Source organism: Paenibacillus tyrphae (genome assembly GCF_027925525.1).
GTDB classification, from domain to species: Bacteria; Bacillota; Bacilli; order Paenibacillales; family NBRC-103111; genus Paenibacillus_G; species Paenibacillus_G tyrfis_B.
In genome coordinates this window covers 57,672-114,797 of record NZ_BSDJ01000021.1, presented here as the reverse complement: position 1 = coordinate 114,797, position 57,126 = coordinate 57,672, and the positions used below count along the sequence as shown (strand labels likewise).

The 57,126-nt window shown below is 54.2% G+C and carries 43 protein-coding genes, 1 pseudogene and 1 riboswitch; of the genes and pseudogenes, 37 read left to right on the top strand and 7 right to left on the bottom strand.

From position 1 onward, the window contains the following. Positions 1 to 1,365: beta strand repeat-containing protein (locus QMG93_RS23170; protein ID WP_281940704.1), on the bottom strand; the 1,365-nt coding region annotated here is incomplete at its 3' end. A 169-nt stretch (positions 1,366 to 1,534) separates the two neighbouring features. On the opposite strand from QMG93_RS23170, the gene QMG93_RS23165 reads away from it, so the two are divergent. After that, positions 1,535 to 2,050 carry a DUF6385 domain-containing protein gene (locus QMG93_RS23165; RefSeq protein WP_281940702.1) on the top strand — a complete coding sequence of 172 codons (516 nt, stop codon included), beginning with the start codon at positions 1,535 to 1,537 and terminating at the stop codon, positions 2,048 to 2,050. Positions 2,051 to 2,159: 109 nt separating this feature from the next. Then, positions 2,160 to 2,969, top strand: a complete 810-nt coding sequence (locus QMG93_RS23160) for an FkbM family methyltransferase (protein WP_281940700.1) — start codon at positions 2,160 to 2,162, stop codon at positions 2,967 to 2,969. Between the two features lie 57 nt (positions 2,970 to 3,026). Here QMG93_RS23160 and QMG93_RS23155 read toward each other — a convergent pair whose 3' ends face one another. Continuing rightward, positions 3,027 to 3,890, bottom strand: coding sequence for a helix-turn-helix transcriptional regulator (locus tag QMG93_RS23155; RefSeq protein WP_281940698.1), 864 nt, complete (start codon positions 3,888 to 3,890; stop codon positions 3,027 to 3,029). Between the two features lie 124 nt (positions 3,891 to 4,014). Between QMG93_RS23155 and fabF the strand changes: the two genes are divergently transcribed. Then, positions 4,015 to 5,253, top strand: coding sequence for a beta-ketoacyl-ACP synthase II (gene fabF / locus QMG93_RS23150; protein WP_281940696.1), 1,239 nt, complete (start codon positions 4,015 to 4,017; stop codon positions 5,251 to 5,253). A 106-nt stretch (positions 5,254 to 5,359) separates the two neighbouring features. On the opposite strand, the gene QMG93_RS23145 is transcribed toward fabF, so the two are convergent. Beyond that, positions 5,360 to 5,656 carry a hypothetical protein gene (locus QMG93_RS23145; RefSeq protein ID WP_063188316.1) on the bottom strand — a complete coding sequence of 99 codons (297 nt, stop codon included), beginning with the start codon at positions 5,654 to 5,656 and terminating at the stop codon, positions 5,360 to 5,362. A 224-nt stretch (positions 5,657 to 5,880) separates the two neighbouring features. Between QMG93_RS23145 and QMG93_RS23140 the strand changes: the two genes are divergently transcribed. The 6 genes from QMG93_RS23140 to cysC are packed head-to-tail and all read left to right on the top strand — an operon-like array spanning position 5,881 to position 11,501. After that, positions 5,881 to 6,726, top strand: coding sequence for an STM4015 family protein (locus QMG93_RS23140; protein ID WP_281940693.1), 846 nt, complete (start codon positions 5,881 to 5,883; stop codon positions 6,724 to 6,726). Further along, the gene (locus QMG93_RS23135) at positions 6,727 to 7,914 is read left to right on the top strand and encodes an STM4014 family protein (protein ID WP_281940691.1); all 1,188 of its coding nucleotides are present in this window, start codon (positions 6,727 to 6,729) and stop codon (positions 7,912 to 7,914) included. A 3-nt stretch (positions 7,915 to 7,917) separates the two neighbouring features. Further along, the gene (locus QMG93_RS23130; protein WP_281940688.1) at positions 7,918 to 8,703 is read left to right on the top strand and encodes an STM4013/SEN3800 family hydrolase; all 786 of its coding nucleotides are present in this window, start codon (positions 7,918 to 7,920) and stop codon (positions 8,701 to 8,703) included. Positions 8,704 to 8,734: 31 nt separating this feature from the next. After that, complete coding sequence (locus QMG93_RS23125; protein ID WP_281940686.1) at positions 8,735 to 10,081, top strand: STM4012 family radical SAM protein; 1,347 nt, start codon at positions 8,735 to 8,737, stop codon at positions 10,079 to 10,081. Further along, positions 10,072 to 10,974 (top strand): STM4011 family radical SAM protein, encoded by a 903-nt coding sequence (locus QMG93_RS23120; RefSeq protein ID WP_281940684.1) that lies wholly within the window; start codon positions 10,072 to 10,074, stop codon positions 10,972 to 10,974. Before QMG93_RS23125 ends, QMG93_RS23120 begins: the two co-directional genes overlap by 10 nt. Continuing rightward, positions 10,962 to 11,501, top strand: a complete 540-nt coding sequence (gene cysC / locus QMG93_RS23115) for an adenylyl-sulfate kinase (RefSeq protein ID WP_281940682.1) — start codon at positions 10,962 to 10,964, stop codon at positions 11,499 to 11,501. Before QMG93_RS23120 ends, cysC begins: the two co-directional genes overlap by 13 nt. Here cysC and QMG93_RS23110 read toward each other — a convergent pair. After that, a complete protein-coding gene (locus QMG93_RS23110; protein ID WP_179223947.1) occupies positions 11,495 to 11,668 on the bottom strand; it encodes a hypothetical protein in 174 nt (57 codons plus the stop codon). The genes cysC and QMG93_RS23110 overlap by 7 nt on opposite strands. 214 nt (positions 11,669 to 11,882) lie before the next feature. On the opposite strand from QMG93_RS23110, the gene QMG93_RS23105 reads away from it, so the two are divergent. Both QMG93_RS23105 and QMG93_RS23100 read left to right on the top strand, forming a co-directional pair. Next, the gene (locus QMG93_RS23105) at positions 11,883 to 13,679 is read left to right on the top strand and encodes a M3 family oligoendopeptidase (protein WP_281940677.1); all 1,797 of its coding nucleotides are present in this window, start codon (positions 11,883 to 11,885) and stop codon (positions 13,677 to 13,679) included. Between the two features lie 175 nt (positions 13,680 to 13,854). Beyond that, positions 13,855 to 14,508 carry a deoxynucleoside kinase gene (locus QMG93_RS23100; RefSeq protein WP_108533850.1) on the top strand — a complete coding sequence of 218 codons (654 nt, stop codon included), beginning with the start codon at positions 13,855 to 13,857 and terminating at the stop codon, positions 14,506 to 14,508. A 109-nt stretch (positions 14,509 to 14,617) separates the two neighbouring features. Here QMG93_RS23100 and QMG93_RS23095 read toward each other — a convergent pair whose 3' ends face one another. Continuing rightward, entirely contained in the window at positions 14,618 to 15,970 is a 1,353-nt protein-coding gene (locus QMG93_RS23095; protein WP_281940673.1) for an LLM class flavin-dependent oxidoreductase, read from the bottom strand. A gap of 192 nt (positions 15,971 to 16,162) precedes the next feature. Here QMG93_RS23095 and QMG93_RS23090 point away from each other — a divergent pair, with 192 nt between their 5' ends. From QMG93_RS23090 to QMG93_RS23055, 8 genes are all read left to right on the top strand, one after another. Then, positions 16,163 to 18,175, top strand: coding sequence for a serine hydrolase (locus QMG93_RS23090; protein ID WP_281940671.1), 2,013 nt, complete (start codon positions 16,163 to 16,165; stop codon positions 18,173 to 18,175). A 307-nt stretch (positions 18,176 to 18,482) separates the two neighbouring features. Continuing rightward, positions 18,483 to 19,268: a methionine ABC transporter ATP-binding protein gene (locus QMG93_RS23085; protein ID WP_281940669.1), complete on the top strand. Its 786-nt coding sequence runs from the start codon at positions 18,483 to 18,485 to the stop codon at positions 19,266 to 19,268. Then, positions 19,265 to 19,933: a methionine ABC transporter permease gene (locus tag QMG93_RS23080; RefSeq protein WP_281940667.1), complete on the top strand. Its 669-nt coding sequence runs from the start codon at positions 19,265 to 19,267 to the stop codon at positions 19,931 to 19,933. Before QMG93_RS23085 ends, QMG93_RS23080 begins: the two co-directional genes overlap by 4 nt. Before the next feature lie 69 nt (positions 19,934 to 20,002). Further along, positions 20,003 to 20,872, top strand: coding sequence for a MetQ/NlpA family ABC transporter substrate-binding protein (locus QMG93_RS23075; protein WP_281940665.1), 870 nt, complete (start codon positions 20,003 to 20,005; stop codon positions 20,870 to 20,872). A gap of 58 nt (positions 20,873 to 20,930) precedes the next feature. After that, positions 20,931 to 21,041: riboswitch (TPP riboswitch) on the top strand. A gap of 88 nt (positions 21,042 to 21,129) precedes the next feature. Beyond that, complete coding sequence (thiC, locus tag QMG93_RS23070) at positions 21,130 to 22,917, top strand: phosphomethylpyrimidine synthase ThiC (protein ID WP_281940663.1); 1,788 nt, start codon at positions 21,130 to 21,132, stop codon at positions 22,915 to 22,917. A gap of 19 nt (positions 22,918 to 22,936) precedes the next feature. Continuing rightward, positions 22,937 to 23,587 carry a 5,6-dimethylbenzimidazole synthase gene (gene bluB, locus QMG93_RS23065; RefSeq protein ID WP_281940661.1) on the top strand — a complete coding sequence of 217 codons (651 nt, stop codon included), beginning with the start codon at positions 22,937 to 22,939 and terminating at the stop codon, positions 23,585 to 23,587. Between the two features lie 172 nt (positions 23,588 to 23,759). Then, on the top strand, positions 23,760 to 24,290 hold the full coding sequence (locus tag QMG93_RS23060) for a GNAT family N-acetyltransferase (RefSeq protein ID WP_281940659.1): 531 nt from the start codon (positions 23,760 to 23,762) through the stop codon (positions 24,288 to 24,290). Between the two features lie 222 nt (positions 24,291 to 24,512). After that, positions 24,513 to 25,223 (top strand): alpha/beta hydrolase, encoded by a 711-nt coding sequence (locus QMG93_RS23055; RefSeq protein ID WP_253406766.1) that lies wholly within the window; start codon positions 24,513 to 24,515, stop codon positions 25,221 to 25,223. A gap of 123 nt (positions 25,224 to 25,346) precedes the next feature. On the opposite strand, the gene maa is transcribed toward QMG93_RS23055, so the two are convergent. Next, positions 25,347 to 25,901 (bottom strand): maltose O-acetyltransferase, encoded by a 555-nt coding sequence (maa, locus tag QMG93_RS23050; RefSeq protein ID WP_281940655.1) that lies wholly within the window; start codon positions 25,899 to 25,901, stop codon positions 25,347 to 25,349. A 428-nt stretch (positions 25,902 to 26,329) separates the two neighbouring features. Here maa and QMG93_RS23045 point away from each other — a divergent pair, with 428 nt between their 5' ends. From QMG93_RS23045 to QMG93_RS23020, 6 genes are all read left to right on the top strand, one after another. Continuing rightward, on the top strand, positions 26,330 to 27,514 hold the full coding sequence (locus QMG93_RS23045; protein WP_281940714.1) for a Glu/Leu/Phe/Val family dehydrogenase: 1,185 nt from the start codon (positions 26,330 to 26,332) through the stop codon (positions 27,512 to 27,514). 124 nt (positions 27,515 to 27,638) lie between these two features. Continuing rightward, entirely contained in the window at positions 27,639 to 29,258 is a 1,620-nt protein-coding gene (locus QMG93_RS23040; protein ID WP_281940653.1) for a spore germination protein, read from the top strand. A gap of 401 nt (positions 29,259 to 29,659) precedes the next feature. Beyond that, a complete protein-coding gene (locus QMG93_RS23035) occupies positions 29,660 to 29,920 on the top strand; it encodes a hypothetical protein (protein ID WP_281940651.1) in 261 nt (86 codons plus the stop codon). An 81-nt stretch (positions 29,921 to 30,001) separates the two neighbouring features. Further along, positions 30,002 to 31,975, top strand: a complete 1,974-nt coding sequence (locus QMG93_RS23030) for a putative thiazole-containing bacteriocin maturation protein (protein ID WP_281940649.1) — start codon at positions 30,002 to 30,004, stop codon at positions 31,973 to 31,975. Further along, positions 31,972 to 33,915 (top strand): TOMM precursor leader peptide-binding protein, encoded by a 1,944-nt coding sequence (locus QMG93_RS23025; protein WP_281940647.1) that lies wholly within the window; start codon positions 31,972 to 31,974, stop codon positions 33,913 to 33,915. Before QMG93_RS23030 ends, QMG93_RS23025 begins: the two co-directional genes overlap by 4 nt. Before the next feature lie 22 nt (positions 33,916 to 33,937). Next, the gene (locus QMG93_RS23020; protein ID WP_281940645.1) at positions 33,938 to 35,524 is read left to right on the top strand and encodes a SagB family peptide dehydrogenase; all 1,587 of its coding nucleotides are present in this window, start codon (positions 33,938 to 33,940) and stop codon (positions 35,522 to 35,524) included. A gap of 57 nt (positions 35,525 to 35,581) precedes the next feature. Here the strand turns inward: QMG93_RS23020 and QMG93_RS23015 are convergent, their stop codons facing one another. Continuing rightward, complete coding sequence (locus QMG93_RS23015) at positions 35,582 to 36,106, bottom strand: DUF420 domain-containing protein (protein ID WP_281940643.1); 525 nt, start codon at positions 36,104 to 36,106, stop codon at positions 35,582 to 35,584. Positions 36,107 to 36,404: 298 nt separating this feature from the next. On the opposite strand from QMG93_RS23015, the gene QMG93_RS23010 reads away from it, so the two are divergent. From QMG93_RS23010 to QMG93_RS22955, 12 genes and pseudogenes are all read left to right on the top strand, one after another. Further along, entirely contained in the window at positions 36,405 to 37,463 is a 1,059-nt protein-coding gene (locus tag QMG93_RS23010) for a spore germination protein (protein ID WP_281940713.1), read from the top strand. Continuing rightward, complete coding sequence (locus QMG93_RS23005; RefSeq protein ID WP_281940641.1) at positions 37,460 to 37,891, top strand: hypothetical protein; 432 nt, start codon at positions 37,460 to 37,462, stop codon at positions 37,889 to 37,891. Before QMG93_RS23010 ends, QMG93_RS23005 begins: the two co-directional genes overlap by 4 nt. Then, a complete protein-coding gene (locus QMG93_RS23000) occupies positions 37,882 to 38,694 on the top strand; it encodes a Ger(x)C family spore germination protein (protein ID WP_281940639.1) in 813 nt (270 codons plus the stop codon). Before QMG93_RS23005 ends, QMG93_RS23000 begins: the two co-directional genes overlap by 10 nt. A 293-nt stretch (positions 38,695 to 38,987) precedes the next feature. Further along, a pseudogene (locus QMG93_RS22995) lies at positions 38,988 to 40,259 on the top strand (glycosyl hydrolase family 8); the annotation flags it as partial. 51 nt (positions 40,260 to 40,310) lie between these two features. After that, complete coding sequence (locus QMG93_RS22990) at positions 40,311 to 40,976, top strand: discoidin domain-containing protein (protein ID WP_413789322.1); 666 nt, start codon at positions 40,311 to 40,313, stop codon at positions 40,974 to 40,976. 362 nt (positions 40,977 to 41,338) lie between these two features. Next, positions 41,339 to 44,779, top strand: coding sequence for an S-layer homology domain-containing protein (locus QMG93_RS22985; protein ID WP_281940637.1), 3,441 nt, complete (start codon positions 41,339 to 41,341; stop codon positions 44,777 to 44,779). Positions 44,780 to 44,998: 219 nt separating this feature from the next. Beyond that, complete coding sequence (locus QMG93_RS22980) at positions 44,999 to 46,594, top strand: helix-turn-helix domain-containing protein (RefSeq protein WP_281940635.1); 1,596 nt, start codon at positions 44,999 to 45,001, stop codon at positions 46,592 to 46,594. Between the two features lie 113 nt (positions 46,595 to 46,707). Continuing rightward, positions 46,708 to 47,700, top strand: a complete 993-nt coding sequence (locus QMG93_RS22975) for an iron-hydroxamate ABC transporter substrate-binding protein (protein ID WP_281940633.1) — start codon at positions 46,708 to 46,710, stop codon at positions 47,698 to 47,700. A gap of 304 nt (positions 47,701 to 48,004) precedes the next feature. Beyond that, positions 48,005 to 53,668, top strand: a complete 5,664-nt coding sequence (locus QMG93_RS22970) for a glycerophosphodiester phosphodiesterase family protein (protein WP_281940631.1) — start codon at positions 48,005 to 48,007, stop codon at positions 53,666 to 53,668. A gap of 232 nt (positions 53,669 to 53,900) precedes the next feature. Beyond that, the gene (locus QMG93_RS22965) at positions 53,901 to 54,260 is read left to right on the top strand and encodes a VOC family protein (protein ID WP_216789788.1); all 360 of its coding nucleotides are present in this window, start codon (positions 53,901 to 53,903) and stop codon (positions 54,258 to 54,260) included. A gap of 101 nt (positions 54,261 to 54,361) precedes the next feature. Continuing rightward, complete coding sequence (locus QMG93_RS22960; protein ID WP_281940627.1) at positions 54,362 to 55,183, top strand: GNAT family N-acetyltransferase; 822 nt, start codon at positions 54,362 to 54,364, stop codon at positions 55,181 to 55,183. A 456-nt stretch (positions 55,184 to 55,639) separates the two neighbouring features. Continuing rightward, positions 55,640 to 57,055, top strand: coding sequence for an amino acid permease (locus QMG93_RS22955; protein ID WP_281940625.1), 1,416 nt, complete (start codon positions 55,640 to 55,642; stop codon positions 57,053 to 57,055). Positions 57,056 to 57,126: the final 71 nt, after the last annotated feature.

Here is a 57,126-nt window from a genome sequence, read left to right as displayed (position 1 = left end):
AATAGTTCCGCCCAGCAGTGTAGCGCCGACCGCACCTCCGAGAATCGTGGCACTGACGGTACCGCCAAGAATGGTGGTGCTAATAGTTCCTGCTGTAATTGTGGCTCCCAGTACGGATCCAACAGTAGTCAAGGTCCCCGCAGTGATGGTAGCCCCGAGCACGCTGGTAATAGTGCCGTTAAGCAGATTGTCGATAGTCCCACCAACTAGCGTGGAACTGACTGTACCTCCGAGGAGCGTTGCGCTTACGGTCCCGCCGAGAATGGTGGCGCTAATAGCTCCTGCTGTAATAGTCGCACCCAAAACAAAACCGACGGTAGTCAAGGTGCCTGCAGTGATAGTGGCTCCGAGCACACTAGTAATGGTGCCGTTGAGCAGATTGTCGATAGTCCCGCCAAGCAAGGTAGCGCCGACGGTCCCTCCTAAGATTGTCGCGCTGACGGTACCGCCCACAATTGTTGCACTAAGTGTTCCTGCAGTGATAGTGGCTCCAAGCACAGATCCAACTACCGTCAGTGTCCCGCCGGTAATGGTGACAGAAGGCACAACCGCAGTAAGGGTGCCTAAAATCGCATTAAGCGTACCCCCAGTGATAGTTGTTCCAAGCACAGAACCAACGGTGGTCAAAGTCCCTGCAGTGATGGTAGCGCCGAGCACACTGGTGATGGTACCGTTGAGCAGATTATCGATAGTTCCGCCCAGCATCGTGGCACCGACGGTACCGCCGAGAATAGTAGTACTGACCGTCCCACCTGTGACAGTTGCGCCAAGAACAGACTCCACTACCGAAATCGTTCCGCCCGATATCGTAACGGAAGGTACGACGGCTGTAATTGTCCCGGTAATGGCACTAATGGTACCACCGGTAATGGTTGCTCCAAGTATGGATTCAACAGCAGTCAATGTTCCCGCCGTAATCGTCGCGCCAAGAACGTTGGTAAGGGTGCCATCCAGCAGGTTTGTCAGCGTCCCGCCCAGCATCGTGGCACCGACTGTTCCCCCCAGAATTGTTGCACTTACAGTCCCCGCTGTTATCGTCGTCCCAAGCACAGACTCGACGGTGGTTAATGTTCCTGCGGTAACCGTGGCACCCAGTACCGATTCAATGGTCGTTAGGGTTCCGCCGGTTACTGTCGTAGACGGCACGACCGCAGTTATTGTGCCGGTAATGGCATTAATCGTTCCCGCCACGATCGTTGCTGCTGTGACGTGTTGAATGACGTCGAGCGTTCCGCCAATAGGAATGTTGAGAATTGACCCGCCGGAGTCGGTTTTTATGGGGCGAGCGGTTCCTGTCGCATCCTGTCCGAAGATCAAAATTCGCAAATCGTTGGGGTTGAGGTTAAACACATTAAAGTTTGGCACTGCTTATCACCCTTAGCCCGCAATATTCTTTCAAAAAATAATTTGGATAACTGCCTTAGAGCACCGCTTTTCCGAAATGAATACAAATATTGTATGCCGAAACAAATCGAAAAAGTGCTTTTCCACTGGAAATACGGAATATTCGGTTACCAAGGAAGGGAAGAGGCCGATGAGACAGAAGCGAATCCATTCGCCCAAACTTGCAGTAAAGCGAATCAAAAAGCGATCCGTATCCGATAAAGCGGTCCGTATCATAAAGGAACCAATTTCCCAGCCAGAACAACCGCCTTTATTTAATCAGGGCGAGTTCGAGGAGCTTTTTGAAGTGCTCGATCGTGAAGAATCCTGCGTTGCCTTCGAAAATAGCAAACTTGACTTGGTCATAACGGATTCCGTTGTCCGCTCTCCCTTTTTCGATACATCCATCTTTGTGACGTACTCGTTCATCGTCGTGAACCAGAGCGAGACCACTCTGAACCTTGTAATAGAAGAAAGTCCGGACCGGGTGCATACGTTCGAAGATTTCACTCAAACCATCAAACCTTTCGAAACTCAAATTATCGTTCCTAAACGATTTGCAAAGTATACGAGGCTTGCTTTTGTCAATCCATCACCTAATGTTAAGGCACATGTCAGACTGTTTTTTCAAGCCCAAACCTACCGGTGTACCAATCCAAGCGAATAAGGGAAGCCCCCTTGAAAGAGCCTGTTTAAGGTTCTGTTTAAGGGGGCCCAAACATAAATAATGATTGATCGAGATTACGTGCTTTCCAGCGGTAAAAAGGCGGTGAAGAATGAAAGGGACATATGTGGGAAAAAATCGGATGCTGGTCTTTCCGGTGTGGGGAGGGCTCCTTTACTCCTTTGCCGACGATGTGAGCTTGACTCCGCAGCTTGTAGGCAGCGGGGTGTTCGACGTTGCTTTAACCAACTACATACTTCTGAATGTGAAACCGGGTCACAAGGTGATCGATGTTGGGGCGAATATCGGTTATTTTACCGTTCTGATGGGGCTGCTCGTCGGCGAGCAGGGGAAGGTTCTGGCTTATGAAGCAGGCAGGAAAAACTATGGACTGCTGCGGGACAATGTCGCGATGAATATGTTATTTGCCAAGAAGCGGGTAACGGCGCTCCAAAAGGCTATCTCCGATACACCTAGCTCCAAGACGTTTTATTACAGCGAGCTGTATACGGGTTCAAGCTCCTTGGTGAAACCCGGCGAACAATATTTTGATTACTTTGCCAATGATGTCATGCAGGAAGAAGAGGTCGTGACGGAGAAGCTGGATGCGAACGAGGGGAATTTCGATTATATCGATTTTATTAAAATGGACATTGAAGGAGGGGAGTATCACGCCTTTCTTGGGATGGAGGCGCTGCTGGAACGGCAAGCTGTCGGCAAAGTGGCTTTCGAACTGAACCCGCTAATGCTGAGCGGGCATTGGGACGAATTTCACCGCTTGCTCGGGACGTATCGCGAGCGCTTCGCAGCCCGGTTCTATAAAATCACCAACGAAGGCTTGACTGTAGAGGCCAGCCTCGCCGAGCTTTTCGCCCATGGGGAAACGGAAACTGTCCTTATGTCCGTAGCACGTCAGGAGTAAGGCTTGGAAAGGGGAGGGCGGCGAGCGGGAAACCATGCTCGCAGCCGCCGAATCGGCTCAATCCGAACGATCGGGGGAGCTTACACTGCGCTCCATCAGCTGCTTCAGCTTCGATTCCGTTGAGGAATCGGGTGCAGGAGTATATATGCTGCACCGCAGGTCGGAGCTCCCTTGTACCTGCAGCGAGGTAAGGTGAAACAGCATCTTGCCCGCTTTGGCATGCCTGAATTCGATTAACACCTCCGGGGCCGAGCTGACCTCGCTTTGCTCCCACAGCCGGTCAAAATCCGGGTGAACCTCTTTCATCTCCGCAAGAAAACGCCCGTACCATTCGTCCTCAACGTATTGCCCGTAATACGCCCGGAAAATAGCGAGAAAACCGCGGACAAAATGCTCCCAGTTGACAGCGAGACGTTGGAATTCTTTTTGTGTAAAAAGCAGCCGGATCATATTCCGCTGTTCAACAGGAATATGTTGGAAGTCGAGGAACACGTGCGAAGCTGCTTCGTTCCAGCCGACAATATGGCAGCGGCGGTCGGAGATAATGGTCGGACAAAAGCGCAGTTCCTGCAAAATTCGTCTCAACGAAGGGCTGATCTCGGGCAGATCTTCTATCAGCGTATGGGCGCCCGCCCCGGTTTCCAGCGCAAGCGAAAACAAATATTTCCGCTCGTCCACCGTTAATTGCAGGGCGGTGGCGACGCAGTCCAGGACCGATTTGGATACTTTAATATCCCGTCCTTGCTCCAGCCATGTGTACCACGTAGGGCTGACCCCGGCAAGTTGGGCGACTTCCTCACGTCTCAAACCCGGGGTACGTCTGCGAGTTCCGACCGGAAGACCGACCGTTTGCGGGAGCAGTTTGGCCCGCTGTGCCTTTAAAAAAGCCGATAACGCCTGAAGCCTCGTTTGATGATTCATCTCGATTCCGCCTTTTGGTTTCGTTAACATAGTAGTTATTATACTATAATAAACTGCAACTTGTAATAGGATGACACCTGTGACAACATAGGACTTAACCGATGAACGAAAGGAAGGAACTACGATGGAACGAGTCGTGTTAACGGGGATGGGTGTTATTTCGCCGCTTGGGAATGAAGTGGAAACCTTTTGGGATCGTTTGTGCCGGGGGGAATCGGGGATAAGCCGGATCGATACGTTCGACACGTCCCGCTTTAAAACGAAAATTGCGGGGAGTGTCCGGGAATTTGATGCGGAAGCTCGGTTTGGCCGCAAAGAAGCGCGGCGGATGGATCGGTTTTGTCAGTTTGCTTTGGCTGCTGCGGATCAGGCGTTGGAGGATTCAGGTTTATCGCTTGGCGAAATCGATCGGGAAAGGCTGGGCGTATATGTAGGCTCCGGCATCGGAGGTATTCAAACGTTGCTCGAACAGGACGCTATTCTTCGTGATCGGGGACCGGAACGGGTCAGTCCGACGCTAGTACCGATGATGATATCGAATATGGCTGCAGCGATGATCAGTATAAAATTCGGAGCTTTGGGCCCAACCCTGTCTCCGGTAACGGCATGCTCTATAGGAAATACGGCCATCGGCGAAGCATTCCGGCTCATTCGGGCGGGCGGCGCGGACGCGATCATTGCCGGTGGTGCGGAAGCCGCCGTGACGGAAATATCGCTTGCCAGCTTCGGCAACGCTACCGCTTTGTCCGGCCGAAACGACGAGCCTGCCAGAGCAAGCCGTCCGTTCGATGCGGGTCGGGACGGGTTCGTCATGGCCGAGGGTGCAGGCATTGTGGTGCTGGAATCGCTCTCCCATGCACAGCGTCGGAACGCTCGAATCTACGCTGAGGTGATCGGTTACGGAGCCAGCTCCGATGCCTATCACATCGTCGCCACCCACCCGGAGGGGATCGGGGCTTACCAGGCCATGAGATCGGCGCTTCGCGAAGCGGCTGTGAACCCCGAGGAAGTGGATGTTATCAGCGCGCACGCGACAAGTACGGAACTGGGGGACAAGTCCGAAACGATGGCGATCAAGAAGCTGTTCGGCGAACATGCCTACCGGATTCCGGTGACCGCCAACAAGTCCATGATCGGTCACATGTTCGGAGCAGCCGGCGGGGTAGAAGCCATTGCTCTGGCCAAGAGCCTGGAGCTAGGAATCATTCCTCCGACGATTAATCTGGAGCAGCCGGACCCGGATTGCGATTTGGACTATGTACCGGATGAAGCGCGTCAAGCCAAACTGAAGATCGGCATATCGAACTCCTTCGGGTTCGGCGGGCACAATGCGGTCATCGTGTTAAAGGCCTTTGCGGAGTAACTTAGTACAAGCATAATAAGTTGTAAAAATCACCAACATAAAGGTCCGTTGCGGAACGAAGGGACAACCCCGGAGACCGCGCGGACTTTTGTATTTTAATCTTTGTTTAGGAAGCTTCCGTAATTTTCTGATTTCTAAGCTTGGCTTTAATCATTTTGATTCGCTGCTGGGCGTAAAACTCGCATGCCGCTTCATTCAGGCTGCTGAGAGGAACTTGTAGCTCGGTATGGTTATCGATAATGATCATCGATCCGTTTTCGAAAAATTTAAAAGTAAGATCGGCCCAGAACGGTTCGGACGCGTCCAAAATTTTTTCGATCTGCTGCTCGCTCAACTGCTCTCCATTTTCGGCAATGACATTTTTGTAATAGTCCCGTTCGATAAATCTAACATTCGTCACCATCGTATCTACACTCCTCTCAGGAAATAGGAACATGCGTTCTTGAAATTTATTATACCAAACATTTGTTCGTAGTCAATACAATTTACAGAAAATTCTCTTAAGTTAATAGAATTGTCTCTTGATCCCGTATCTCCGACATGACGCACAGCTTGTTCGGATTGACGAAACCAAAACCGGATGATAGTTTAGAAAAAGAGTATGGCAGAATGTGGGGAGGATTATCGATGACAGAAATCCGTTTGGAAGTCGGCTACGACGAATACGAAGAGGGAACGCGCATGGAGCAGTTGATCGAGCAGTTGGCTGCGAAACCTGAGAGCCTGGAGGTCGTAGAGCTGACGATCGGCTCGTGGGGACAGGCCTATGAAGATGGTCCCGATACATTCATGGATACATTGATCGGGCATAAGGACGCTTTCCCGGCATTGCGCAAGCTGTTTATCGGTGACATGGATTCGGAGGAATGCGAAATATCGTGGATCACGCAGACGAATCTGACTCCGCTGCTAGAGGCGTTTCCGCAGCTTACCTCGTTCTGTATTCAAGGTAGCACCGGCTTGTCCTTAAAGCCGTTGAAGCACGAACGGTTGGAAGAGTTGGTAATTATCTGTGGCGGCCTGAGCAAGGAAGTGCTCGCCGATATTCGCGACGCCGAGCTGCCGGAGCTGAGAAAGCTGGAGCTTTATCTCGGTGTAGATAATTACGGTTTTGACGGCGGTCTGGAGGATGTTAAACCGCTCATGGAACCGGGACGCTTTCCCAAATTGACTTATCTCGGTCTGAAAGATAGCGAGATTCAAGACGAAATCGCGATTGAGATTGCGAATTCGCCGATCCTCGATCAATTGCATACGCTCGATTTATCGCAGGGAACCCTTAGCGACAAAGGAGCCGAAGCGCTGCTGGCGAGCGAACGTGTCCGGAAGCTTTCGTTCCTCGATCTGAACTATCACTATATGTCGGACGAGATGGTAAAACGCTGGCAAACGTCGGGCATGTCCGTCGATGTCAGCGACCAGCAGCAGAGCGACGATGAAGACGACTGGCGTTACCCGGCGGTCACGGAGTAAATGGCCCGTCCGCTGATTGTTGTTGGGAATCCAGGCAACCGGAGAACGACGATGCTGCAGGAAGCACGCCGGAGGCTCGGGATGCCCCCGGCGACGATCGTGTCGTATCTCGATCTGCTGCAGGGACGCGTTCGGTGGCGGGAAATCACGGGCGGCGAGCCTGTCCTAGTACGGCTGGACTCGCCCGGGGAGCATTTCCCGGTGGAGCGCGAGCTGATCGCGCTCGGTGCGGCCGACGGCGGGCAAGCGGACGAGTTGTTCCCGTTGCCGGAGTTTCTCCCAATGCCGGTCATCTCGGCGCAAGCAGCCCGGAATCTGCCCGAACAACCGGGACGCATCTACTATCCATCGCAATGGTTCCGCGGCTTTTGCCGGATGCTGTCCAGGCTTCGTGCCGACTTGGCCGAAACGGCGCCGGAAGCGCGCTGGACGAACGATCCGCGGGAAATCGCGGTCATGTTCGACAAGCGCCGCTGCCATAGGCTGCTCAGCTCCCAAGGCGTACGGGTTCCCCCGGCTCCGGGGGAGGCTGGTTCTATCCGGGGCTACGAGCAGCTCCGCGAAGCGATGGAGCGGACCGGCATGCGGCGCGTATTCGTCAAGCTGGCGTTCGGCTCCTCGGCCTCCGGGGTGCTGGCTTACCAGATTAACCCGTCTACCGGTGCGGAACTGGCCGACACGACGATCGGCTTCGAGCGCCATGGGTACGAGCGGGTATACTACAATTCGCGCCGTATTCGCAGATACCGGGAGCGCCAGATCATCCGCGAAATCATCAATTGGCTGGGCGCTCAAGGCATGCACGTCGAGCAGTGGGTGCAGAAAGCATCGCACGACGGCCGGGCATTCGATGTCCGCCAACTCGTCGTCGGCGGCGAAGCGTGTCACCGGATTGCCCGGCTCAGCCGCACGCCGATCACGAACCTGCACCTGCGCAACGAGCGGGTCGGGCTGGAGGAGCTCGGGCTGTCCGCGGCCACCGTTCAGGCGGTAGCAGAGGCCGGGAAGCAGGTTGCTTCGCTGTTCCCGCGTTCCGCTGTGGCAGGGATCGACGTGCTTCTCGCCAAAGGCGCCTTGCGTCCTTATATCGTCGATATCAATCCGTTCGGCGATCTGCTGCTGAACGTTCGTTACGAAGGCATGGATACCTACGAATGGCAAATGACCCGCATGTTAAAGGATGAATGAAGTATGACCATCAATATGAACGACATTGTCGGCACCCACGACATTTTGTTTGTGACGCTTGACACGCTGCGCTACGACGTGGCGAAGCTGGAGGAAGAGAACTGCCCCAATCTGTGCGGCACGGGCGGCTGGGAAAAGCGTCATACGCCGGGCAGCTTTACGTATGCCGCGCACCACGCATTTTTCGGCGGTTTTTTGCCGACGCCCGCCAATACGGACAAAGCTAGCCATGTCCGGCTGTTTCACTCGAAAAATACGGGACTGCCGACCAATCCGAACACGTGGTTGTTCGATACGCCCGACATCGTCTCCGGCCTTGCCGGGGAAGGATACCGCACGATCTGCATCGGCGGCGTCATTTTTTTTACAAAAAAAGTGCCGCTGGCGAAAGTGCTTCCGTCGTATTTTCAGGAGAGCTACTGGCGTCAGACGTTCGGCGTAACGAATCCGCGCTCTACCGAGCATCAGGTGAACCATGCGCTGAAGCTGATCGGCTCGGCAGACCCGGGCCAACGTTTGTTTCTCTTCATGAACGTGAGTGCCATCCACGGTCCGAACCATTATTTCGTGCCGGGAGCAAAACGCGATTCCGTTGATACCCAACGGGCAGCGCTGCGCTATGTGGACGGACAGCTCGGAAGGCTGTTCGAAGCGATGCGCGCGCGAGGCAAGACGTTCTGCATCGTCTGCTCCGACCATGGGACCGCTTACGGCGAAGACGGGTATCACGGGCACCGATTAGCGCACGAGGTTGTATGGAACGTGCCGTACCGGGAATTTATTCTATAGACATAACAGTTACCAAAAGGAGGGACATCAAGTGGAATTCCGGGAATCAGAAGACGTCCGGCGTTGGTCGGAGCAAATCGCCGCATCGCCATACCGGTCTTACTTGTACTCCTATCCGCATAAAACGGCCTATCGCGAACTGAATCCGCCGCTGCCGCTGCAAGAGCTGTGGAAGCGGGAGAGTGGGGAGTCGTTCTTTTTATATATGCACATTCCGTTCTGCGCGGCCCGGTGCGGGTTCTGCAATCTGTTTACGCTGCCCGACCGGAGCGCCGACGCGCACGAGCAGTATGTCGCTGCATTGGAGCGTCAGGCGAGGCAGTGGGCACCTATGGTGGCCCATCGACCGTTCTCTCGCTTTGCGATCGGCGGCGGGACGCCGACGCTGCTGAACGAGCGGCTTCTCGAACGTTTGTTCGATATCGCGGAGCAGGTGATGGGGCTCGATCCCGACCGTGCCTCGATCTCCGTCGAGACGTCCCCGGATACCGTGACCGATGCGCGAATGAAGCTGCTGAATGAGCGGAAGGTCGACCGGGTGAGCATGGGCATTCAAAGCTTCATCGAAGCCGAAGCCGCTGCGATTTACCGCCCGCAAAAGCCGGGTGAAGTGATGCGCGCGCTGGAAGTGCTGAAACGGCACGACTTTGCCGTGCTCAATCTCGATTTGATTTACGGGTTGCCCGGCCAGACGGTGGAGACGTGGCTGTATTCGCTGGATCGGGCGCTGGAATACGATCCGGAGGAAGTTTTCATTTACCCGCTATATACGCGCGAGAACACGATCTTGAAGCCGGAGGAACTGCGCCGCAGAGGACAGGATCATCGGATAGATATGTACCGAGCCGCTTACGAGCGTTTGAAGGAGAGGGGCTACGAGGCGTTCTCGATGCGTCGTTTCGCCAAGCCGGACGCGAAGTCCGGGAAGAACCTGCTGCCTTACGGCTGTCAGGAGGAAGGGATGGTTGGTCTCGGCTGCGGCGCGCGTTCGTACACGAGAGAGGTGCATTATGCCTCCCGCTACGGCGTAAGCTACAAGGCGACTCAAAGCATTATCGCTGACTACGTCTCCGCGTCAAGCTACGATACGGCCGATTATGGTTTCGTCTTGAACCTAGCCGAGCAGCAACGCCGATTCGTCATCAAGTCGCTGCTCCACCGCGAAGGGCTGGAGCCGAGCGCTTATGAAGCGAGATTCGGCAGCGATCCGTTTGACGATAGTCCCGAACTGAAGCGGCTGCTGGCTGCCGGTTTTGCCGTCCTGGAGGACGGTACGATGCGCCTGACGGACGAAGGCATGGCCTATTCCGATGCGATCGGCGACTGGCTGATCTCGCCGGAGGTCAGGGAGCGGATGGAGGAATACGTATGTGTGTAAGCACGACGTTGTATTACCGCGGCGCGTTATCCTCCTGCAACTACGATTGTCCGTATTGCCCGTTCAGCAAAACGACGGACAGCCGCGAGACGCTGGCAAAGGACAAGGCGCAGCTGGAGCGGTTTGTGGCATGGGTTCGGGAGCAGGGGGCGGACGGCTGGCGTCTGTCCCTCTTCTTCAATCCGTACGGCGAGGCGCTCGTCCACCGGTGGTACCGCGAGGCGTTAACGGAGCTGTCTCATCTGGAGCACGTCGACAAAGTAGCGATCCAGACGAACTTGTCCGTCAAGCTGGATTGGACGAATGCGCTGAACAAGGAAAAGGCGGCGTTCTGGGTCACATACCATCCCGGTCAAACGAGCGAAGCGTCGTTTCTGGCCCAGTGCGCGCAGCTTTTCGACAAAGGGATTTCCTTCAGCGTCGGCTCCGTCGGGATCAAAAGCTATCTTGAGCCGATCCGTTCGCTGCGCCGTGCATTGCCTCGAGAGGTTTATTTGTGGGTGAACGCGTACAAAGACCAGCCGGCGTACTATTCGCCCAAAGAGATAGCGGCCTTTCGCGAAATCGACCCTTATTTCGAGTGGAACACGCGGGATTATGACAGTATGGGGAAGCCCTGCGCAACGGGAAGCCGCGTGTTTTTCGTTACGGGCTCGGGGCTGGTCAAGCGCTGCTATAAGGATCGTGGAGTGATCGGGCATTTGTACCGCGACGGCTTGAAACGGTTGTCCGCGGAGAGACCGTGCCGGATGAAAACGTGCGGCTGTTACATCGGCTACGTGCATATGCCGGAGTTGTCGATGGAGTCGATTTATGGAAAAGGTATATTGGAACGGGTTCCCAGTGTGGATGCGCGATATGCCGGGAAGGAGGGGTCGCCATGCGGCCTTTGAACGATAGGGAAGGCGCTGTCCTCTGGTTTACCGGTCTGTCCGGCTCGGGGAAGACGACGACGGCGCGGGAGGCGGCATCCGTTCTGCGCGAACAGGGACGACGGGTCGAATGGCTGGACGGAGACGAGCTGCGCAAGACGCTATCAAGCGATCTGGGCTTCACCCCCGCCGACCGGCTTGAGCATATCCGCCGGATTGTCGAGCTTGCGAAAACGCACGCCGATAGCGGCGCAATCGTGCTCGTGTCGGCCATCACGCCGTACCGCAGCATGAGAGCGTACGCGAGGTCGGTGCTGCCGCGGTATATGGAAATTTATGTTGAGTGCCCGCTAGAGGTATGCGAGCGGCGGGACGTCAAAGGGTTGTATGCCAAGGCGCGGCTCGGGCTTATTCCGAATTTTACCGGATTATCCGACGTCTACGAACCACCGGAGCATGCGGAGCTTACGATTCATACGGATGAGCATTCCCTGACGCATAACGTGGAGAAAATTATGCTGGCGCTGCACGCGTTGGACGGTCATTGATTTTTCTCATAAATGCGGATCGGTCTGCGGATTTCCGCATAGTTTTCATCGATATCCCGTTTGAGCGATTCCAGAAGATGCAGGGCTTCTTTTTGCTGCTGCTCGTCAGCAATGGATCGGAGGAGCGTCTGAAGACGGTCCAATCTCGTTTTCGTTACGAATCTCATGGTATGTCCTCGCGTTCTGCCTCAAGCCGTTGTTTTCTAAAATCATTCGTAGACGTTCTCCGCTTTCAGGCCAGGCCGGCCGGGCAACGCGGCGCTCAGCCGAATTGAGGGTTTCGGGAAGGGGTAATTGACCGTTTGTAGAATAACATGAAGTGCGCTTTTTTTCGCGTTACTATTCGTTTACATACACTCAATCTGAAAGGGGTTCCCTTGAATGAACCGACCTTTGCAGCAAACTTGGGATCTGGACGTATTCTTTCCGGGAGGCAGCGACTCTCCCGAATTTGCGCAATATATGAACGCGCTTGAAGCCGACACGAACCGCTTCCGCAGCGAGTTGGACGCTTTGCCGTCGCCGCAGACCGCAGAAGCTGTCGCTGCTTTGCAGAGCTTTGTGGAGCGGCTGCAGGACTTGCAAACACGGCTGCGTCAAGCGGCCGCCTTTATCGTCTGCTTGTCCGCGCAGAACCAGGCGGACCGGGGCGCCGTTCGGCTTGGCGGCCGGTTGGACGGCATTCAGGCAAACTACCAGTCCGCCATGACGTGCTTCGACGTGCTGCTTGCAGAGATGCCGGACACCGCCTTTGCAAAATGGGTCGGCAGCGGAGCGATGGCCGAGCTCGCCTTCAATCTGGAGGAACGCCGGACGCAAGTGAGAGACAAGCTGCCGCTGGAACAGGAAACGTTGGTGAACGACCTCGCCGTAGACGGCTATCATGGCTGGAGCGCCTTGTATAGTACGATCGTGAAGCAAATCCAGCTTCCCTACGAGAAAGACGGGAATACTGCCATGCTCTCGGCCGGGCAGTTTTTCAACCAAATGCTCAAAGAACCGGATCGGGAGAAACGGGAGCGCTTGTTCCGGCAATGGGAAGAGATGTGGACGGCCCAGGAAGATTTTTGCGCCGATGCGCTGAACCGGATTGCAGGCTTCCGTCTTCAACTGTACAAGCACCGGGGTTGGGATTCGGTGATCCGCGAGCCGCTGCAAAACAACCGGATGACCAACAAAACGCTGCAAACGATGTGGGATGTGATTGAGAAGAACAAGCCGGTATTTATCGCTTATCTGGAGCGGGTTGCCAAGCTGATGGGCGTGGAGCGCCTAGCCTGGTCCGATCTGCATGCGCCGCTTGAGGGCAAGGACACGGACGTCTCTTACGACGAGGCTGCCGTGATGATCGAGGAGCAGTTCCGACTGTTCTTGCCGCAGCTCGCCGACTTTACCGTGCGTGCATTCGAGGAGCGTTGGGTGGAGGCGGAGGACCGCCCGGGCAAACGGCCCGGAGGCTTTTGCACCTCGTTCCCGATCAGCAAGCAGAGCCGGATCTTCATGACTTACTCCGGGACGGGGAACCTGTCGACGCTGGCGCACGAGCTCGGCCATGCGTTTCACCAGCACGTGATGAACGAGCTTCCGCCGATGACGCAGCGGTATGCGATGAACGTGGCGGAGACGGCTTCGACCTTTGCCGAATTGATCGTCAGCGACGCTGCGCTGAAGCAGGCGGATACACGGGAGCACAAGCTGCTCCTGCTGAATGATAAAATTCAGCGGGCCGTCACCTTTTTCATGGATATTCATACGCGCTTCCTGTTCGAGACGCGGTTCTACGAAGAGCGCAAGTCCGGACTCGTCGATCCGGACCGGTTGAACGAGCTGATGATCGAGGCTCAAAAGGACGCGTTCTGCGGCGCTCTGAGCGAGTACCACCCGCATTTCTGGGCGGCGAAATCGCACTTTTACCGGACCTCCGTGCCGTTCTACAACTTCCCGTACACGTTCGGCTTCCTGTTTTCCTCGGGCATCTACTCGCGTGCGCGTCGGGAAGGCGAATCGTTCGAAGCGAAGTACATTGCTTTGCTGCAGGATACCGGCCGCCTGACGGTCGAGCAGTTGGCGAGCAAGCACTTGGGAGTGGACTTGGAGCAGCCGGAGTTTTGGCAGCAGGCGGTCGATCTTTCCATCGAAGACGTGAAGCAGTTCCTCGCTTTAACGGAAGAAGGCTAAGCTACGGAAGCGGTCGCCATGACCGCTTCTTTCTTTTGATGCGAACGCGACCCGTTTATCGTAAATTGAGACAAAACCGGGCTTTCCTGCTATAATAGAGCAGTTGTTTTAAGCCATGAATGAGCATTGTTAAAATGATAAGCTTCACAGAAGCGGCGTAAGGAGAAAGGGGACAATGTCAGTGATTGTTGTCGGGGGGATGATCGGTCTGGGGAAAACGTCCGTAGCCGAATTGCTTGGGCGGGAGCTCGGATCGGAAGTATTTTACGAGAGCGTGGACGATAATCCGATTTTGCCGCTTTTCTATACGGCATCGAAGGAAGAGATCGAGAAGCACCGGTACCCGTTTTTACTTCAGTTATACTTTCTGGACAGCCGGTTTAAGTCGATTAAGAAGGCGCTGCGGAGGAACCGCAACGTTTTGGACCGGAGCATCTACGAAGATTGGTATTTTGCAAAAGTAAACCGCGAGCTCGGACGCATCAACGATCTGGAGTTCCAAGTGTACGAGAATCTTGCGAACAATATGCTCGAAGAGCTGGAGGAGCTGCCGAAGAAAGCTCCCGATCTGATGGTTTATTTGAAAGGCTCGTTCGAGACGGTGCTGCGGCGTATTTCGCTGCGCGGGCGCGATTTCGAGCAGGACGAATCGCTTATTGAGTATTACCGGTATTTGTGGAAAGGGTACGACGAGTGGTTGATGAAGTATTATAATCAGTCCGACGTGTTAATCGTTGATATGGACCTGACCGACGTGGTGAACAATGAAGAAGATGCCCGGAAGCTGGTCGAGCAGGTGAAGGACAAGCTCAGCGTGTTGCAAATGTAAACGGATGATCGCCTCGTCCGATAAGATGACGGGTACCATCCGTATAAACGAAAGACCGGAACTCCTTCGCAGGCGAAGGGGTCCGGTCTTTTGCTCTTCATCATGCAAGCTAAAGCTGCGCCTGCTCCGCTCTGGCGGCGGCGAACCGATTCTGCGGCTTCGGCAGGCGAAAATGGTCTCTCAGCGTACAGCCCTCGTATTCCGTACGGAACAGCCCTCTTTGCTGCAGCAGGGGCACGACGTGCTCCACGAAATCCTCCAAGCCTTGCGGAAGCAGGGGAGCCATCAGCATAAAGCCGTCGGCGGCTTTTTCCTTAAACCAGGTTTCCAGCGTATCGGCAATTTTCTCCGGCGTGCCGACGAAGTGCTCGCTGCTGAACGAGCCGGTCAGCAAGGAAAAAACCTCCCGCAGCGTAGGATTTTCCCGCGCAATGACGGGCCGGTGCTTGATATAATCGGATTTCGTCTCCGGCAGCCGATCCAGCCCAAAGTCCGCCGCTCTCGAATCGAGAGTGGCTCCCGTAAAATCGACGCTTTTGAAATAGTCGGACAAAAAGCCGATACCCGTCTCCTCGGTAATGCAGGATTCCAACTGCTTCAGCTTCCGCTTCGCCGCTTCCTCCGTTTCGGCGATGACCGGAGAAATGCCCTGCAAAATGTACACGTCGTCGGCCGACCTGCCCGCAGCGGTGACCTTGCTCTTGAAGGAACGATAAAACTGCTTCGCATCGTCGATATCGTATTTGATGGAAAACACGACTTCCGCCGTGCCTGCGGCAAAGCTTTGCCCGGATTCGGAATTGCCGGCCTGCACGAGGACGGGATGGCCCTGCGGGGACCGGCCGATGTTGAGCGGACCTTGCACGGCAAAAAACTCGCCATGATGGTTGATGCGGTGCAGCTTGCCCCGGTCGAAAAACTGTCCGGTCTCCTTATCGCGGATAAAAGCGTCGTCCTCCCACGAATCCCATAGTCCTTTGACGACTTCGAGGAACTCCTCCGCGCGCTTATAGCGCAGCGAGTGTTCGTAATGCTCCTTGCCTCCGAAATTGAGCGCCGTATTTCCGGACAGGTCCCGGGTCGTGACGATATTCCAGCCGACCCGGCCTTTGCTGATATGATCGGCGGACATGAAGAGGCGGGCCAGATTGAACGGCTCGATGTACGAGGTGGAGGCGGTGGCGACGACGCCGATCTTCGAAGTAGCGCCCGCCAGCGCGGTAATGAGCGTGATCGGTTCGTAGCGGTTCAAAATATTCGGATGGGACGCTTCGTTGATCGCGAGGCTGTCGGCGATAAAGGCGATATCGAATTTTCCGCGTTCGGCAAGCTGTGCGAGACGCTTGTAATAATCGATGTCGATACTCGCATCGGGTTGAGCTTGGGGATGCCGCCACGAAGCGACATGCATGCCGGTGCCGACCAAATAGGCGGACAGTTTGATTTGTCTTGTTCGGGTCACAAGCCATACCTCCATATATCCGAGTTAATCAATGGATTTAATTTGTTATAATTTAGCATGATCTTGGAACGCCGTCAATTCCTCCTTGCATCCCGGTCTAAAGTCCAGCCACTCCCCAGCCGTTTGTCAGAATTTATTTCCCGCCCGATGGTTTATGATCAAGTGCAAGGAAATAATTTACAAGCGAGAGGAATGACGTTAACCGTGAATGCCCTGCCTCGTTCAACCAAGCTGTCCGCCGTACTGTCTGCGGCCTTGCTTGTCAGCTTCACCGCTTCCGCCGCCTCTGCCGTCTCCATTTCGCCGGACGATGCCCCCGCACAAGGACCGTCCGATGCGAAGGAGGTCGAAGCGTTCGCCGACTCGTTCTTTAACCGTGCGGACCTCGGCGTCCCTGGCGCCGCCATCGTCATTGTCAAGGACGGCAAAGTGCTGCTGCAAAAAGGCTACGGCTTCGCCGATGTCGAGAAAAAGCAGACTGTCGATCCCGAGGGGACGGTGTTCCGCATCGGGTCCGTGTCCAAAGCGTTTACCGCTACCGCTGTTATGCAGCTTGTCGAGCAGGGGAAAATCGATTTGGATCAGGACATGCAAACCTATATGGACGGCCTGCGCATCGACAGCCGGTTTCAAGAGCCGGTTACGATGAAGCATCTGCTGACGCATACGACCGGTTTCGATTTCACCGAACCGAAGCCGGGGGATATGAGCCCGGACCTCGACAGATATGTGCCGCTCAAGGATTACATCGCCGAGAACATGCCGACCGTCGTGCGGAAGCCCGGAGAATCGTACAATTACGATAATTTCGCTTCCATGCTGCAGGGGTTTATCGTACAGAACGTATCGGGCAAGCCGTTCCATCAATATATGGACGAACAGCTGTTCAAGCCACTTGGCATGAAGGACAGCGGCTTCCACATGACGCCGGACGTCCGCTCGAAGCTTGCCACGGACTACGGGCCGGACGGCAAGCCGCTTTCGCCGTACGCGGTGTCGCCTACGGAGCTGCCGCAGGGCGGCATGTTTGCGACGGCATCCGATGTCGCCAAGTTTATGATCGCCCACCTGAATAACGGTGCCTATGGCGGCAGCCGCATTTTGCAGGATGCGACCGCGGCCGATATGCACAGCATTCATCTCGCAATTCACCCGAAAGTGCCGCAGATGACTTACGGCTTCGAAACGGCGAACAAGAAAAGCTACAACGGCCGGAAGATCATCGGTAAAGGCGGCAACATCGGCGGCTTCTCGTCGTGGATGTGGCTGATGCCGGAACAAAATGTGGGCGGATTCATCGTGAGCAATAAATGCACCGATCTGCATGTTCAGTGGTTCAACGCGTTCATGAACCATTACTATCCGAAGCCGGTGGGGCCGGATGTTGTTTACCTGCAGCCGACGCAGGCGGAGCTTGCAAGATTCGAGGGGCTGTACAGCGAGCTTCGGACGAAAACATCCCTCACGCAAGTGACGGCGGCGCCGGGCGCTAAGCTGATCGTGGAAGCGCCGGGTACCGGAAAGCAGGAGCTGAGGCAAATCGACGACCGCTTGTTCAAAGATGCGGATGGTAATCTTCTCGTGTTCCAAGAGAATGCCGACAAGTCGATCGGGTATTTGCAATACCGCTATGAGCTCAGCACCTCGAAAAAGCTGAATGTGCCGAAGCCTTTCTCGGATGTGCGTCAAGAGGACGGCTACGCCTCCTACATCTCAACCTTGCAGCTGCTTAATCTCGCCAAAGGCAAGGCGGACGGCACGTTTGGCCCGGCGGAGCCGATCACGCGCGGGGAATTTGCGGCGCAGACGGCAGGCCTGCTATTTATGACGTTGTCCAAAAAGCCGGCGGTCTTTGCGGATACGCAAAATCACCCGGCGGCGGCAGCGATTCAAACGCTGTATGAGCTCGGGGTGATCCAAGGCTCATCCCAGTCCGCTTTCGAGCCGGATAAGCCGATCACCCGCCAGGAGGCAGCAGTCATCGTGGCGCGGACGATCCAGCTCGGCGGTGCTTCGCCGATAGATGCGAAGCTGAGCGGCCATACCGATCCTTGGGCGCTCGACAGCGTCAAGCAGATCGTCGCGCTTGGCCTGTACGGGCCGGAAGTGAAAGAAGCGGCCGACGACTCCGTCGACTACAGGTCGCAGCAGCCGATGCTTCGCCAAGAGGCAGCGGCGTTGTTCGCAAAAGCGTTGTCCAGTTAAGTTAAGCAGGCAGCCGGAGGGAAGCAGGGCATCCGCGGATCGCGGCAGCATCGGTGTGATCCCCCGGATTCCCGGCACTCCGGCTGCTTTTTGGCGCTCGTACCCCACCGTAGATACCTTGCTAAAAGTTCTTGACAGCGCCCGGTCCATCCTTTAAATTAAATAAATATAATCGGTATAGTCGGAATTAAAAACGACGACTTGCACAATTAGTTGACCAGTCCACTGGAAACTAAGCTTTCCCCGAGCTATGGCTGCGGGGCGACGCTTGGTTTTTTTATTTTTATCCCGAAAAGCAGGTGAAGGAATGATCGTCATTCGCAATCTTAGCAAATCGTACAAAACGTCGTCAGGCGCATTTCCTGCACTTCAGAACGTCAGCTTGCAGATCGAAAAGGGGGATATCTTCGGCATTATCGGCTTCAGCGGCGCGGGCAAGTCAACGTTGATCCGCTGCCTCAACCGGCTGGAGGAGCCGGATTCCGGCAGTATCGAGATCGAGGGCACGGTCATTACGGATTTGAACGGGAAGGAGCTGCGGCTAGCGCGGCAAAAAATCGGAATGATTTTTCAACAGTTTAATCTGCTGGATGCGAAGACGGTGTACCAGAACGTCGCGTTTCCTCTGCAGGTCGCCGGGCATCCGAAAGCGTACATACGCGGGCGCGTCCGCGAAATTCTCGACCTTGTCGGCCTTGGCGATAAAGAGAACGCCTATCCGTCGCAGCTCAGCGGCGGCCAGAAGCAGCGGGTCGGCATCGCAAGAGCGCTTGTGAACGAGCCCGACGTGCTGCTCAGCGACGAAGCGACGTCGGCGCTCGATCCGCAGACGACCTACTCTATTCTGGAGCTGCTGAGGGACATTAACCGCCAACTGAAGCTGACCGTCGTCCTGATCACGCATGAGCTCGACGTGCTGCAGCATATTTGCCGCACCATGGCGGTGATCGAGAGCGGCCGCATCGTCGAGACCGGGCCGGTCGACAAGCTGTTCCTGAATCCCGAGAGCGATACGGCGCGGCGATTCGTCCGCATTCTGGAGCATTACCGCGACAGCCGATATGTGATGGAAGGAGTGGGAGCGGGAATATGAGAGACGATCTGATCGAGCTGCTGCTGCAGGGACTTGGCGAGACGGTCTACATGGTGCTCTGGTCTTCCGTTTTCGCGCTCGTGCTCGGCATTGCGCTGGGCATTACACTTGTCGTGACGGAGAAGGGCGGAATCCTGGAAGCGCCGCTACTGCATAAAATCATCGGTGCGGTCATCAACAGCGTCCGTTCGCTGCCTTTCATTATTCTGATCATTTTGCTGCTGCCTCTCTCACGGTTGATCGTCGGCACCTCGCTCGGTCCGACAGCTGCCATCGTGTCGCTTTCGATCGGCGCGGCGCCCTTCCTGGGACGGGTGATCGAAAATTCGCTCAAGGAAGTGAGCGCGGGCAAGATTGAGGCCGCCAAAGCGGTCGGCGCCTCGCCGTTGACGATTATTTTCAGAGTGCTCATTCCCGAAGCGCTGCCGGCGCTTGTCCGCGCGATGACAATAGCGATCATTGCGATTACGGAATTCACCGCCGTGGCCGGCGCGATCGGGGCGGGCGGTCTGGGCAGCCTGGCCATCCGCTTCGGGTACCAGAGGTTTCGCGAGGACGTCTTGATCGCAACCGTGCTACTCATCATCGTATTGGTCCAGCTCATTCAATGGTCGGGCGACTACATTGCCAAATCGATCGACAAGAAGCGGTATAAGCCGGATTGAACACAGCGTTACATTATGTGAAGGAACGGCGGATTTTCATCATTTTAATTATAGAAAGTAGGCGTAGGTATGGGTAAAAAAGGAATTTTCTCTCTCGCATCCATCTTGATTATTTTCGGGGCTATCGTTTCGGGCTGCGCCTCGGGCGGCACCGCACAGGCCCCGGACACGAAGTCCGCGGCGCAAGGCAGTGCAGCTAGCACGGCCAAGCCGGCGAAAGAAGCGACGCTAAAAATCGGGGCGGCCGCCGTGCCGCATGCGGAAATTCTAAACTTCGTCAAGCCGAAGCTGAAGGAGCAGGGGGTCAACCTCGAAGTGGTCGTCTATGACGACGAAGGGCAGTTGAACCCTGCGCTGAAAGACAAGCAGATCGACGCGAACTACTTCCAGCACGTTCCTTATCTGGATTCGGTCAAGGGTGAGAAGGGCTATGATTTTGCCGTCACAACCAAGGTTCACGTGGAGCCGATCGCCTTCTATTCGAGCAAGCTGAAATCGAAGGACGAGATTAAGGAAGGGGCGCGGATCGGCATTCCGAACAACCCGTCCAACGAATACCGCGCGCTGGTGCTGCTGCAGCAGCAAGGGCTGATCAAGCTCAAGGACGGCCTGACGACGTATGAAGCGACGCCCAAGGACATCGCGGACAATCCGAAAAAGCTGAAGTTCGTCGAGGCCGACTCGGCAACCCTACCCCGGTCGCTTCCCGATCTGGAAGGCGCGATTATTAATACGAACCTCGTGCTGGAAGCCAAAATCGATCCGAAATCGGCCTTGTTCCGGGAAGATTCGAAATCCCCTTACGCCAATGTCATCGTCGTGCGCAAGGGAGACGAGACGCGGGACGAAGTGAAGAAGCTCGACGCCGCTTTGACCACGCCGGAAGTGAAGAAGTTTATCGAAGACAAATACGGCGTTGCGGTCGTTCCGGCATTTTAGAAAAATTTACGATGGCTGTTGATTTTTGGCGGAGTCCGGGTTATTCTTGTACTGACAACTTCATATGCGCGGGAGCTTGGTGAAGCCAGGCTGAGAGGATAACCGGATGTTATCGACCGTTAAACCTGATCTGGGTAATGCCAGCGGAGGAAACACGTAGCCTTTGTATGCACAAAGACCGCTTCTTTGCCGTTGCGGTCTTTTTTGTATGCATTACGTTCCCCGCTTGCTCAAATTCATTCGAGGAGGAATTGAACATGACAAGCGAAAACAAGCCAAACCAACAACATGCTGTGCCGAACGTATCGGGATTTCCCGGGAGCCGAAAAGTGTACATTCAAGGCTCACGCAGTGACATCCGGGTCCCGATGCGGGAAATTGCTTTGAGTCCGACGGTGAGTGCGGAAGGGGAAACGGCCAATCCGCCCGTTCGCGTCTACGACAGCAGCGGTCCGTACACGGACGGCGATGTCCGGACCGACATCCGGCAGGGGCTTCCGGCCAATCGGCGGGGATGGATTATGGAACGGGGCGACGTGGAGGAGTATGACGGAAGATCCGTAAAGCCGGAAGATAACGGCTTCAAGGAGGAAGAGGGGGCCCGGCGGCAGGAATGGTTTCCCGGAGCAACGCGCCGTCCGCTACGGGCGAAGCCGGGAGCGAATGTTACCCAGATGCACTACGCCAAAAAAGGAATTATCACCCCCGAGATGGAATATATAGCTATCCGCGAAAAGGTGACCCCCGAATTCGTGCGCAGCGAGGTTGCGCGCGGCCGGGCGATCATTCCGTCGAACATCAACCACCCGGAAAGCGAGCCGATGATTATCGGCCGGAACTTCCTCGTGAAGATTAATGCGAACATCGGCAATTCCGCCGTCGCTTCCTCGATCGACGAGGAAGTGGAGAAGATGCGGTGGGCGACGCGCTGGGGAGCGGATACGGTCATGGACTTGTCGACCGGCAAGCACATTCATACGACGCGCGAATGGATCGTCCGCAACGCTCCGGTGCCGATCGGGACGGTGCCGTTGTATCAGGCGCTTGAGAAGGTCGGAGGGAAAGCGGAGGAGCTGTCCTGGGAAATTTACCGGGATACGCTGATCGAGCAGGCGGAGCAGGGCGTCGATTATTTTACGATTCATGCCGGGGTGCTGCTGCGGTACATTCCGCTGACTGCGAATCGCGTGACCGGGATCGTGTCCCGGGGCGGGTCGATCATGGCTTCGTGGTGTCTGGCGCATCATCAGGAAAATTTCTTGTATACGCACTTTGAAGAAATCTGCGAAATTATGAAGACGTACGACGTCGCTTTTTCGCTTGGGGACGGCCTGCGTCCGGGTTCCATCGCCGATGCGAACGACGAGGCGCAGTTCGCGGAGCTGGATACGCTGGGCGAGCTGACGCAAATCGCCTGGAAGCACGACGTACAGGTGATGATCGAAGGCCCCGGCCACGTGCCGATGCATTTGATCAAGGAAAATGTGGATCGGCAGCTTGAGGTGTGCCAGGAAGCGCCGTTCTATACGCTCGGACCGCTCACGACCGACATTGCTCCCGGCTACGATCACATTACGTCGGCCATCGGCGCCGCGATGATCGGCTGGTTCGGGACGGCGATGCTGTGCTATGTCACCCCGAAGGAGCATTTGGGGCTTCCCAACAAGAACGACGTTCGGGAAGGCGTCATCGCCTACAAAATCGCGGCGCATGCGGCCGACTTGGCCAAAGGTCATCCGGGCGCGCAGGAGCGGGACGACGCGTTGTCGAAGGCACGGTTCGAATTCCGCTGGCGGGATCAGTTTCATCTGTCGCTCGATCCCGAAAGGGCGCTGGAGTATCACGATGAGACGCTTCCGGCGGAAGGCGCGAAGACGGCCCATTTCTGCTCGATGTGCGGCCCGAAGTTTTGCAGCATGCGTATTACGCAGGATATACGGGAATATGCTAAACAACACGGTTTGGAAGACCGCGACGCGATCGAGAAAGGCTTGGAGGATAAGTCCAAGGAGTTCAAGAAAGCGGGTGGTATGATTTACAATTAAACGCCCTGGGAGGGATCGTATGTTTACGGAGCAGGAAAAGGAAGCGTTATATAAGGTCATCTATACGAGAAGGGATGTCCGTTCCTTCCTGCCGGACCCGATTCCGGAGGAAGCGGTGACGAACGTGCTTCACGCCGGCCACCATGCGCCGTCCGTCGGCTTCATGCAGCCTTGGAACTTTATATTGGTGACTTCGGAGCCGCTGAAAGAAAAGCTGGCCTGGGCCGCGGACAAGGAAAGAAGGGCGCTGGCGATCCATTACGAAGGCCAGCGTCAGGACCAGTTCTTGAGCCTCAAGGTGGAAGGGCTGAAGCAAGCGCCGCTGACGATTTGCATCACATGCGATCCCACCCGGGGAGGTGCCCATGTGCTCGGCCGCAATTCCATTCCCGAGACCGACATGCTGTCCGTCGCCTGTGCGATCCAGAATATGTGGCTGGCCGCCTGTGTGGAAGGGCTTGCTATGGGATGGGTAAGCTTTTATAAGAAAAACGACGTGCGCGAAATTCTGGGCATCCCGCCGCATATCGAGCCGATCGCGCTGCTGTCGGTCGGGTATACGGAGAACTACCCGGAGAAGCCGATCCTAGAGACGGCTCAATGGGAGAAGCGCCGCTCCTTGCAGGACCTCATCTATCACGAGACGTGGGGAAATCGGCAGTCGGAATGATCGAACTTTTCTATTTTTCGATTGAAAATGTCAATGGACCGGTACCTTGACGGCAATCACCACCCGATGATACAGTGAGAAACAAACATGTTATATCCGATGTGTTTAGTTAGGATTAATCCACTGTAAACCGGTGCATCGGATGAAGCTTAAGGAAAACGGGTGGGGTGCTATGGGGAAATCGGATGAAATTCGGATTCGCGATGCAACGGAGCATGACCGGGAAGCGATTCTCGAGGTCATGCTGGAGGCTTATGAGCAGTACCGGACGGTGCTGCCTTCTGCCCGGTGGGAGCCTTACCGGGAGTCGATCCGGGCCTCCGTCGACGGAGACAATCCTGCAGCCCGGCTTGTTGCCGAGTGCGCGGGGAAGGTGGTGGGCAGCGTGCAGCTGTTCTTGTCCTCCGAAGCCGCTTACGGCATGCCGGAGCTTGGGATTCAATCGCCGATCATCCGCTTTCTGTCCGTTTCGCCAGCCGTGCGGGGCCGGGGAATTGCGACGCTGCTAATTCAAGAAAGCGCCAGACGCTCCCTCGCCTTAGGGGCGGCTACGCTGCATTTACATACGTCGGACATGATGGAGTCTGCGGTTCGGTTGTATGAGCGCTTAGGCTTCGAGCGCGCCTTCGACAAGGATATGCGCAATGGCGATACGCTTGTGAAGAGTTACCGGATTCATTTGAAAGAAGCCGCTCTTTTGTAACACCGATTTTTGCAATGCCTTAAGGAGATATGCTAAGACATGTGTCTTTTGGATATCTCCTTTTATTATTTGGCTATGTTTTAAATGCAAGTGTTTTCGTTAATTTCAGATATTCAAAAATTATCAGTATCTTAAGAACGGTTACCTTCTTATTTTAGAAGAACTGTTTGTATTAGGTACACAGATAGGTCAAGTAACACAAGAAGTTGGAGGATAGATGTAATGATAAGACATAATTTAAAGATAGAAAATATTCCAGCAATTTTGTGGGGGGACAAATCAGATAAGTTATTTATCGTTGTGCACGGTAACATGTCAAATAAGGCAGATGACTCGATTATTGTATTTGCAGAAGAAGCAACAGCAGTAGGTTATCAAGTTCTTAGTTTTGATTTGCCTCAACATGGTGAACGTAAAGATGATACTTATCTTTGTACAGTTCAAAACTGTGTTCAAGACCTTAATAAAATTATGACATATGCAAAATCGTTATCAAATAATATAAGCATTTTTGCTTGTAGCATGGGAGCATATTTCAGTCTATTAGAATATTGCCATGAGCCATTGAATCAGTGTTTGTTTCTCTCTCCCGTGGTAAATATGGAACGTATAATAAATAATATGATGACATGGTTTAACGTAAGTGAGAGTAGACTAAAAATAGAGAAAGAAATTTCTACACCTATTGGGCAAACTCTCTATTGGGATTACTACTGTTATGTGAAAGAACATCCTATTGTTGCTTGGAATAATCCGACTTCAATTCTCTATGGTTCAGGAGATAACTTATGTGAGTTTGACATTGTATCTGAATTTGCTAAACGCTTTAACTGTAATTTGCAAGTAATGGAGAATGGAGAACACTATTTCCATACTCAGGAACAGTTGCAGTATTTCAGACAATGGCTAAAAAACCATATATACGTTAAATGATACTAGAAAATGGTTGATGTATAACCTTCTTTAAAAGCGAATTAAGGGAAGTCAAAATGGCTTCCTTTAAAAGTTATAATGTCAACATTATTTAAAACATAGCCTATATTTTGTAATAATAAGTTATATTTGTTTAATGATTTTTGCGGGATTTCCGCCTACAACCACGTTATCGGGCACATCTTTTGTTACCACTGCGCCGGAAGCAATAACGACGTTATCACCGATTGTCAGCCCGGGGTTGATGACGGCTCTCCCGCCAATCCATACATTGTTGCCGATTTTTACGGGTTTCCCGTATTCAACCCCCGAATTTCTTTCGTTCGGATCCAGCGGATGCGTAGCTGTATAAATGTGTACGCCTGGAGCCATGAAGCAGTTATCCCCTATCCGGATTTCGCATACATCCAGGAAGACGCAATCGAAATTTGCATAAAAATTTTCGCCGACATGAATGTTGTAACCATAATCACAGCGCAAAGTCGGTTCTATGTATATACTTTCTCCAGTTGAACCGAACAATTCTTTTAATAGTTCCGTCCGAGTGCTTTCTTCCGTTTCTAAGGTCTGATTGTATAATCTGGTGAGTCTTCTTGCATTTGCCCGTTCTTGCAGCAATTCCGGGTCAGCCGGAAGATACAGTTCGCCATTCAGCATCTTTTCTTTTTCTGTTTTCATTTCTCCGTCTCCCTAACCAAAATAAAAGAATTCCAAGATGTAGAATTCAATAGAATCTTATCATATAGATATATAATTATAAAAAGAAACGAGGCATGTCCTCATCCCGTTTTTTTCGCAGAATGAGTCCTATGAGGTGATAAAATAACACAATAAAGGAAACTATTCATTGAATATCAGGCTATAAATATTTATATATTGTACAATATTTCTTTTTGTGTTATACCTTATTGAGGGTAAATGTTGGGCAAGACCTGATATCCGATCAGTCATGCCCACACCTAACCAATAATAACAACATGGGGGAAGTCCACGTGTCCTTGATCGTAAAAAACGAACAGAACGATAAGAATGAACCTACGCAAGCGCAAGAGAAGCTCAACTTGTTTGAAAGAACGCAGGACGTCATCCGTACCGCTCTCGATCGAATGGGGTATAAGGACGATGTATACGACTTGTTGAAGGAGCCGCTTCGACTGCTGACGGTGCGCATTCCGGTTCGCATGGACGACGACTCGATTAAAGTATTTACAGGCTACCGTGCTCAGCATAACGATGCGGTCGGCCCGACCAAAGGCGGCGTTCGCTTCCATCCCGACGTGACGGAAGAGGAAGTCAAAGCGTTGTCCATGTGGATGAGCATCAAATGCGGCATTACGGGGCTGCCGTACGGAGGCGGTAAGGGCGGTATTCAATGCGATCCGCGCTCGATGTCCTTCCGCGAGCTGGAGCGCTTGAGCCGCGGCTATGTGCGCGCCATCAGCCAATTGGTCGGCCCGACCAAAGACATTCCTGCGCCGGACGTGTTCACGAACTCGCAAGTTATGGCTTGGATGATGGACGAATACAGCCGTATCCGCGAATTCGATTCGCCGGGCTTTATTACCGGCAAGCCGCTTGTACTGGGCGGCTCCGCGGGCAGAGAGTCCTCGACTGCGCTCGGTGTAACGATCGTCATGAAAGAGGCTGCCAAAATCGCAGGCATCGAAATTCCGGGCTCCCGCATTATCATTCAAGGCTTCGGAAACGCAGGCAGCTTCCTCGCTCAATTCCTGCATGAAGCGGGAGCGAAGGTCGTGGGCATCTCCGATGCTTACGGGGCTTTGTATGATCCGGAGGGCCTCGATATCCCGACGCTGCTGGACAAGCGGGATTCGTTCGGCACAGTCACGCCTTATTTTAAAAGTCAGCAAATTACAAATAAAGAGCTGCTTGTCCAAGAATGCGACATTCTGGTTCCGGCAGCCATCGAAAACCAGCTTACGGAAGAGAATGCGCCGGACATCAAGGCCCGCATCGTAGTCGAAGCGGCGAATGGACCGACGACGCTCAAGGCGACTGAAATTTTGACGAACCGCGGCATTCTGCTCGTTCCCGACGTGCTGGCCAGCGCCGGCGGGGTGGTTGTCTCCTATTTCGAATGGGTGCAAAACAACCAAGGCTACTACTGGTCGGAAGAAGAAGTTCAAGACAAACTGGAAAAAATATTGACGACCTCCTTCCACAATGTATACCGGACCTCGACGGACAAAAAAGTGGACATGCGATTGGCTGCCTACATCGTAGGGCTGAAGCGGATGGCCGAGGCCATCAAGTGGAGAGGCTGGGTATAAGCTTATATAGAAGCAAACGGCAGAAATCCATCTATGGGAACATAGGTGGATTTTTTGTTTTGCAACCGTCGATCCCGCATAACAAAATTACGGTTGGCTCACCATAATATGGGGGGCGACATGCATGCGGAATTTTATTTCGACTCATTTGATGAATTGGGAAATTATTTTGCAAGCCGTCCTGTGCAGTGTGGTGCCCTATGGTGTATACAAGCTGGGGGCTTGGCTAAAATCGATTTTGACGATTCGCAGCAGCAGCAAGCCCGCCTCGGAAGAGCGGCTATACGTCTTTACCGGAAAGTTCGAGAAGGACTTGCCGGAGCTTCAAGACAGATTAGGCCGCAATGACGATATATTGGTCCGTACGTTTGAAATAGGTGGGGCGCGGACGAAAGCTGCCTTGATTCTGGTAAAGGAGCTTGCGGACAAAAACTACATCGATACGCATGTTTTACCTTCTCTGATGTCCGACTTCGCCATGCCAAGCTGCGCGGAAGAGCTGCCGCAGCACATTAGGAATCGGATCTTGCCCGTAAGCGAGCTGGGCGAAGCCGGCAACCTGCGCGATTTGCTGCCTGGCTTATGGAAAGGCAATGCCGGACTCTTGATCGACGGCTGTCCGAACGTCTTCGTCCTGGCCACCTGCAACGAGAAAAAACGCAGTCTCGGCGAACCGGCCTCGGAAGCTTTGGTCCGGGGGCCGCGCGTCAGCTTCAATGAAAGCTTGGCGGATAATACCGCGCTGCTGCGTCAGCTTGGAGGGAGTCACACGCTATGTATCGTTTACACGCTGGTGGGGCGTAAAGCTCCCAGAACGGTAGCGATCGCTTACAACAGCGATATTGCCAATGACGCTTTGGTGCAGGAGGTCCGCCAGCGCATCGCCCGGATCGATATGGACGACGTTCCCGATTCCGGGTATATCGAACAGTTTATCGAGGATAACCATCTTACGCTATTTCCCCAAGTGCAAAATACGGAACGGCCGGATCGGGTCAACAGCGCACTGATGGAAGGCAGGGTCGCAATTCTGCTGGACGGATCTCCATTTGCGCTGATCGTCCCGGTAAGCATCAGCATGCTGCTGCAATCCCCGGAGGATTATTACGAGCGGTGGATTCCGGGTACGCTCGTGCGCGTGCTGCGTTATATCGCAGCGCTGATTTCCACGCTCGGGCCCGCGCTCTACATTTCGTTCATCTCGTTCCATCAAGGGCTGATTCCTACCAAGTTGGCGGTATCCATCGCCGGGTCAAGGGAAGGCGTGCCCTTTCCTTCGTTAATCGAAGCGTTGATCATGGAAGTATCGATCGAAATTTTGCGTGAGGCCGGTTTACGCTTGCCGAAGCCGATCGGTCAGACTATCGGCATCGTCGGCGGCCTCGTCATCGGAGAAGCGGCGGTACAAGCCGGCATCGTCAGCCCCATCATGGTCATCGTTGTTGCCATTACGGCGATTTCTTCATTCGCCATCCCTCAATACAGCGCAGGAATTGCTTTGCGGATCATCCGCTTCGGTACGATGTTTTCGGCGGCCATCTTCGGACTGTACGGGGTCATCCTGTTCTTCCTGCTGGTGTGCAGCCATTTGGCCAAGCTGAAGAGCTTCGGCATTCCTTACTTGAGCCCGGCGGCTCCTTACCGGCTCGAAGATTGGAAGGACTTCGTCCTCCGCGCACCGCTTTCTTTCATGACGCGCCGTCCGAAGGCCATGCAGGTCAAGCAACCGAAGCGCCGCGGATAAAAGCATGCATTTGTTATCGCAATCCCCCAGGTGACACAAGTCGTCCGGGTTATTCGGCGTTATCCGATATGAAAACCTACTTTTAACCATTATTGAAAAATGATTGGGAATTAAGCTTGCCACCCCGTAACACATGCGGAGCGAAATTCATAAAAATGTTGTATGTTCTGTCGAGAGCAGAGAAAGCGCGATCACCCGGCCGCATACTCCTTGCCCGGGACCTTCCTTTCTTTCTCTTGCCAGTCTCCGGCTCGAGCCGGCACTACTTTATTTTGACGGAGGGAATGTCAACATGAGTGAGTTTCAGAACGAGCTTCAGCAATTGCAAGTTGGGGCATACAATGCGGGCCAAGTAACGCCTTTCGAACACCAGGGCCAATACGAAGCGGATTCTCGTCTATGTGGCGGTTTTTTATGCACTTGTAGCTGCAGTTGTAGTTGCAGTTGTAGCTGCAGTTGTAGTTGCAGTTGCAGTTGTAGTTGTAGTTGCAGTTGCAGTTGTAGTTGTAGCTGCGGCTTTCGTTGTGGTGGTCGTTGCGGTTTTCGTTGCGGTGGACGCTGCCGCTAAGTCAGTAATGGGACTGCCCGAAGGTTTTCAGCCCCTGCAAATGCAGCTTCGACCAAACTGCAGGGGCTGGAACGGCCCCTTTAAAAATAATTGACAAGAAGGACAAACAACACTACATAAAATAGCAATGAACATCCGGCCGGATTGACTAAAAGTTTGAATAAGGAGGAGTGAGATGACCACATTAGATGCTTCTGTGCGTCCCAAAGTTAACGGGGATACCTTTTTTATACCCGATCATAACGGCTCCGTCTATTTTAGAAACAACATGGGCTCGTTCAAACTGGAGGGCGAGTCGATTGACCGATGGATCGAAAAGCTAATTCCGGTATTTAACGGGAAATACACGCTTATGGAATTGACGGACGGTTTGCCGGAGCCGCACAAAGGCCGCGTATTCGATATCGCCGCTTTAATGATCCAAAACGGCTTCGCGCGGGATGTAAGCGGGGACCTCCCCCACGGGCTGACGCAAGGGATTCTTGAAAAGTTCGGCTCTCAAATTGAATTTCTGAGTAATTTGGGAGGCTCCGGCGCGCACCGCTTCGAGCAATATCGCCAACAGAAGGTGTTAGCGGTAGGTTCCGGCCAATTTCTGGTTTCCTTAGTAGGGGCATTGCTGGAATCCGGCTTGCCCCGAATCGGAGTGGTCATTGGCGACTCATTGCCGACCAACCGTGAGCGGCTGAAGGAACTGGGGACGCATGCCCGGAAATCCGATCCGGAAATACATATTCAGGAAGTGTCTTATCCCGGACGGGACGTTTCCGCTTGGCAGCAGGTCCTGAAACCGTTCGATTCGATCATGTACGTGTCGCAGGAGGGGGATATCGAAGAGCTTCGGATCGTTCAAGCGGCCTGCAAGGGGGAGAGAAAGCTCTTTCTTCCCGCGATTTGCTTGCAGCAAGCCGGTTTGGCAGGGCCTCTTGAGCGGCCGGAAGACGGGAATGGCTGGGAGTCGGCGCTGCGGCGCATTCATCAGACTGTTATACGCCAAGATCCGCAGCAGCACGGGTTTTCTGTCCATGCCGGGGCTTTGCTGTCGAATGTGATCGTGTTCGAACTGTTCAAAACGGTGATGGGAGCTGCCGATCCGTTGCGAAATCAAGCGGTATATTTACTGAACCTGGAGACATTGGAAGGAGATTGGTATTCGTTCGTGGCTCACCCGATGGTGATCGGCAGTAACCGGATTGAACGCATTCCGGATATCGAGCTGCGGCTGATGCAGGATTCGGGCCCGGCGCCGCAAAGCGGAAGGCACAAGCCGCTATTGGATTTTTGCGAACGGTTAACCTCGCCGGAAACGGGCATTTTCTATGAATGGGACGAAGGCGATTTAAAACAATTGCCGCTTGCACAATGCCGGGTTCAGGTGGCAGATCCGCTCTCGGACGGGGCGGTTGAGCTGCTTCCTTCCGTGGTCGGTGTAGGATTGACGCATGAGGAAGCAAGACGGGAGTCGGCACTTTCCGGGCTGGAAGCTTATGTGTCCCGGTTAGCCGAACCTACGCAGCAGGCTTCTTTTCCGTCCGAAACGGACCCTGTGGGCCTGCATGTGCCCGGATATGTCGGCATCGGGGCGGGAGAGACGCTGGCAGAAGCCATATGCCGAGGCTTGCGCAAGTGTTTGGCGGAAGAGCTGGACATTCAACGGACCAATCGAAAGCCGCTTGTCACTCCCGTGCAGCTGAGCATGGTGGATGACGAGCGGGTTCGTTATTATTTGAAATCTTTGTCTACACTGCAGGGGGAGCCGGCCCTCGTTCTGGAGGAAGAGCTGCTCGGCTTCCCGGTGGTACGTGTGGAAATCGGCGGAAGATGGTACACGGGCGTCGATTTGAATATCACCCTTGCGCTTCGAAGTGCTCTGCTCCGAGCGCTGTCGGAGGTTCAAAGTCAAGCCCCCCGGCTTCAAGTCCGGATTGCTTCGGTTCCAAGCCGTGCACCGAAAAAGGCAAGGCCGCACAGCTTGACCATTCCGGCCTGTGAAGAAACGACGCAAGCCAGCGTATTGGCCACCGCCATACAACAGCTGAACCAGCACGGCAGACGGCTGCATGTATTTGATTACAGGCTTGATCCTTTCTTGAACAAAGGGCCTGTTCACGTCCTGGGCGTTGCGGTGAGAGAGGAGGTTACGCCATGAGCAGTGTTGTAGCCGTTATCGGCAAAGGTGTGCTGGCGGATTTGATATGCGCCGAGCTGAATTCTTCCTTTTGGGTGATCCGCACGGTCGAGCTCGAGGAGGAGGAATTCCGATCGGCCGATCTGGTGATCCTTGCACAGGATGGCTGGCTCCCTGCCGTGCAGGATAGGGCGGAGGAGGTCCTTCAGTCTGCTAAGGTTCCTTGGCTGCGGGGATTCGTGTCTTTTGGAGAGGCGTTAATCGGGCCGTTGGTTCGGCCGGGCGTTCAGGGGTGCTCCAGATGCGCGGACATGCGGCGGCTTATGGCCACAAGCGACCGCAAGGAGCTGCGTGAGCTGCAGCAGCAGCTTGCCGACCGCGGCGGAATCCCGCAGGACGCCTGGGCTTCCCGCACAGGATTGACGCAGGCGGCGATTCTTCTGGCCGCGGAAGCTCGGCGCGTGCTTCTCGGTGGACAGCCTCAATTGGAGGAACGAATCCTGCTGGTGAATCTGAAAACCTTGAAGACTTCACGCCACTTTTTTTTACATGATCCGATGTGCCCGGTTTGCGGCGAATTGCCGGAAGATTCGGAGGAGCTGGCCAATTTCTCGCTTAGGCCAAGTCCGAAGGTCCATCCGAACAGCTTCCGCTCCCGTTCGATCGATGAACTGAAGCAGGTGCTCGCCCGCGATTATTTTGATTTTCGGACCGGACTCATGAATGGCAAAATGAAAGATGGTCTATCGCCGTTCGCCGATATTACCGTAAATCTTCCGCTTTACTCTGGAGATGAACCGGGCTCCGGGCGGACGATCTCCTATGCGGACAGCGAGCTGACGGCGATGCTGGAAGGCTTGGAGCGTCATTGCGGCATGTTCCCGCGTGGCAAATGGACAAAGGTTCGCAGCAGCTACCGCGAGATCGCCGATCACGCGTTAAATCCGCTCGAGGTAGGAGTCCATGCGGAAGAGCAGTATGCGAGGCCTGATTTCCCATTCCGGCGTTTTGATCCCGATCGAGAGATGGATTGGGTCTGGGGCCGCTCCATCATACACAATCGTCCCATTCTAGTACCGGAGCTGCTCGCTTATTACAGCCCCGCCTGCAGCAACGGCGTCGTCTATGAAACATCCAATGGATGCGCTTTGGGCGGCAGCATGGAGGAGGCGATTTTCCACGGTATCATGGAAGTGCTGGAACGCGACTCGTTCCTGTTGACCTGGTATGCGCAACTTCCGCTTTCCCGCGTCGATCCTTATTCCGCCGGCGACCGCGAATTAAATTTGATGATCGACCGGATGAGGGCAGTAGCGGGTTATGAGCTGCACGTGTTCGATGCCACGATGGAGCATGGCATTCCGTGCATATGGACCTATGCGAAAAATCTTAAATCGCGCGGGATGAATCTCATCTGCGCAGCGGGAGCCCATCTCGACCCGATCCGGGCGCTGAAAAGCGCGATCTTCGAGCTGGCAGGCATGATGCTTTCGCTGGATGAGCAATTCGAGTCCAAGCGGCAGGAAAGCGAGCGGATGGCTGAGGACCCTTTCCAAGTGAGAGAGATGGAGCATCACTCCCTGCTGTACGGTTTGCCGCAGACGGAGAAGCGTTTGGATTTCTTGTGGAAGAAGCCTGGACCTCCGCTGACGTTTCGGGAGGCATTCCCGCCGCAAGCTCTGCATGCGGACCTTACTGATGATTTGAAGATGATCGTGGAGAAATTCCGCTCCTTGAATCTGGATGTCATCGTGGTCGATCAGACCTCGCCCGAACTGAAGCGAAATGGGTTAACCTGCGTCAAAGTGTTGATTCCGGGGATGCTGCCGATGACGTTCGGTCATCATTTGATGCGTGTTACAGGGCTGGAGCGGGTACTGAAGGTTCCGGAGCAGCTCGGCTATACGAAGCAGCCGCTCACGGTCGAACAGCTCAATCCGCATCCCCATCCGTTTCCGTAAGGCGCGACGAGGGGGGAGTAGAGTGAGCCTTAAATCCTTTCTGCACAAGCTGCATTATGATCCTGATCATTCCAGGCCGCCGGACTTCGAACCCGATTGGAGCGATGCTCCGCTTGCTTATAAGCTGTATCGCGGGTTACCGACCTTTCCGCTCTCTTCGGAAGTACCGCTGACGCTTGAAGGAAGAGCCGTGCCGGATAAGGCGGACATTCGCGATATCGGTCATTTTCTTTGGTATGCATACGGACTTGCACAGCTGTGCCAGTCCGTCTTTCATATGGATTCTGGTGAACAAGAGGCAAGCGTATTCCATACATTACGGAGATTTGCTCCTTCTGGCGGCGCCTTATATCCAAGCGAATTGTACGTGTATTTGAAAACGGACGATTTGCCTAACGGAATCTATCATTATGATGCGGCCCATCATCGTCTCGTATTGCTGCGCCTTGGCGATTTCGATGCTTATCTGGCGCGGGGGCTGGGGGATCGCTGCGACCTTTCGGTTTGCTTCGGCGCTGTGTTCGTATCAACCGTATTTTGGAAAAATTTTTTTAAATATAATAACTTTAGCTACCGTCTGCAAGGACTTGACGCCGGTGCGCTCATCGGACAGCTGCTGGAAACAGCCAAGCGCTTCGGATATCATACCGGGGTGTATTTCCGTTTCCTCGATCGGGTCGTTAACCATTTGCTTGGTCTTGACGAGCAGGGAGAGAGTGTGTATGCGGTCATCCCCTTATCGCTTCAGCCCGGCGGCTGGTTCTATGGCAGCGGAGCTGAAGCGGGAGTCTTGACTTCCCGCCAACTGTGCGCAGCGTTGCCTCCGATCCGGCACGAGCATTACGTCCGCTCACTTCGATTGATAGAGTTCCCGATGCTGCTGCGAATGAACGAAGCTTCGTTGATGGAAACATCGGCATCGTTCGGTCCGCTCGATGCCGCGGATATTGGAGGAACGATGACCGGCGAAGGAGAGACGGTTGCGCTGCCCCGGATGCAAAGGCTGCCGTATGATCTGGCTTCAATCGTCCGCAAGCGGTATTCGCCGCACCTGGATTTTGTTTCTAGCACGGTGGATGCTCATCAGGTCGCCGCTTTACTGCACGAGGCAACGGCCTCGTTCCCTTATATGAACGATTTGGATCCGGCCGGTCACGAGCCCAGAAAGCGGGTGTCCATTTACGGCTGTTTGTACGGCATTGACGGCATTCCCGACGGCGCTTACCGTTACGATGCTCTGGCTCATGAGCTGCGGCTGATCCGCCCGGGAGACTACAGGATGCTGCTGCAGCAGGGAATAGCCATAGGCAATGTGAATCTGTTTCAAACCCCGCTTTGCCTGCATGTGGCGGCGGACAGGAATCACTACGCGGATGCGCTCGGTTTTCGGGGGTACCGCATTCAGCAGATGGAAGCGGGAATGCTTGTTCAGCGACTGTTGATCGCGGGGGTCGCCCTTGGGCTTAACGGGCATCCGCTTCTCAGCTTTAACCCGGCCGATTGCGACAAAATATATAAGATGGAAGGGGAGGGCGTCGCCAGTCTCATCCAAGTGCCGCTAGGAGCCTGCAGACCCAGCTCCCGGCTGGAGGGCGGATTATACTCCTGAGAGAAAGGCAAAAGACAGCAGCTCGAAGTAACATTCGGGCATGCTGTCTTTTTTTCGTTAATAGTAAGGCGAAATTAGCAGATACACAAGAACTCCGGTGGAGCTTACATAGAGCCAGATGGGCATTGTCCAACGGGCGATTTTCCGGTGCGACTCGATTTTCATATTGAAGCCCCGGGTTACGGTGATTAAGGCCATAGGGACGTTCACGATCGCCAGCAGCACGTGGGTGATCAGGACAAACAAGTAAACGTATTTCAGCCACAGGCTTCCTCCGAATTTCGTCGGCTCGGTCAGAAAATGGTAAATGACGTACGAAACGAGGAAGAGGGCCGTGGTCACAAAAGCGAGAAGCACAAAGTTCCGGTGCGCCGAGATGTTTTTCTTCTTCACGAAATAAAGCGAAAACAGCAAGAACGCAAAGGTAAAGCAGTTAAAGATGGCGTTCAGCAGAGGGAGAACCGTTACGTCGAAGCTGACCGTCCCTTCATATTTCGGCATAAAAAATAAGGCGGCGATTACTCCGATGAGGATAATGGAAAAAACAGTGATCAATGCGGTAAAATTGCGTGGTTTGCTCATGGTATTTCCCCCGTTTCCTGGCATTCTGTAACTATTGTCCATTTAAGGATAGACATCCTTTTCTTCAAAAACAACGGGGTTTTCCCGCGTTTTGTTACATTTTATCGAAAGCTGGGAACCGCAAGGTCCGGCCTGCTTCGCTTGCATAACATTGGGATGGAATGCCCACCATAATATGGACTATGGAGCAAAAAGTGGAACCGCGCTCGAAACAACGTTTCGGAGCAAATGAAGCACCAATACTTAGGAAGAGGGGCTTGCCGTGGCTTATTTGCCGCCCGAGGAACGCATCACAACCATGCAAGCAGCCGTGCTGATCGCCAATTATATGCTGGGCGTGAGCATTCTGACGCTGCCCCGTACTTCGGTAGAGGCGGTGCAAACGCCTGATGTCTGGATTTCACTCATCCTTAGCGGATTGATCACGGTAGTGGTCGGAATTTTGATTGTAAAATTGTCCCAGCGCTTTCCGGGTCAAACCTACTATCAATATAACCGGCTGCTTGTCGGCAAGTGGTTTGGGGCCGCGCTCAGTTTTTTTACGGCTTTATATTTCATATTTATGGCCTCCTTTCAGGTTCGGGCGATGCTGGACGTTACCCGGCTGTTCCTGCTGGAGGGCACGCCTAACTGGGCGATTACGTTCGCTTTTATGTGGGTGGGGGTTTATTTGATGCTGGGCGGGATCAATCCGGTCGCTCGGCTCTTCGAAGTGATCTTTCCGATCACGACCGTCATTCTGATCTTGATCGCCTTCATGGGGCTCAGCGTATTCGAGCTCGACAATATGCGTCCCGTACTGGGTCACGGCCTCATGCCGGTGCTGCGCGGGCTGAAAACGACGATACTGGCCTACACGTCCGTCGAGATCATGCTCGTTGTTCCCGCATTCATGAAGCATCCGGAAAAGGCGGTCAAAGCGATGCTGATCGGAGTACTCATTCCGGCCTTCTTCTACGTCGTCACCTGCGTCATTGTTATCGGAACGTTATCGGTGGACGGCGTGATCACCCGGACTTGGCCGACCATCTCGCTTTTCCGGAGCTTCGAGTTCAGGGGAATCTTCTTCGAGCGCTTCGAGACGCTGCTGCTTGTCATCTGGCTCATGCAGATTTTTGCCACCTTTACGTTGTCTTATTATCTCGGAGCGCTTGGTATCGCACAAAGCTGGAAGGTGAATCATCGGACGGTCATCTTTGTCTTGCTGGCGATCATCTATGTGATCTCCTTCGCGCCTGCGGATACGAACGAATTGTTTAAGCTGGGAGAAATGGTGGGCTTGTCGTCGCTGATTCTGTTTATCCTGGTACCCGCGGTTCTGTGCGTTCTACCGAGCAGGAAAGGGGTACGGTCTTGAAACGCCGAAAGATGATGCTTGCGATCGTGGCTCTGCTGCCGATGATATCGCTATTGACGGGCTGCTGGAGTCAGCGGGAGATCGACGACCTTAGCCTTGTGGCCGGGATCGCGCTGGATAAAGCTCATGAAACGAAGATCGAAAAGGCTCTAACCAAAAATGGGGCGGCGCGCAAAAAAGAGGATTTGATCTCGATCACGTATCAGATTTTTACTTCCAGCTCCGGCGGTGGGCAAGGCAAAGGGGGCGGCGGCTCGTCCGAGCAAAAAAGATACGAAAATTTTACGGAAACCGGAGACTTGCTATTGGAATCGACCCGGGAAATCTCGCTCCGGACGGAACGGCCGATATTTGCCCAGCATTTCAAGACGCTGGTGATCGGCGACGAGCTGCTTCGTACGACGCCGATCCGGAGTTTATGGATCTGATGTACCGCGAGTCGGACTTCAGACCGAGCGCCCTGGTGTTCGTTGCCCGCGGATTGGCGAGGGAGACGTTTGAGCTGAAAGGGACGAAGGAAATCCCGGCATTCCGCATCCTGAAAATGGTTGACAATCAATACAAATCGACCCGCATCCTTCCTCCGGTATCCTTAGCCAAGCTGCTGACGCTTCTGCAGAGCAAATCGAGCTTTTTGCTGCAAGCGATCGTCAAAGGGGGAGGGGAAATTAAATTTGCCGGGGCCGGGGTCGTTCACGGACAGAGCGGAAAGCTGGTCGGTTTTCTCGATGAAGACGAACTGGGCAGCATCACGCTGATCACGGGACAAGTACGGGGAGGCGTCGTGAAATTTACCGACGAGGAAACCGGGCAAAAAAACCTGTATGAAATTTTGTCGTATAAGAGCGACATTGTGCCGCACGTGGAAGGGGACAAGCTGTCGTTCGAGGTTCGGATCGAATCCCGGGGCCGCCTGAGCGAAAGCTGGGTGATGAACGAGAAAAGCTTCGACGATCATTTCTTGAAGAGGCAAGGGCAATATGCAGCGAAACAAGTGGAACGGAACATTCGTCAGACGCTGGAAAAAATACAGAAGCGGTACAAAGCCGACGTGATCGGATTTAGCAAGGAACTGCGCATTCATGAGCCGAAAACATGGGATAAAGTCAAATCCCAATGGGACCAAAAGTTCAGTCAAGCCGAGGTTCGCCTACACGTCAAAACGATCGTGACGGAGTACGGAGCGAGCGGTTCGAAAGTCGTTGAGCACCGCAATCCGCCCGGACCATGAAGGGTAACCCTAATTTGGAAAAAACATAAAAAAAACATAAACAGATCTAAAAAAAACAAAAGACATTTGCCGATGTATGTTATAGATTGTAAATAGATATATAAAATAACATATGAAGAAATGTGTTCATTCCGTGGACCGGCGCAGAACCTGTAAGTTTGTTTCAGGTTCTTTTTTTGCTCATGCTTCTTCGCTGGAACATGGCTGAACGATCCTACTAATCATACTAAGGAGAAAGGAGGAAACGGTTTACAGCAGCATCGAATCCTACCCGAACAAAGGAGGAAATAACAATGTACGCAACCAAGGTTCGATCGATCCGCAACAAGGTGAAGGCGGCTTCTTTGGTTCTGCTTTCCGCTGCGCTGCTCCTGGCGCCCGGTTCGTTTCAGCCGAAGGCGCATGCCGCCGGAGAAATGAAGCCGTTCCCACAGCAGCTGAGCTACCCCGGCATCCTCAAGCCAAATCATGTTTCGCAAGCTTCCATGAATGCGTCCGTCGCTGCTTACTACGACTACTGGAAGGGGGCGCATCTGAAGAACAACTTAACTTCCTTGCCGGGCGGCTATTACGTCAAAGGGAACGTTGCGGGCAGCCAGGACGGCTTCAAGGCGCTGGGCTCTTCGGAGGGACAAGGCTACGGCATGGTGATTACGGCGCTGATGGCCGGTCATGACCCGGATGCGAGAACGATTTTTGACGGGCTGTTCAAAACGGCAAGAGCTTATAAAAGCTCCAAAAATTCGAATTTGATGGGCTGGATCGTCGCGGACGACAAGAGAGCTCAAGGGCATTTCTCCTCGGCCACCGACGGAGACCTTGATATCGCCTATGCGCTCATTTTGGCCGATCGTCAATGGGGGTCCGGCGGTTCCGTCAATTATTTGGCGGAAGCGAAAAAAATGATTACGAACGGCATCAAGGCCAGCTACGTGACGACCGGTAACCGGCTGAATCAGGGAGATTGGGATTCCAAAAGCACCTGGGATACGCGTCCGTCGGATTGGATGCTCAGCCATTTGCGGGCATTCTACGAAGTGACGGGGGATCAAACCTGGCTTGACGTCATCAACAATCTGTACAACGTCTACGGCCAGTTCAGCAGCAAATACACGCCGGTCACCGGTCTGATCTCCGACTTTGTCATCGACAATCCGCCGAAGCCGGCTCCGCGTGATCACATGGAAGGGGAAGAATTCCCTGACGAATACAATTACAACGCCAGCCGCGTTCCGCTGCGCATTGTGATGGACTACGCGTTCTACGGGGATGCGAGAGGCAAAGCGATCGCCGACAAAATGGCGACATGGATCAAAGGAAAGACCGGCGGCAACCCGAACAATATCAAAGACGGCTACAAGCTTGACGGCACCGTAAACGAAAAGGCAAGCTATGCGACGGCCGTGTTCGTCTCGCCGTTCATCGCCGCGTCCACGACGAACAGCAGCCATCAGGCTTGGATCAATGCGGGCTGGGACTGGATGAAGAACAAGAAAGAAGGCTATTATAGCGATTCCTTTAATCTGTTATCGATGCTCTTCATTTCCGGCAACTGGTGGATTCCGACGGCCGGCAGCGGCACACCGGATACGCAGGCACCCACGGCTCCGGCGAACTTGACCGCAACAGCCGTATCAAGCAGTCAAGTGAATCTGAGCTGGACGGCTTCCACGGATAACGTCGGGGTCAAGGAGTACAAAATTTACCGCGGCAGTACGGAGGTCGGCACGGCAACAGGCACTTCGTACAGCGATACGGGTTTGAATCCGTCCACGACGTACAGCTACACGGTCAAGGCTTTTGACGCGGCAGGCAATGCATCGGCGAACAGCAATACCGCCAGCGCGACGACAAGCGACGGTCCTTCTACGGACACCAATATTGCGAAAGGAAAAACAGCCAAGGCCAGCTCAGTGGAAGGAAGCGGCTACGAAGCGTCCAAAGCGTTCGATGGCAACGCCTCCACCCGCTGGGCGAGCAAGGAAGGAAGTGACTCTGAGTGGATTTACGTCGATCTCGGGAAGACGTACAGCATCCATAAAGTAAAGCTGAACTGGGAAGCCGCCTACGGCAAAAATTACAAAATTCAAGTATCGAACGATAGCGACTCGCCGGCGAATTGGACGGACGTGTATACGAAGACGAACGGGAAGGGCGGAGTCGAAGAGATCAACTTTGCCGCACAGGATGCCCGCTATGTCCGGATGTACGGCACGGCAAGAGGCACGTCCTACGGGTATTCGCTCTACGAATTCGAAGTGTACGGCTCGAGCGGAAATTGAGGGAATACGCAGCATCCTTCCGTCCGGTTGATTGATTGAAGATCTTAGCGTGAGTATACGCTTTAAAGCGGTATCTTAAAAATTTGGAGCGGCGGGATTCGCAGGATGGGATTCCGCCGCCACTCCGAGTACGGAAATTCCTCTATCTGCCTCTTTTTAACTCCCCTCATAAGGTGTCGAATTCGTCCGCCACAATAGCCTTTTCGTTCCCAATGTACCTTTTTCCCGATTGTAAGCGTTCTATTGTTAAGGTTTTATTTTGTTTTTGGGAATCCGTGGACAACGGGCGTTAGCCGGGATTAGACTGATGAATGTTCGGACTTCAGCTGTGCGAAACAATATTGATCAGAGGAGCAGTCATCATGATATCCAAAAAGTGGAAACGCGCCTTATCCTTTGTTCCCTTGTCCATTTGTATCCTTGGTCAAGGCCTGCCTAACGCAACCGTATATGGATCGCCGGTCGATGCAGGAGGTCAAGCAAGTCCGTCTGCCGGAAAATGGATGACGGGCGAGTACCACGCGCACACCTATCAGTCCAACGATGCGCAGGAATCTCTGGAGCGCGTGCTGGATGTCGCATTCGATCAGCACGGTTTCGATTGGCTGGCCCTTGCCGATCATTTGAGAATGTCCAACCGGGATGATAACGGCAACAATATTCCCGGAGGACCGGTTCCTTTATCCAAGGGTCTTGCCCAGTATCAGGTTCCTAAAATCAAACAACTGCAGGAGTCGGGCAAGTACAAAGATAAAATTGTTTTTTCGGGCTTCGAATGGGACATGCCGAAATATGAGCACGTGGGTATCGGCATCGGAACCGACAATCCGGGGTCGCCCGAGTCGCTGAAAGCCGTAAGCCAGTTCGAATATTTATTCACCGACCGGGACGAAAGCCTGTTCGATCCGGCGGACGTTGCCGCCTGGAAGGCGCAGAACAAACGGGCATATACGACTCGCGACGACGCGCTGACCGCTCTGCGGTGGCTTCGTGAAAAATATCCCGAGTCCAGCTACGCGATCTTGAATCATCCTTCAAGAAAAGACGTTTATACGATTGCCGATATCCGGGATTTCAACAGCGCCGCACCGAATATCGTCTTCGGATTCGAAGGCATGGTCGGCAACCAGATGGAGTCCGACCGGGGCGGCCTCAACCTGACCACCCCGGCCAACCGGTCCTACGGGGGAACGGATTACATGGTCGCCAAGCTTGGAGGCGTATGGGATTCTCTGCTAGGGGAAGGAAGGAAATTCTGGAACTTTTCCAATTCGGACTTTCATTTCAAAATCAGCAGAGATGAGTTGGCTTCCAGTGGGTATTGGCCAGGAGAATACTCCAAGAACTACACGTGGGTGAACGGTTCCGATATGAAGGCGGTTGTAGCCGGCATGAGGTCGGGAAAATCGTTCTCCGTATACGGCGATCTGATTGACGCGCTTGATTTTACGGTTGCCGGTGACGGTCGCAAGGAGGAGATGGGCGGAGAGCTTCAGGTGAAGGAGGGGGATAACCTCCAGCTTACGATTCGGTTCAAAACTCCGAAAACAAACAATAACGGCGATCCCGTTGAAGTCGATCATGTCGATCTGATTTCCGGCGACGTGACGGGCTTGGCCCAACCGGGCACCCCCGAGTATAACAAAGACACCAACGATTCGACCAAGGTGCTGCAGCGCTTCACGAGCGCAGACTGGACGACGGATGCCGAAGGGTATCATGTCATCAGCTACAATCTGGGTACGGCAAGCAAGAATCAGTACTTCAGGCTCAGAGGAACGAATCTGGGGCTCAACGTCGAGGGAGAAACAAGCAACGGGGAGCCGCTGGTCGATCCGAAAACGGATATCGCCGATGACAAAACCCGTTTCGCCGAAATTAACAATCGGAATTACCGGGACCTGTGGTTTTATTCCAACCCGATCTTCGTAAGCGTGGCACCCTACAGCGATCAGCAGGCTGTCGACGATACGAAGCAATCGTTGTCCTTGGGCGATATTAGCCAAGTTGCTACCAATCTTCAACTGCCTACGACAGGCAAGCATGGGGCAACCATCTCGTGGAAAAGCTCCAATCCTCAGCTGATGACCGATGACGGCAAAATCGTATCGCGTCCCCTGCAGGATACGGCTCTCACGCTGACCGCTACGATCAAGCGCGGAAATGCCGCAGCGAGCCAATCTTTTGCGGTGAAGTTGAAAGGTACTTCCCTGGAGCTTCACGGTAAGTGGAAGACAGCGGACGGACAGCCTTACTCCAGCGGCGCCTGGACGAATCAGAGCGTTACGGGCAGCGTCTATGCCAGCGTATACGGAAGCGTGTACGGGGCCGGTCCCGACCTGGAGCTATCAACCGACAACGGGAAAAATTTCCTTCCTTATGTGAGCAACAGCAACATCGAGATTTCTCAAGAAGGAGTGCATTCGCGGCTATTCCGGGCCACCGATGCTTTTGGAAACAAAGCTTTGCTTCCGTTGACGGTAAATATTGATCGTACGCCTCCGGTCATCACGCTCAAGGGTGACCCGACCGTGAATCTGACCGTCGGTACGGCCTACGTGGAGCAGGGCGCAACCGCTGCCGATAACTTCGGGGTGGACGGCGATGTGGTCGTCACCGGAGCCGTCGATACGCATACGGCTGGAACCTATACGGTGCATTACAATGCCCGGGATTTGGCGGGGAATCGTGCCGCCGAGGTACGCCGTACGGTCATCGTAACGAAAGCGGCGGACAGCAGCGATTCGGACGGCGACTCCGGAAGCTCCGGCGGCGGCGGTTCGAGCTCGCCGGGCGGCAATTCGGGTAACACGACAACCCAACCGGCATCAGGCGATAAACCGGACCGCCCTGTCTCTTTGGAGCTTGAGGTCAATGCGAAGCAAGCGGCCAAGGGCAGTATCAAGGACGTAGTGAATATCGAAGTTCCGGCAGGTGCCTTGCCATCGAACGGCACCATTCGGGCCAGCATTCTGTCCGCGAAGGAGACTCCTTCCGCCGGGAATCTGCGGGCGATGAGTCCGGTGATCGAATTCACAAGCACGACCGGTCATACTTTTAATCAACCGATCGCTCTGACGTTCCATTATAACGCCGGTCAATTGCTTCTGGGGCATCAGGCAGCGGTATATTATTATCACGAGCAGCAAAAGCGCTGGATTTATATCGGCGGGACCAACCGTGCGGACGGAACCGTCACCGTGAACGTCAACCATTTTACGAAGTTCGCCGTATTCGATTATCAGCCGGTCGCTTTCCTGGATCTCACCGGGCATTGGGCGGCGCCGTATACCGACCGTTTGGTTGGGATGAATGTCATTCAAGGGTTTGAAGACCGGATGTTCCGTCCGGAAACGCTGGTAACACGCGGGCAATTCGCGAAAATGATGGCGGAAGCGCTCGGTCTCCAAGCCTCCACGGACGCCTCTGGGTTTGCCGATGACCCGCAAATTCCGGATTGGGCGAAATCCGGCGTAGCCGCAGCGGTCAAAGCAGGCCTGATCCACGGATATGAGGAAAACGGCCGCACGTGGTTCAAAGCGGACCAAACGATCACCCGGGCGGAAATGTCCGTGATGATCGCGAATGCGCTGAACTCCGGTGGATTCAATTCGGGGAACCAAACGACAGCATTCCGGGATGCCGGGAGCATTCCGGCTTGGGCACAAGCAGCTGTGAATGCCTCGGTATCGGCCGGAATCGTGAGCGGATATGAGGATCAAACGTTCCGCGCCAGCCAAACGGCTACGAGAGCGGAGGCAGCAACGATGATTTACAAGCTTTTGGAAGCTTTGAAGCTGTAGCCGACCCATTCGAACCATCTCTTTCATAAACGTAGAAAGCCTGACAGGGAATCCTGTCGGGCTTTTTAGCTTTGTGGGGCTATGCGGGGGTTATTCGCGGTTTGCGTTTTTTTGCGCATTTTCCGGTAACGTGTTGAAGAGTTTTGGGAGCATCCTTTATAATAAGCTTTAATGATAATAATAATCGTTATCAATTACGAAATTGGAGCGAAAACAGGGATGCGCGATCTTTATCAAATGAACGATATCGAGCGGCTGTCGGCGGGAAATGATGCGCACAGACGCTGGATAGATGCCTATACTTTTATTGTTGCCGAGGAGGGGAAGGGCGAGCTTCGTATCGACGGCTTGCGAATGCTGGTGGATTCCGGCACCGTACTGTTCTGCAACCCCGGGAGAATGATCGAATACCGTACCGCCTCCGGGAGCGGCCTGCTGCTGGACTTGATTACGTTCCGCATCTTCACTTCGCGCGGTCAAGAAGAACGGCCCGCAGGACAATCGGCGTATGGCGAAAAGCGGAGCCTATGGCTTCCCGACGGCAAGCTGTACCCGGAGTCCCCTTACCGGATCGGGATGCTCGTCAAGGAGCTGAGAGCGCTCCGCAGTCATGATGCGGGGGACGAACTGTTCCGGCAGGAGATGCTGCTTTACGAGCTGCTTCACCTGCTGGCGCCGGGCCACCGTCCAGACTCGGAGCCGGACATCCGGCCGTCGCGCAAGGGGATCGAGCTTGCTATCGACTATATGCATAAGCATTACCACGAAGAAATCAGCCGGGACATGCTGGCGCAGATGGCCGGTTTTCACCCGCGCTTTTTTTCGATGCTGTTCAAGCGGGAGACCGGGCACAGCTTCTCCGACTACTTGGCCCGCATCCGGATCGACCGGGCGAAGGAGCAGTTGCTGCTGACGGGCGGGAGCCTGAACGATATTGCACGCAATGTCGGCTATGCGGACGGCTTTTATCTAAGCCGCAAATTCAAGCAGGTCGTCGGCGTATCGCCAACAGGCTATGTGCGCGAACCGAAAAAAATCGTCGTCTATGATCTGGTCGGACATCTGCTTGCTCTGGGCATCAAGCCGCTCGGCGCTTCGTACAATCAAGGGCTGAGCCGCCTGGCGCTGCTAAGGGAGGAGCTAGCGGGTACGCCTGATGTCGGCTATACTTCCGTGGAGCCGATGCTGGAGCTGGAGCCGGAGCTGATCATCGCGACGGACTGGCTGGACCGCGGTATGATCGAGCAGCTGCACAAAATCGCGCCGACGCTTGTGTTTCACAGCGGCGACCCGTTCGAGAGATTCAAGTCGCTGGCGGACATCCTGAACCGGAGAGGGGAAGCGGAAGCGTTCATTGCCCGGTATGAGGAGAAAGGGAAGCGGGCGCGGGCGGAGCTGAGCGGTCTTGTCGGACCGAACGAGACGGCGGCCGTCTACGAGATTTGGGCCGACTGCCTCTGGGTCATGTGCGAATCGTATGGAAGGGGCGTCTATAATTTGTACAAGGCGCTCGGGTTCACTCCTCCGCCGAAGGTGAAGCGGGACGTGCTGGACATCGGCCAACCGAAAAAAATTACGCTCGAAGAGCTGCCGGACTATGCGGCCGATCATATGTTCATCAGCGTATACCCGGCGAACGGCGGAGCCGAAAGCGCGAGAAAAGTAATGGAGAGCGACATCTGGAAGCAGCTCCCTGCCGTACGGCGCAACCGGGTATATTCGATTGAGCTGGACGTAATCCATTCCGTTGACGTCCTGTCGCTGGAAAAGCAGCTCGATATCCAGACGCAATTGCTGAAGTCCGCCCTCCGGTGACCTTTTGTCCATAAAAATGATGATCATCGGATATGGTCATTCCGCCTTGGACTGATACAATACGAGATGGGATTTAAAATGATAATCATTATCAGTGACATCGGAGGGGGACTATGCGTCGCATCAGCATCAAACAGATCGTATGGCTAGGGCTGCTTTTCGTCGTGATGACGGTCGTTATCGCCGCTTGCAGCAGTAGGACGGAGAATCATTCGAGTGCGTCAGGGGATCGAGCGGCCTCCGGAGACAAGCCGGGGACGAAAATATTCAAGGCGGAAAACGGGGAAATCGAGATTCCGACGAATCCTCAGCGGATCGTCGCCATTCAGTTCGCAGGGGATCTGCTGGCGCTTGGCGTCAAGCCGGTCGGCGTAGGGTCGATCGTGTTGAACAATTCCGAGCAATTGAAGGACGAGCTGGCCGGAGTGGCGGACGTCGGGGACGTTTCCGTCGAGAAGGTGCTGGAGCTGGCGCCGGATCTCATCGTTGCGCCGAGCTATTTGCCGCCCGAAGTGGTCGAGAAGCTTGGCAAAATCGCGCCTACGGTGACTCTCCCGTGGGGAGGCTTTGTCGGAGCGGACCCGCTCGAAGAGGTGCGCACGTTCGGCCGCATGCTCGGCAAGGAGAAGGAGGCGGAGGCCTGGATCGCGCGTTACAAGGAGAAGGCTGCGCAGGCGAAGCAGAAGCTGGCCGGAATCATCGGTCCGGGAGAAACGGCGGCTTCCTACGAAATTTGGGCCAAAAATTTATGGGTCTGGGACAAAAATCAGCGGGCCGGGTACAATCTGTTTGCCACGCTCGGGTTAACGCCGCCGGACAAAGTGAAGAAGGATGTTTTCGAGCCGGGCAAGAGCCGGGACATCTCGCAAGAGGTGCTTCCGGAATATGCCGCGGACCATATGTTCGTTACGGTGTATCAGGAGGACGGCGGAGCGGAACGGGCCAAGGAGTTAATGGACAATTCTCTATGGAAAAACCTTCCTGCAGTGAAAAACAATCGGGTGTATTTGCTTAATCTGATGCAATTCTGGTTCTCGGATGGACTGTCGCTGGAGAAGCAGCTGGACATTTTGACGGAAACGATCTTATCCCGGAACCAAAAGTAAATGCCGGTTCATTTACAATTTATTTAATTGCGTTTGATGCTCCGCTAACAAACCGCAGTACAATTAAGAAGTGTAAGGACAGCCGAATAAGCAGGGTACGAGACGAGGAGAAAACCCTTTTATGCAGCAAACGGAGGAGCCGGTTCGGCGCGCCCCCTCTGTTTGATGGATGGAAGGGTTTTTTGTCATGTTCACAAGAAGGGAGCTGTGCGTACCGAAGCGGATGTCGCAAGGATTAACGCTCTGATAGCAGAAGCGGGATCGAAATGACCTGCCAAGACGATAGGAAAGGACAGAATCCACAATGATACGTCATGCCAAATCGTTCTACGTATTTCTCATTATCGCATTGCTTAGCGGGACAATTCCTGTCGGCCTTGTTCCGGGACAAGCCGAAGCTGCCGACGCGGGACGAAAATCGATGATTGCCAAAAAGACGAAGAATGCACCCGCGATTGACGGACAGCTCGACGAATCCGTCTGGAGCACAGGAGAAGGCGTCTTCAAGGAGTCCAAATTCGGCCTCTTATGGGACAATCAATATCTCTATATTGGCGTGAAGGCCGATGACGATACGCTGATCCATAACGGACCGGGCTACTGGTTCGAACAGGATAACATCAATCTATTTTTCGATCCGACGAATCACCGCTCGGCTCCGTTCACAAACGAGGACATGCAGCTCGGATTCGTATATCAGCCGGGCTCGACGACGCCGGAGTTTCACTTCGGTGCAGCGCTGAATAATCATAGCGGCAAGGACGAGAAAAAAATACTGCGCGCCATCCGCACGACAGGCAGCGGCTGGACGCTCGAAGTGGCCGTGCCGTGGGATATGCTCCAGCTTGACCCGAGGCGGAACAAACAGATCGGATTGGAAGTCGGCACGACCGACCGGTACGATGCCGCAGACCCTGCGAAGCAAAGGTCGAGCTATTGGAGCGCCTACAACACCACATCGTTCTGGAACGACACGTCCGGATACGGCACCGTAACGCTGGACGATGGCAATCCGGTAACCGGATCGGTGAATCCGGTGCTTTTGTACGAGACGTTTGACAGATATCCGTCAGGTCAGCTTCCATTCGGCTGGATTTCCGATGTGAATGCGGGGAGCAATCCGTTTACGGTCGTGCAGGATACATACGGCAATGGGCGAATGGTATTCGACGGGAGCGCGTCAGGCAAGCAAGGACGGGCGATTGCACCTGTTCAGTGGGACAATTACGTCGTTGAAGCGGACGTCCGGTTCGAAAAAGTGCTGGATGCGGGACGCTGGGCTTCCCTTATGTTCCGCGGAGCCGCCAGCGGCAAAGCTCCTTACAACCAGATGGCCGTCCGGCAAAACGGCACCTACGAAATCGCCTACCGGAAGCCGGATAACGCGTGGTTCAGCCCCACGCCTGTGAGCGGGATGTGGAAGCCGCTTGCCTTGAATAACGATTACACGATGAAAGTCCGCGTGTTCGACAACAATGTCAAAGAATATATCAAAGCGAAGAGCGATGCGGACTTTACGCTTCTGACCGACAAGACCTTGAGTCCGAATGTGCTGCTGGAACGCGGCAAAATTGGCTTGCAGGCCGATCAGAGCAAAGTGTCGTTCGATAACGTGAAGGTCACGCGGATCACGGCCGACCGGCTCGATCTGACGATTCCGCCAACGATGGAAGCGCTGACCGGACCGCTGAGCGTGACCGGCAGCGTCTACTTCTCGGACGGCGTCACGGAAGCGGTCTATAGCGACCGGTTAAAGCTGTATTCCTCCGACGAGAGTACGATCAAAATCGTGGACGGCAAGCTGTATCCGGTCAAAGCGGGGAAAGCGACGATTCAAACGGTTTTCGCCAATGCCGAAGCTGTGCAGGAGGTTACGGTTATGCCGTCGGCCATCGGAGCAAAAGTCGTTTCGCTCAAGCATAACGAAGGCTACGTGCTGGGTACGGCAGGCGGGACAATCGATCTTCAATCCATTGTATTTCAATCGGAGCTAAGCGATTTTACCTCTGGCACGTTAACCGGCGATCGTTTAACCTGGAGCTCGGGCAGCGGCGGGATCACGATAGAGAACGGCAAAATCAACGTCAAGCAAAAAGGCGTCCACAAGCTGACCGCTTCCATCGATAGCGCAACGATTTCGTTCCTCGTCGTAGCGAAAGAAGCCGGCGATGCCGAGTACGTGCTGTACGAGGAGAACTTCGACGCCTTGCCGGACGGCGCGCTGCCGCCGGGCTGGACGAGAATCGAAGGCACGACGCCCAGTGCAGCCGTCGTGAAAGCCGGCGCATTCGAGCTGAATGCGAGCACGGCCCCGGATAACCCGTCGCGCGTGTTGCTTCCGGACTATTTGAAGCTGTTCGGCAACTATAAAATTGAAGCGGATGTCACCCATTTGTCGGCCAACGACGCGGCGAGATGGAATTCGATCATGTTCCGTATCCAAAATAACGAATACCCTTATTACCAAATGGCGGTCCGCCAAGACGCGACGGCGTCCAACGGCGTCGAATTCGCCGAGCGGACCGCGGCGAACGGCTGGAACGTCACGGATCGCGGTTCGAACAGCGAAGCGATCGATCCGGCCAAAATGTACCGTTTCACGGTCAAAGCCTACGGCAACCGGGTGCAGGAACTGATCAATAATCGCGTAATGATCAACACCGACGCGGCCTCCGCTTACGCCAAGGGCGGAATCGGTTTGCAGGCAAACGGCAGCAGGATGAAAGTGGACAACATCCGGATTACACTACAGCAGGAGGCGCTGCCGCCGATGCCGACGGACCGCTTCGTGAACGTCGCCGAGCCGGAGACGAAAATTTCACTTGCGCCGTCCGTTGTCAAGGAGGTTCGCAGCGCAGCGGATCTGGCAAGCTTGAACGGGCCCGCCCTACCGGCGACGGTGATTCTGCATGTGAACCCTGAGTTGAAGGTGACTGACCTGTCGGGCGCGAACGTGCTCGGAAGCTTGGACGAGGTGCTGGCTTCGCTCGGCACCCGGATGATTCCGGCGTTCTATGTGAAGGACGAGCAAGCCGCCGATAAGCTGACCGACTATGTGCAGCGGACCGAGCTGGAAGACGCGTTCGTCGTTTCGGACCGCGGCGAGCTGGTTAAGCGGGTAAGAACGGCATACCCGATGATCCGGGGCATTGTCGATTACAGCGCAGCGCCGGCCCCTATGACGCAGGAAAGCCTGCTCGATATCCGCAGAAAGACGACGGTCAATCAGGCGAAAATCGCCATCCTGCCGCAGAGCGCGGCTTTGATTGACAATGTCGCATATTTGCAGCAGCGGCTGATTGCAGTATGGGCCAGGGAAACGGCAAGCGCAGCGGACAAAAGCGTGTCGATCCACCGGCTGATCACGGCCGGAACGAACGGCATCGTGACGGATTCCCCTAGGGCAGCCTTCAATGCGCTCAAGGTGTACTCGAACCAGACTACGCTGATCCGCAAGCCGTATGTGATCGGTCATCGGGGCATTCCGTCGGAGGCTCCCGAGAATACGATCGAGAGCAATGAGCTTGCCGTCGATTACGGGGCGGACTTTATCGAGAACGACATGTACGTGACGACGGACGATCACCTCGTCATTATTCACGACGGCGTGCTGCAAAATACGACGAACGGGTTCGGCAAGGTCGAGGATCATTCGCTGGAGCAGATCAAGACGCTCAACGCGAGCAAGCCGAAGCCGGGCTATAAGGAAACGAAAGTGCCGACGCTGGACGAGCAGATCGATCTGGCCAAAAGACGCGGCATTATGGTTTATGCCGAAATTAAAACAAGCAATCCGCGCGCGGTCGACGTGCTGGTGAAGCTGATCAAGGAGAAGAACGCGGAGCACTTGCTCAACGTTATGTCGTTCGATCCGAATCAGTTGAAGCGGTTCGCCGAGCAAATGCCGGGGATGCCGCTAGGACTGCTGCACAGCGGCTTCGATACTTCGAACGTCAACAAATCGCTGCGCGAAACGTTGAAGATCGTTCAGAAGCAGAACGTCACGTTTAACGTAGGGTATACCGGATTGAAGAAGGATTATATGGAAGCGGCCAAGCACCGGGGCATTTTTGTCTCCCCGTGGACGATCAACAGCGAGAAAGATTACAAGAGCATGTTCGCGACGGGCGTATATGGCTTGACCACAGACTACGCAAGCTACTCGAAAAACTGGGCCGCCTCGGTTTTTCCGGAGAAGGACAAGTACGTTCTGGCGCAAAATGAAAGTACGGCCGTCACGGCGCAAGTGTATTCCTACGCTCGCGTAAAAACGAACGTCACTCCGGACATCGTTCTGTTGGACGGGCACGATGTCGTAGACGTGAACGGAGACAAAGTTACGGCAAAAAAACCGGGAACGGCGCACGCCTTGTTGCGGTATACGGCGTCGATGGACGCAAGCAGCAAGTACGATCTGTACACGCAGCCCGTTACTTTTGAAGTGAAGGGCGACGACAGTAACGGCGGGGGGAACAACGGCGGAGGCAATAACGGCGGTGGAAACAACGGCGGAGGCGACAACGGCGGTGGAAACAACGGCGGAGGCGACAACGGCGGAGGGAACAACGGCGGTGGTGACAACGGCGGAGGGAACAACGGCGGTGGTGACAACGGCGGAGGCAATAACGGCGGTGGAAACAACGGCGGAGGCGACAACGGCGGAGGCAATAACGGCGGTGGAAACAATGGCGGTGGTAACAGCGGCGGAGGCAGCAGCGACAGCGATAGCAGCAGCACCGGAAGTACCGGCTCCACCGGCGGGAAGCCCGCGGATGGGGCAGGCAAGCCCGATGTCCCCGCGGCCAAGCCTGGAGCGGTGCTTGAAGCAAGAGGTGGTAAAGTTGACGCCGACACGCTGAAGGAGGCGTTCCGTGTCAACTCCGGCGTCGAAGTGAAATTTACCGGCGATAAGCTGGAGCTGGCAGCGGCAGGCTTGTCCGATGCGAGCCGCAAAGACGGCACGACGCTGGCGGTAACCGGCGACAGCGGCCGATATGCGCTGCCATTGGACGCGCTGAAGTTAGAAGCTTTGGCTCGGCAGCTTGGCTCGGCGGTAAGCGATATGTCGATCCGTTTTGCGATCAAAAAGCTGAGCGGCAGCGAACGTGACGAGATCAAGTTGGCCGTGAACGGCGCGTCGGTCGCAGACGGCGTCCATCTCTCGGTGGAGGCGGTGAACAAAGAAGGCCGCGCGGTGCCGGTATCGTTCGGGTCCTCACCGGTTACGTACCAACTGCTTCTTAACCAAGCCGTGGACCGATCCAAAGCGACCGGAGTCCTCTATGATCCGGCGACGAAACGGGTCCGGTTCGTCCCGACCCTTTTCGATACAAGGAACGGACAAACGGCTGCAACGCTGAAGAGGAGCGGGAACGGCACATATGCCATTATCGAAATGAACAAAAGCTTCGCGGATATGACAAACCATTGGGCGCAAGCGGATGTCGAGCTGCTCGCTAACAAGCTCGTTGTTGAAGGAGTCAGCGACAACCGGTTCGAAGGCGATCGCCCGATCACACGCTCGGAATTCGCGGCGCTGCTTGTCCGCGCATTGGGTCTCAGTCCTGCGACGGCAAAAAGCGGGTTTAACGATGTGGCTTCCGGGGCCTGGTATGCAGAGGATGTAGCGGCCGCAGTGGCAGCGGGGCTCATCAGCGGATATGAGGACGGTTCGTTCCGTCCGGACCGGCAAATTAAGCGTGAAGAACAGGCGGCCATGCTGATCCGCGCCATGTCTTACGCAGGATTGGAAACACAGATATCGCAGGCGAAGCAGAGCGAGGCTTTGGCGCGGTTTAAGGACGCTGGCAGTTTGGGCTGGGCGAAGCCTGAAGTAACGGCTGCGATTCATGCCGGTCTGATGAACGGAACGACGGCGGAGACGCTCGAAGCGGACGGAATCGCAACGCGGGCTCAATCCGCGGTAATGCTGAAGCGTTTCTTAATCAAAGCGAACTATATCAATTAACGCATGGAGATGAAGCTTTGTTCGAAGCGAGTCTGCCCGGGCCACCAAGCCTGGGCGGACTTTTTTCATAGACCGCTCTAGCGTAGATTGCCCGTCCTCCGGGTTTCCTCTATAAATAAGATGAAATCTCACCCTTCCAACTTGAAAAGGGGAGCAGGCTATTATCGTTTATCGTATAATCGAGTTAGGAACGAAAACAGTTACTCCGGCAGGACGGGACGGAGGTTGGAAAATGAAGGTAAGACGAATCGTTGCCAATATTGATACCCGGAAGATCGAGGAGGCCAAAAGCTTTTATCACGACGTGCTCGGCCTCGATCTATTGATGGATCATGGATGGATCGCCACTTATGGTTCGAACGAGGAGATGAGCGTTCAAATCAGCTTCGCCTCGGAAGGGGGTTCCGGCACGCCCACACCCGATCTATCCATCGAAGTCGACGATGTCGAGGCTGCGCTTGAACGCGTGAAGAGAGCCGGATTTACGGTTGAATACGGCCCGATGAACGAGCCATGGGGCGTTCGACGCTTCTTTGTCCGGGACCCGTTCGGCAAGCTTGTCAACATCCTAGCTCATGTCCAGGCCGATTAAATCGTTATAACGATTTAATCCTGCCCGTTCCGGCAACCTATTCTCGCTGAGATCGTCTACAGAAGATAGGAGACGTTGGAAATTAGGGGGAGGAACCGGACGTGATTGTAGAACTGGATGTAAATGAATATTCGAAAATAAGGCCTCTGTTATCGGTGGAGGATCAGACGAATGTCGCGCTGATGAGCATTGTAGCAGGCAACAATAAGGGAAAAATTTTCGTCGACGATCCCGAGCACCCGAGAACGGCCATGATTTGGGCGATTGCGAGCATCGCTTTTTTCGTTGGGGATTGCCGCAATTCCGAATTTACCGCCCATTTGAATTCGTATATAGACCGGAAAATAAGACAGGATTCCTTGGATATCATCGGTGGCACCTGGTTTACCATCGCGGTTGCGGACGTAGCCTGGGACGAGGCGTTAAAGGAAGCATTAACGGACTACGAATTGATTGAGGGCGAAGATTTGGCATTTGATTTTGCAGCCGACCGCTATTCGAAGCTCAGGCAGGAGCAGGCGGAAAGCCGCATTCAGGTTAGGCCGCTCGATGCCGAACTCTTAAACGATCCGGAAAGTGACTTCGTTCTTGAAGACTTGAACGAATTTTGGAATTCGATCGGCGACTTTATGGACAAAGGGTTCGGCTATTGCGTGTTGAAGGACGGGACCGTGCAGAGCGTCTGCTTCTCCGGCTATGTGTACGGGAACGGGCATGACCTTGTCGTTCGCACCTACGAGGAAGAGGACCGGCAGAAGGGGCTCGGAGCGGCGGTTACTTTTGCTTATCTCGATCATTGCGTACGCAATGGCTTGGTGCCTCATTGGACGACGGATGAGGAGAATGAGGCGTCCATTGCGCTGGCGAACAAATGCGGTTTCGTGCTGAAGGAGAAGTCGAAGGTGTACGAATTCGAATTTTAGCTTTTCCGCAGGCGAGGAAGAGGGAGTTTCGGTGAAACCGAAGGCTTCCTCTTTTTTCATGTCTTCAATCGGCAATAAGTAGATTTTCCGGCCTACAAAAATCGCTGAGTCCATACATTGGAAAAAAGGAAAAGTGCGAATGTTGTCGAATGTACAATAATGCATGACTTCACGACTAAAAACAAGCCGAAGCGGCGTTTGGGATATACAAATTATTGACTTAATGATGAATTATAGTATAATAGGAAAAAATTACAAAATTCAGTTTCATAGCTCTGTTTAGCTTATAGTCTATAGAAAAGAGCTTGGCGTGAAGGAGAAATGTCCGGACATGCTAAGTTTTTTATTTTTAGCAAAGGATGATTGCGGAGAGGAGTCTAGGGAAACAGCCATGTTAACAGAATAATTGTAAGCGTTTACTAGAAAATGACATTATTGGAAGTGGGGTATTGTTATATGGCTAATGCAATCGAGGAGAAGGACAACCGTCTGAAGCGTTCCATGAAAAGCCGGCATATGTTTATGATTTCGCTGGGCGGGGCCATCGGTACGGGTTTGTTTGTCAGCACGGGATATTTGATCAATCAAGCCGGGCCGGGAGGTGTCGTCCTAGCCTATTTGGCTGGCGGACTTCTGATGTATCTGGTCATGCTGTGTCTAGCCGAACTGGCGGTCGTGATGCCGGTGACGGGTTCATTTCAGGCCTATACCACCAAGTTTATAGGTCCGGCTACCGGGTTTACGATCGGCTGGTTATACTGGATCAACTGGATTGTCGCCGTCGGCTCGGAATGGGTCGGCGCGGGGATTCTGATGACCCGATGGTTCCCGGACGTGCCCTCATGGGTGTGGATCTCGTTGTTCATCGTGCTGATGTTCCTGTTAAACGCCTTTTCCGCGAGTCTTTTTGCCGAATCCGAGTTCTGGTTCTCCAGCATTAAAGTGACGACGATCACGCTGTTCATCTTGTTGGGGCTGGCCGCTATCGTGGGACTGATCCCATTCGAGGGGCTGAATGCGGCTCCGATCCGTTCGGGCTTCGCCCATGACGGAGGGTTGTTTCCCAATGGATTTATTCCCGTATTCATGACGATGGTCGCCGTCAATTTCAGCTATCAGGGGACGGAGCTTATCGGCATTGCTGCAGGGGAGAGCGAAAATCCCGAAGAATCGGTTCCGAGGGCGACGAGAAATACGATTTGGAGAATTTTATTTTTATTCGTGGCGTCGGTCTTTGTTCTCGGTTCGTTGATTCCGTGGCAGGAGGCTGGTCTGACAGACAGTCCGTTTGTGCTTGTTTTCGATAAAATGGGCATTCCTTTTGCCGCCGATATTATGAATTTTGTTATTTTGACGGCTCTGCTCTCGGCGAGCAACTCCGGGCTGTATGCGTCCTCGCGTATGCTGTGGGCGCTCTCCAAAAGCAATATGGCCAGTCCTTACTTAAGCAAGCTGACCCCTCAAGGCGTGCCTTTTCGGGCGCTTATCGTCAGCGCCGTTATTGCGTCGCTCGCCTTGATTTCAAGCGTTGTGGCTCCGGATACCGTATTTTTGTGGCTGACCGGGATATCCGGATTCGCCGGAATTATGGTTTGGATGGGGGTTGCCTTATCGCAATATGTGTTCCGCCGCCGTTTTATTGCCGAAGGGAACAGTGTTCACGATCTGAAATACAGGGTCCGGCTGTTTCCTTTTGTGCCTATTTTCGCGATCGTCCTATGTATCGTTGCGCTGGTTGGGCTAGCCTTCGACCAGGAGCAGAAAATCGCTCTTTACTACGGAATCCCGTTTACGATCATTTGTTATTTGGTTCACTATTTGTTTTATCGGCACAAACACCCGAAGCAAGAGCAGACGGGGAAAAGCTTATAAAAGGGCTTGGCTAAGAAGCCCCGTAAGACCTATGGAAGAATACCTTCCATAGGTCTTTTCTTTTGCCGGGA

Bases quoted from the DNA above. Each gene is read 5' to 3' on its own strand.
- QMG93_RS23165 (WP_281940702.1), top strand. From the start codon at position 1,535: ATGAGACAGAAGCGAATCCATTCGCCCAAACTTGCAGTAAAGCGAATC.
- QMG93_RS23160 (WP_281940700.1), top strand. From the start codon at position 2,160: ATGAAAGGGACATATGTGGGAAAAAATCGGATGCTGGTCTTTCCGGTG.
- QMG93_RS23155 (WP_281940698.1), bottom strand. From the start codon at position 3,890: ATGAATCATCAAACGAGGCTTCAGGCGTTATCGGCTTTTTTAAAGGCA.
- fabF (WP_281940696.1), top strand. From the start codon at position 4,015: ATGGAACGAGTCGTGTTAACGGGGATGGGTGTTATTTCGCCGCTTGGG.
- QMG93_RS23145 (WP_063188316.1), bottom strand. From the start codon at position 5,656: ATGGTGACGAATGTTAGATTTATCGAACGGGACTATTACAAAAATGTC.
- QMG93_RS23140 (WP_281940693.1), top strand. From the start codon at position 5,881: ATGACAGAAATCCGTTTGGAAGTCGGCTACGACGAATACGAAGAGGGA.
- QMG93_RS23135 (WP_281940691.1), top strand. From the start codon at position 6,727: ATGGCCCGTCCGCTGATTGTTGTTGGGAATCCAGGCAACCGGAGAACG.
- QMG93_RS23130 (WP_281940688.1), top strand. From the start codon at position 7,918: ATGACCATCAATATGAACGACATTGTCGGCACCCACGACATTTTGTTT.
- QMG93_RS23120 (WP_281940684.1), top strand. From the start codon at position 10,072: ATGTGTGTAAGCACGACGTTGTATTACCGCGGCGCGTTATCCTCCTGC.
- cysC (WP_281940682.1), top strand. From the start codon at position 10,962: ATGCGGCCTTTGAACGATAGGGAAGGCGCTGTCCTCTGGTTTACCGGT.
- QMG93_RS23110 (WP_179223947.1), bottom strand. From the start codon at position 11,668: ATGAGATTCGTAACGAAAACGAGATTGGACCGTCTTCAGACGCTCCTC.
- QMG93_RS23105 (WP_281940677.1), top strand. From the start codon at position 11,883: ATGAACCGACCTTTGCAGCAAACTTGGGATCTGGACGTATTCTTTCCG.
- QMG93_RS23100 (WP_108533850.1), top strand. From the start codon at position 13,855: ATGTCAGTGATTGTTGTCGGGGGGATGATCGGTCTGGGGAAAACGTCC.
- QMG93_RS23090 (WP_281940671.1), top strand. From the start codon at position 16,163: ATGACGTTAACCGTGAATGCCCTGCCTCGTTCAACCAAGCTGTCCGCC.
- QMG93_RS23085 (WP_281940669.1), top strand. From the start codon at position 18,483: ATGATCGTCATTCGCAATCTTAGCAAATCGTACAAAACGTCGTCAGGC.
- QMG93_RS23080 (WP_281940667.1), top strand. From the start codon at position 19,265: ATGAGAGACGATCTGATCGAGCTGCTGCTGCAGGGACTTGGCGAGACG.
- QMG93_RS23075 (WP_281940665.1), top strand. From the start codon at position 20,003: ATGGGTAAAAAAGGAATTTTCTCTCTCGCATCCATCTTGATTATTTTC.
- thiC (WP_281940663.1), top strand. From the start codon at position 21,130: ATGACAAGCGAAAACAAGCCAAACCAACAACATGCTGTGCCGAACGTA.
- bluB (WP_281940661.1), top strand. From the start codon at position 22,937: ATGTTTACGGAGCAGGAAAAGGAAGCGTTATATAAGGTCATCTATACG.
- QMG93_RS23060 (WP_281940659.1), top strand. From the start codon at position 23,760: ATGGGGAAATCGGATGAAATTCGGATTCGCGATGCAACGGAGCATGAC.
- QMG93_RS23055 (WP_253406766.1), top strand. From the start codon at position 24,513: ATGATAAGACATAATTTAAAGATAGAAAATATTCCAGCAATTTTGTGG.
- maa (WP_281940655.1), bottom strand. From the start codon at position 25,901: ATGAAAACAGAAAAAGAAAAGATGCTGAATGGCGAACTGTATCTTCCG.
- QMG93_RS23045 (WP_281940714.1), top strand. From the start codon at position 26,330: ATGGGGTATAAGGACGATGTATACGACTTGTTGAAGGAGCCGCTTCGA.
- QMG93_RS23040 (WP_281940653.1), top strand. From the start codon at position 27,639: ATGCGGAATTTTATTTCGACTCATTTGATGAATTGGGAAATTATTTTG.
- QMG93_RS23030 (WP_281940649.1), top strand. From the start codon at position 30,002: ATGACCACATTAGATGCTTCTGTGCGTCCCAAAGTTAACGGGGATACC.
- QMG93_RS23025 (WP_281940647.1), top strand. From the start codon at position 31,972: ATGAGCAGTGTTGTAGCCGTTATCGGCAAAGGTGTGCTGGCGGATTTG.
- QMG93_RS23015 (WP_281940643.1), bottom strand. From the start codon at position 36,106: ATGAGCAAACCACGCAATTTTACCGCATTGATCACTGTTTTTTCCATT.
- QMG93_RS23010 (WP_281940713.1), top strand. From the start codon at position 36,405: ATGCAAGCAGCCGTGCTGATCGCCAATTATATGCTGGGCGTGAGCATT.
- QMG93_RS23000 (WP_281940639.1), top strand. From the start codon at position 37,882: ATGGATCTGATGTACCGCGAGTCGGACTTCAGACCGAGCGCCCTGGTG.
- QMG93_RS22985 (WP_281940637.1), top strand. From the start codon at position 41,339: ATGATATCCAAAAAGTGGAAACGCGCCTTATCCTTTGTTCCCTTGTCC.
- QMG93_RS22980 (WP_281940635.1), top strand. From the start codon at position 44,999: ATGCGCGATCTTTATCAAATGAACGATATCGAGCGGCTGTCGGCGGGA.
- QMG93_RS22975 (WP_281940633.1), top strand. From the start codon at position 46,708: ATGCGTCGCATCAGCATCAAACAGATCGTATGGCTAGGGCTGCTTTTC.
- QMG93_RS22970 (WP_281940631.1), top strand. From the start codon at position 48,005: ATGATACGTCATGCCAAATCGTTCTACGTATTTCTCATTATCGCATTG.
- QMG93_RS22965 (WP_216789788.1), top strand. From the start codon at position 53,901: ATGAAGGTAAGACGAATCGTTGCCAATATTGATACCCGGAAGATCGAG.
- QMG93_RS22955 (WP_281940625.1), top strand. From the start codon at position 55,640: ATGGCTAATGCAATCGAGGAGAAGGACAACCGTCTGAAGCGTTCCATG.